General features: G+C 69.8%; 20 protein-coding genes (2 of these 20 cut by a window edge). 19 read left to right on the top strand and 1 reads right to left on the bottom strand.

The features are described 5' to 3' along the window. The 19 genes from GXW83_RS23760 to GXW83_RS23670 all read left to right on the top strand — a co-directional run. A protein-coding gene (locus GXW83_RS23760) for an SDR family NAD(P)-dependent oxidoreductase (protein WP_182445083.1) crosses the window boundary here: on the top strand, nt 1-2,142 show its 3' portion. It extends 20,979 nt beyond the left edge of the window; 2,142 of the gene's 23,121 nt are visible here — the last part of the coding sequence; its start codon lies beyond the left edge, outside the window; its stop codon occupies nt 2,140-2,142. Between the two features lie 2 nt (nt 2,143-2,144). After that, nucleotides 2,145-8,924, top strand: coding sequence for an SDR family NAD(P)-dependent oxidoreductase (locus tag GXW83_RS23755; RefSeq protein WP_182445082.1), 6,780 nt, complete (start codon nt 2,145-2,147; stop codon nt 8,922-8,924). Continuing rightward, nucleotides 8,822-15,694 carry an SDR family NAD(P)-dependent oxidoreductase gene (locus tag GXW83_RS23750; RefSeq protein ID WP_182445081.1) on the top strand — a complete coding sequence of 2,291 codons (6,873 nt, stop codon included), beginning with the start codon at nt 8,822-8,824 and terminating at the stop codon, nt 15,692-15,694. The genes GXW83_RS23755 and GXW83_RS23750 overlap by 103 nt, the downstream gene beginning before the upstream one ends. Beyond that, nucleotides 15,691-23,973 carry an SDR family NAD(P)-dependent oxidoreductase gene (locus GXW83_RS23745; protein WP_182445080.1) on the top strand — a complete coding sequence of 2,761 codons (8,283 nt, stop codon included), beginning with the start codon at nt 15,691-15,693 and terminating at the stop codon, nt 23,971-23,973. Before GXW83_RS23750 ends, GXW83_RS23745 begins: the two co-directional genes overlap by 4 nt. Next, complete coding sequence (locus tag GXW83_RS23740; protein ID WP_182445079.1) at nt 23,966-32,812, top strand: SDR family NAD(P)-dependent oxidoreductase; 8,847 nt, start codon at nt 23,966-23,968, stop codon at nt 32,810-32,812. The genes GXW83_RS23745 and GXW83_RS23740 overlap by 8 nt, the downstream gene beginning before the upstream one ends. 1 nt (nt 32,813) lies before the next feature. Beyond that, nucleotides 32,814-35,621: a beta-ketoacyl synthase N-terminal-like domain-containing protein gene (locus GXW83_RS23735; RefSeq protein WP_182445078.1), complete on the top strand. Its 2,808-nt coding sequence runs from the start codon at nt 32,814-32,816 to the stop codon at nt 35,619-35,621. Beyond that, nucleotides 35,597-42,022, top strand: a complete 6,426-nt coding sequence (locus tag GXW83_RS23730; protein WP_182445077.1) for an SDR family NAD(P)-dependent oxidoreductase — start codon at nt 35,597-35,599, stop codon at nt 42,020-42,022. The genes GXW83_RS23735 and GXW83_RS23730 overlap by 25 nt, the downstream gene beginning before the upstream one ends. Next, the gene (locus GXW83_RS23725) at nt 42,019-43,395 is read left to right on the top strand and encodes a PfaD family polyunsaturated fatty acid/polyketide biosynthesis protein (protein ID WP_182445076.1); all 1,377 of its coding nucleotides are present in this window, start codon (nt 42,019-42,021) and stop codon (nt 43,393-43,395) included. The genes GXW83_RS23730 and GXW83_RS23725 overlap by 4 nt, the downstream gene beginning before the upstream one ends. A gap of 78 nt (nt 43,396-43,473) precedes the next feature. After that, nucleotides 43,474-44,565: an ACP S-malonyltransferase gene (gene fabD / locus GXW83_RS23720; protein WP_182445075.1), complete on the top strand. Its 1,092-nt coding sequence runs from the start codon at nt 43,474-43,476 to the stop codon at nt 44,563-44,565. Nucleotides 44,566-44,605: 40 nt separating this feature from the next. Then, nucleotides 44,606-45,865, top strand: coding sequence for a hydroxymethylglutaryl-CoA synthase family protein (locus GXW83_RS23715; protein WP_182445074.1), 1,260 nt, complete (start codon nt 44,606-44,608; stop codon nt 45,863-45,865). Further along, nucleotides 45,853-46,638, top strand: coding sequence for an enoyl-CoA hydratase/isomerase (locus GXW83_RS23710; RefSeq protein WP_182445073.1), 786 nt, complete (start codon nt 45,853-45,855; stop codon nt 46,636-46,638). The genes GXW83_RS23715 and GXW83_RS23710 overlap by 13 nt, the downstream gene beginning before the upstream one ends. A 2-nt stretch (nt 46,639-46,640) precedes the next feature. Further along, nucleotides 46,641-47,393 (top strand): polyketide synthase, encoded by a 753-nt coding sequence (locus GXW83_RS23705; RefSeq protein ID WP_182445072.1) that lies wholly within the window; start codon nt 46,641-46,643, stop codon nt 47,391-47,393. Nucleotides 47,394-47,397: 4 nt separating this feature from the next. Then, complete coding sequence (locus GXW83_RS23700) at nt 47,398-47,643, top strand: acyl carrier protein (RefSeq protein WP_182445071.1); 246 nt, start codon at nt 47,398-47,400, stop codon at nt 47,641-47,643. After that, nucleotides 47,624-48,871, top strand: coding sequence for a beta-ketoacyl synthase N-terminal-like domain-containing protein (locus tag GXW83_RS23695; RefSeq protein WP_182445070.1), 1,248 nt, complete (start codon nt 47,624-47,626; stop codon nt 48,869-48,871). Before GXW83_RS23700 ends, GXW83_RS23695 begins: the two co-directional genes overlap by 20 nt. Next, nucleotides 48,865-49,851, top strand: a complete 987-nt coding sequence (locus tag GXW83_RS23690) for an acyltransferase domain-containing protein (protein WP_370466757.1) — start codon at nt 48,865-48,867, stop codon at nt 49,849-49,851. The genes GXW83_RS23695 and GXW83_RS23690 overlap by 7 nt, the downstream gene beginning before the upstream one ends. Nucleotides 49,852-49,884: 33 nt before the next feature. After that, nucleotides 49,885-50,748 (top strand): SDR family oxidoreductase, encoded by an 864-nt coding sequence (locus GXW83_RS23685; RefSeq protein ID WP_182445068.1) that lies wholly within the window; start codon nt 49,885-49,887, stop codon nt 50,746-50,748. A 68-nt stretch (nt 50,749-50,816) separates the two neighbouring features. Further along, nucleotides 50,817-54,455: a KR domain-containing protein gene (locus GXW83_RS23680; RefSeq protein ID WP_225447209.1), complete on the top strand. Its 3,639-nt coding sequence runs from the start codon at nt 50,817-50,819 to the stop codon at nt 54,453-54,455. A 290-nt stretch (nt 54,456-54,745) separates the two neighbouring features. Further along, nucleotides 54,746-54,967, top strand: a complete 222-nt coding sequence (locus GXW83_RS35410) for a phosphotransferase (protein WP_370466891.1) — start codon at nt 54,746-54,748, stop codon at nt 54,965-54,967. Nucleotides 54,968-55,248: 281 nt separating this feature from the next. Beyond that, nucleotides 55,249-57,066 (top strand): VCBS repeat-containing protein, encoded by a 1,818-nt coding sequence (locus GXW83_RS23670; protein WP_182445065.1) that lies wholly within the window; start codon nt 55,249-55,251, stop codon nt 57,064-57,066. A gap of 333 nt (nt 57,067-57,399) precedes the next feature. Here GXW83_RS23670 and lysA read toward each other — a convergent pair whose 3' ends face one another. Then, on the bottom strand, nt 57,400-57,671 hold the final stretch of the coding sequence (gene lysA / locus GXW83_RS23665) for a diaminopimelate decarboxylase (RefSeq protein WP_182445064.1). Its footprint extends 1,021 nt past the window's final position; the window shows 272 of its 1,293 coding nt (coding positions 1,022-1,293); its start codon lies beyond the right edge, outside the window — the gene reads right to left on this strand; its stop codon occupies nt 57,400-57,402.

Genomic DNA, 57,671 nt, shown 5'->3' with positions numbered 1-57,671 from the left:
ACCGAGCGGGGAGCGGCGGTGGCCCGCGCCCTGGGCGTGGGCCACGACTCGGCGGCCGTCCCGGACGCGACGGTGCGGGCCGAGGCCGCTGCGCGGCCCGCACCCGGCCGAACATCGGCTCGTCCCGTACCGCCGTCCGGGCACAGCGCCGGCGTCGCAATCGTGGGAATGAGCGCGCGCTTCCCCCAGGCCGAGACGCTCGACGCCTTCTGGTCGGTGTTGCGCGAGGGCCGGAACACCGTCACGGAGATCCCCGCCGACCGGTGGGCACTCGACGGCTTCTACGAGCCCGACAAGGAGGACGCCGCCGCCAAGGGCAGGAGCTACAGCAAGTGGGGCGCCTTCCTCGACGGATTCGCCGACTTCGATCCGCTGTTCTTCGAGATGACGCCGAACGACGCCACGGAGATCGACCCGCAGGAGCGACTGTTCCTCCAGGAGGCGTGGCGGGCGTTCGAGAACGCCGGCTACACGCGCAGCCGCCTGGAGCAGGAACACGGGTCCAGTGTCGCCGTCTTCGTGGGGATCACCCGCGCCGAGCACAACCTCTACGGCCCCGAGCGTTGGCTTCGCGGTGACCCCGCCCGCCCCTACACCTCCTTCGGGTCGGTGGCCAACCGCGTCTCGTTCAAGCTGAACCTCAACGGTCCGAGCATGCCCGTCGACACCATGTGCTCCTCCTCGCTGACAGCGCTCCACGAGGCGTGCGAGCACCTGCTCCGCGGCGACTGCGAACTGGCGGTGGCCGGTGGGGTGAACCTCTACCTGCATCCGTCGGGCTATCTCAATCTGTGCGCCCTGCAGATGCTCGCCGACGAGGACAAGTGCCGCAGCTTCGGCGCCGGCGGCAACGGCTTCGTCCCCGGTGAGGGCGTCGGTGCGGTCGTCCTCAAGCGACTGGAGGACGCCGAGCGGGACGGCGACCACATCCATGCCGTCGTCCGCGGCACCAGCGTCAACCACGGCGGCACGACGAACGGATACACCGTGCCGAATCCGGTCGCACAGGGCCGGGTGGTGCGGCAGGCGCTCGACCGGGCGGGCGTCGACGCGCGCACGATCAGCTACGTCGAGGCGCACGGCACCGGTACCGCGCTGGGCGACCCGATCGAGATCAACGGTCTGACCCGGGCGTTCTCCCAGGACACCCGGGACCTGCAGTACTGCGCGATCGGTTCCGTCAAGAGCAACATCGGCCACGCCGAGGCCGCCGCCGGTATCGCGGGCGTGTTCAAGGCCGTGCTGCAGATGCAGCACGGTGAACTCGCCCCCACCCTGCACGTCGACGAGACCAACCCGCACATCGACTTCGACGCGACGCCGTTCGTCGTCCAGCGCAAGGGCGCGGTGTGGAAGCGGCCGGTCGTCACCGTCGACGGCGTCAGCTCCGAGGTGCCGCGCCGGGCCGGTGTCTCGTCCTTCGGCGCGGGCGGTTCCAACGCCCACGTGGTGATCGAGGAGTACGTCCGCGACCGGCCGGCTCCCGGGGCCGTCCGGGCCGGCGAGCCGGCCGTGGTCGTCCTGTCCGCCAAGGACGAGGAGCGGCTGCGGGAGCAGGCCGGTGCTCTGCTGGGCTCGCTCCCGGAAGCCGAGCGGAGCGGGGCGGTCCTGGCCGATGTGGCGTACACCCTGCAGGTCGGACGCGAGGCCATGAGTGAGCGACTGGGCACGGTCGTACGCTCGTTCGCCGAGTTGCGGGACCGGCTGCAGACCTTCCTGGACCACCCCGGGGGCGGCACCGGGCTGCACCGTGGCCGTGCCACAGGCGCCGACCGCGCGTTGACGGCGCTGACCGCCGACGCGGACCTGAGCGCGGTCGTCGGGACGTGGCTGGCCAAGGGCATGTACGCCAAGGTGCTCGACCTGTGGGTGAACGGCTTCGAGCTGGACTGGCGCAGCCTCCACCCGGCTGGAGAGGCGCGCATCGTCCCGCTGCCCACGTACCCCTTCGCCCGGGAGCGGTACTGGATCGCGGAGCGGCCGGTCGACGGGGAGCCGACGGACGGCCTGTCGGATTCGCTGATCGACGACGTCCTCGACGAGCTGGTGAGCGGCTCTCTCGGCGTCGAAGCCGCCGCCGAGCACATCCGACGGTCCGTCCTCGACGGCGCAGGTCGGACCACTGACAACGGGGGGCGCTGACCATGGACAGCCAACTGGAACGGCTTCTGCTGGATCTCAAGGCCGATCGTGTCTCCAAGGAGCACGTCAAGCAGTTCCTGAAGGACCGTCGGATCCGAACGGGACCGCCCACGGACGCCCAGGACCCGGGTCCGTCGCCCGAACTGGTGCGGTGCCACCCGGTCTGGCGGGCGGCCGACAGCCCCGCGACCGGGCGGAAGCCGGGACATGTGGTGCTCCTCGCCGGGCCACCGGCCCTGGCGGATGCCCTGCGTCAGCGGGACGCGACGATCGACGTGCGCCTGCTGCGGGCCGGAGCCGCCGGTCTCGCGGACCGCTACGCCGATCTCGCGGGCCAGGTGCTCGGCTCGCTCCGCTCGCTGGCCGGCGACCCGGAACTGCCCGCCACGCTGGTTCAGCTCGTCTGCTCCCGGGAGGGAGCGGACAACCTGGATTCGGGTCTGATCGGCATGGTCCGAAGCGCCGCCCTGGAGAACCCCGCGATCGTGCCCCAGTTGCTGCTGGTCGACACGGCCACCGATGAGGCGCACACCGGCGCCGCCCAGATCCTGGCGAGTCGTGAGCACAGCGGTGACCGCGTCGTGCGGTTCCGCCACGGCGTCCGCGAGGTACTGGCTTGGGACGAGCTGCCGAGCCCGGAGCACACGATCCCGCCCTGGCGGGAAGGCGGTACCTACGTCGTCACCGGCGGCCTCGGCGGGCTCGGGCTGATCTTCGCCCGGGATCTGCTGCGATCCGTGCAGAACGCGTCCGTCCTGCTGAGCGGCCGCTCCGCACTCGACAGCAACCGGCGACGGCTGCTCGAGGGCCTGTACCGTCCGCACGCGCGGGTGGAGTACGCACGACTCGACGTGGCCGACCCGGGCGGTGTCGAGGCGTTCCTGGCCGACGTGCGGCGTGAGTACGGTGCCATCCACGGCATCATCCACAGCGCCGGTGTGCTCCGGGACGGTTTCGTGTCGCACAAGAGCGCCGAGGAACTGCGCGAGGTGCTCGCCCCGAAAACGGCTGGCGCCCTCAATCTGGACGCCGCCAGCAAGGACGACGCGCTGGACTTCTTCGCCCTGTTCTCCTCCACGGCGGCGGTCACGGGCAACGTCGGCCAGTGCGACTACGCCGCCGCCAACGCGTTTTTGGACGCGTTCGCGCACCACCGGGGCGGTCTGGTCGCGCAGGGCCTGCGTTCGGGCCGCAGCCTCTCGCTCAACTGGCCGCTGTGGGCCGAGGGCGGGATGCCGGTCGACGCGGAGACGGAGCAGGCGCTGCGGAAGCGGACGGGCATGTGCGCCCTGCGCACCGAGTCGGGCCTCAAGGTCTTCCACGACTCCCTCGCGTCGGACGTCTGCCAGGTGATGGCGGTCGAGGGCGACGGGCCGCGCATCCGCCGGACGTTTCTCGGGCAGCCGGCGGCCGCCGCCGTACCCGCCCCGGTCCCCGTACCCGCCCCGGCAGTTGCCGAGGGCATCAGCGAGGAGGCGCTGCACCACAAGGTCGTCCGCAGGCTCGGGCAGATGCTCAGCGGTGCCATCGGCCTCCCGGTAGCGAAGATCGACGCCCAGGCGCCGCTGGCGACCTACGGCATCGACTCCATCGTCGTCACCCGGCTCAACCGGAAACTCGCCGACGTCTTCCCGGATCTGCCCAAGACGCTGCTGTACGAGTTCAATTCGCTGGATGCGCTCGCGCGCTACTTCCTCCGGGCACACCGGCGGGGATGCCTGGACTGGACGGGAACGGCGGCCATCCCGCAGGCCGCTCCGGCGCCGGGGGCGACGAACGCCTCCGTCGCCGAGCGGCCGGCGCCCGAGGCGGCCGCGCCCGCCTCGGAGCATGCCGAGGACGCGGTCGCCGTGATCGGCATGAGCGGGCGGTTCCCGCAGGCCAGGAACCTGCGGGAGTTCTGGGAGAACCTGGACGCCGGGCGCGACTGCGTCACCGAGATCCCCGAGGGCCGCTGGCCGCTGGCCGGCTTCTACCACCCCGACCGCGACGAGGCGGTGGCGGCGGGCCTGAGCTACAGCAAATGGGGCGGTTTCCTGGACGGGTTCGCCGAGTTCGACCCGCTCTTCTTCGCCATCTCGCCGCAGGAGGCGATGAGCATGGACCCGCAGGAGCGTCTGTTCCTGCAGGAGTCCTGGAACGCGCTGGAGGACGCCGGCTACACCCGGCAGCGCCTGGCCGACGCACATCGCCGGAGGGTGGGTGTCTTCGCCGGCGTCTCGAAGACCGGGTTCGACCTGTACGGGCCCGACCTGTGGAAACGGAACGAGAAGCTGCACCCCCTGACGTCGTTCGCGTCGGTGGCGAACCGGGTGTCGTACCTGCTCGATCTCACCGGGCCGAGTCTGCCGGTCGACACGCTCTGCTCGTCGTCGCTGAGCGCCGTCCACGAGGCGGTCCAGCACCTTCGCCGCGGCGAGTGCGACCTGGCCGTCGCAGGCGGGGTCAATCTCTACCTGCACCCGTCGAACTACACCCTGATGTCCGGCAAGCGGATGCTGTCGGACGACGGCAGGTGCCGCAGCTTCGGAGCCGGCGGCAGCGGCTTCGTGCCCGGTGAGGGCGTGGCCGTCGTCCTGCTCAAGCGGCTGTCCGACGCCGAGCGGGACAACGACAACATCCGGGCCGTCATCCGTGGCAGCAGCATCAACCACGGCGGTCGGACCCACGGCTACACCGTCCCCAACCCGGTCGCGCAGGCCGAGGTCGTCCGCGAGGCGCTCGCCCGCGCGGGCGTCCGCGCCGACGAGGTGAGCTTCGTGGAGGCGCACGGCACCGGCACCGAACTGGGCGATCCGATCGAGGTCGAAGGGCTGGTCCAGGCGTTCGGGTCGGACACCGGCTCCCGGCAGCGCTGCGCCATCGGCTCCCTGAAGAGCAACATCGGTCACCTTGAGGCCGCCGCCGGTATCGCCGGGCTGCTCAAGACCGTCCTCCAGATGCAGCACGGGCGCATCGCGGCCAGCCTGCACGCGCAGGAACCCAACCCCAACATCGACTTCACCCGGACGCCGTTCCGGCTCCAGCGGGAGACGGCCGAGTGGACCCGGCCCGCGATGACCGGCGGCGACGGGGGTGCGGCCGAGGGCGACCGGATCGCCGGGGTCTCCTCGTTCGGCGCCGGCGGCTCCAACGCCCATGTCGTCGTGGCGGAATACCGCCGGGTCGACCCCGAGGCCGTCCCCGCACCCGCGGGCGGCCCGTGCCTGATCGTCCTCTCGGCGAAGGACCCCGAGCGGCTCCGGGAGCGGGCCCGGGACCTGCTCGACTGGCTGCGCCCGCAGGACCCCGCCGCGGTCGACCTCGGCGCCGTCGCCCACACGCTTCAGCTCGGCCGTGAGGCGATGGACCTGCGGCTCGCCCTGCCCGTCGGCTCACCCGCCGACCTCACCGGGAAACTCGCCGCGTTCGTCGCCGGCGAGCAGGACATCGAGGACCTGCACCTCGGCAACGTCAAGGAGCACCGGGAGGCGCTCACCGCCCTCGGTGACGACGGCGACATGGCCGCGACCGTCGACATGTGGATCGAGAAGGGCAAGTTCGACCGGCTGCTCGACCTCTGGGTCAAGGGCCTGAACGTTGACTGGGGCAAGCTGTACGGTCCCCGGCGCCCCCGGATGCTCCCGCTGCCCGGTTATCCCTTCGCCCGCGAGCGCTACTGGGTGGGCGACCTGGCCGCGGCTCCCGGCCCCGTCGGCTCCGGCGCCGGCCGGCTCCACCCGCTCGTGCACACCAACACCTCCACCCTCGACGCCCAGCGATTCGGCTCGGTCTTCTCGGGCGATGAGTCCTTCCTCGCCGACCACGTCGTCAACGGCCGCAAGGTGCTGCCGGCCGCCGCGCACCTGGAGATGGCCCGGGCGGCACTGGACGCCTCACTCGACGGGCGCACGCGTCGGACCGTGCTCCGCAACGTTGTGTGGGCCCAGCCCCTGACGGTCGATGAGAGCCCCGTACACGTCATGACGACGCTGTACACCGCGCAGGCCGGAGCCGCCGGGGAGGTGGCCTTCGAAATCTCCGGCGTCCCGGGAGGCGATCCCGACGCGGACGCCGTCGTGCACAGCCAGGGGACGCTGCGGGCCCTCGTCGGCGCCGACGCGTCGGTGGCAGTCGACCTGGCCGCGCTGCGGGCGGCGTGCGGTGTCGCCCGGTTGGGCGCCGAGCAGTGCTACCGCGTCTACCGGGCCATGGGTCTCGACTACGGTCCCGCGCACCGCGGCATCGAGAGCGTGGCGATCGGCGACGGGCAGGCGCTGGCACGGCTGCGGCTGCCGTCCGGGACGCCGGACGACGCCGACGGCTACGTACTCCACCCGAGCCTGCTGGACGCCGCCCTGCAGTCCGCCGTCGGACTGTTCGGCCGGGTCGGCGACGTCACGGACGCCGCCCCCGACGTGCTTCACCTCCCTTTCGCCCTCGACGAGTTGGACGTCCTGGGGCCGTGCACTCCGCAGATGTGGGCGTGGGTCCGGTACAGCGACGACGATCAGCCCGATCTCGGTATCCGCAAGCTGGACATCGACGTCCTCGACGACGCCGGTGCGCCGCGCTGCCGCCTTCGGGGATTCACCTCCAGGGCGTACGCGGCGCAGGCGCCCGTCGAGCGGGCCGGCGGCACACCCCCGCACGGTGACGCACGGGTCCCGGCTGCAGCCGCCGCGGCGAGCGGCGGCGCCCTGCCGGGCGGCACGCTGGAGGAGCGGACCTGCCAGTACCTGGTCGGCTTCCTCGCCTCCGAGCTGCGCGTGCCCGCGGAGCGGATCGACGCTGACGACGCCCTTGAGCACTACGGCATCGACTCGATCCTGGCGATGAACCTGACCAACCGGCTCGAAAAGGTCTTCGGGTCGCTGTCCAAGACGCTGTTCTACGAGTACCAGACCATTGCCGCCCTGTCCGGGTACTTCCTCGCTGCTCATCGGCCCCGCCTCGTCGAGCTGCTGGCCGCGGAAGTCCGGGAGTCGTCCGGCGCCTCCGCGGACGGCGCCACCGCACCGGGCGGGACGAGGTCCGAACACACCCGCCCGGCGGTGGTGCGGCGCGGCCGCCGGGAGCCGGCGGGCACGGACACGCAGATCGCCGTCGTCGGACTGGCGGGCCGCTATCCCCAGGCCCGGAACATCAGGGAGTTCTGGCGGAACCTGGCCGAGGGCCGCGACTGCATCACCGAGATCCCCACCGACCGCTGGGACCACGGCCCCTACTTCGACCCGGACCAGAACGCGCCCGGCAAGACCTACACCAAGTGGGGCGGCTTCCTGGACGCCGTCGACCGCTTCGACTCGCTCTTCTTCAACATCGCCCCGCGCGAGGCGGCGTTCATGGACCCGCAGGAGCGGCTGTTCCTGGAATGCGTGCACGAGACGCTTGAGGACGCGGGCTACACACGGGAGACGCTGAGCCACTGCGCGGACCGCGGCCTGCCCGGCAACGTCGGCGTCTTCGTGGGGGTGATGTACGAGGAATACCAGCTCTACGGCGCCCAGGAGCAGGCGCGCGGCCGTAACGTCACGCTGTCCGGCAGCGCGTCGACCATCGCCAACCGGGTGTCCTACGTCTTCGACCTGCACGGTCCGAGCCTGGCCGTCGACACCATGTGCTCGTCGTCGCTCACCGCGCTGCACCTGGCCTGCCAGAGCCTGCGAACGGGCGGCTGCGAACTGGCCGTCGCGGGCGGCGTGAACCTCTCGCTGCACCCGAACAAGTTCCTGATGCTCGGCAGCGGCAAGTTCGCGTCGAGCAAGGGCCGGTGCGAGAGCTTCGGACAGGGTGGTGACGGCTACGTCCCGGGTGAGGGGGTCGGCGCGGTCCTGCTCAAGCCGCTCGACCGCGCCCGCGCGGACAACGACACCGTCTACGGCGTCATCCGGGCGACTTCGGTCAACCACGGCGGCAAGACCAACGGATACTCCGTGCCCAACCCCCGCGCGCAGTACAACGTCATCGGCCACGCGCTGCGTGAGGCCGGGGTCGACGCAGCAGCGGTGAGCTACGTCGAGGCGCACGGAACCGGCACCTCGCTCGGCGACCCCATCGAGATCGCCGGACTGACCAGGGCCTTCCGCGAGCACACCGATCGGACGCAGTTCTGTGCGATCGGCTCGGTCAAGAGCAACATCGGGCACGCCGAGAGCGCGGCCGGCATCGCCGCGCTGACGAAGGTGCTGCTGCAGCTGAAGCACGGCCAACTCGCGCCCTCGCTGCACTCCGAGGTGCTCAATCCCCATATCGACTTCGACGGCAGCCCCTTCTACGTGGCCCGGAAACTGGCACCGTGGAGTCGCCCGACAGGCGCCGACGGCGCCGCGGCGCCGCGTATCGCCGGCATCTCGTCCTTCGGGGCAGGGGGCTCCAACGCCCACGTCATCGTCGAGGAGTACCTCCCGGCTCCCCGCCCTGCGGATGCTCTCCCCCGGAGGGCGCTCCTGCCGCGGTCGTCCTGTCCGCGCGGACCGAAGCCGGCCTGCGGGCCCAGGCAAGTCAGCTGCTGCGCTGGACGACCGAGGGCGAGGGCGCGGCGACCCCGCTCGCGGACATCGCCCACACCCTCCAGACGGGTCGGGAGGCATACGAGGAACGCCTCGGACTCGTCGCGGCCACGACCGGTGAACTCACCGTTAAACTACGGGCGTTCCTGGACGGCGAGTCCGAGATCACCGGCCTGTACCAGGGCCGGGTGGAGCGCCGGCAGGGCACCCTGGCCGTCTTCACCGCCGACGCGGACCAGGCACGAACGCTGGACGCGGCGCTCGCGCAGCGCGCCTACGGCGAACTCGTGAGACTGTGGACGAACGGTCTCGTGGTGGACTGGACCAGGCTCCACCACGGGTCCACACCGCGCCGGGTCTCGATGCCGACCTACCCCTTCCAGGGCGAGCGCCACTGGCTGGCCGGCGGCACCGCGACCGAACCGGGCCCGGCGGCGGCTCCGGCGCAGCTCCATCCGCTCCTGCACGTCAACACCTCCACCCTGCAGGGGCAGCGCTTCACATCGGTGTTCACCGGCGAGGAGTTCTTCCTGCGGGACCACCGGGTCAGGGGCGAGCGCGTGCTGTCCGGTGCCGCCTGTCTGGAACTGGCGCGCGCCGCCGTGGCGGCCTCGCTCGACGAGCCGTACCGCGTCGAGAGCATCCGGAACGTCGTCTGGACGCGGCCGGTCACCCTGCACGAGCCGGGGCTGACCGTCCAGGTACGCCTGCGGCCCGAGGAGGACGGCGAGGTCCGATTCGAGATCCTCGGCCCGGACGGCCCGGCCGCCGGAACCGCCGACGCGGTGCACAGCGAGGGCGTGGTACGGGTGACCTCGCGGCCTGCGCCCGCGACCGCCGACGTCCGCGTCGACCTGGCGCGACTGCGTGAGGCATGCCGGACCCCCGGGCCAGACGCCGACGCGCTGTACGCGACCGCTGAGGCGCGCGGTATCGCGTACGGCCCGGGCCACCGCGGCGTCCAGCGCCTGTGGACGGGCCCGGGACAGGTCCTGGCCCGGATCGTGCTGCCGTCGACCGTGCGGGAAACCCGGAACGCCTACGGGCTCCATCCGTCGATGGTGGACTCCGGCCTGCAGGCGTGTGCGGGCCTGCTGTCCGGGGCGGACGCCGAGGAACCGCTGCTGCTGCCCTTCGCGCTGGACGAGGTCGAGATCCTCGGCCCCTGCCCGCCGGAGGGATGGGCCTGGTTGCGGGACAGCGCGGGCCGGGAGGCCGACGGTCTGCGTCGCATCGACATCGACATCTGCGACGACGACGGGAGGGTGGCGATCCGGCTCAAGGGCGTCGCCCTGCGCGCCGGTACGGCTGCCACGACCGCCCGGGAGTTGTTCGCCGCTCCGCACTGGGTGGCCGCCGCCCCGGCGACGGCCGTCGCCCCGGCGCCCGAGGGCCTGGTGCTGGTCGTGGAGCTCCCCGAAGTCGCCGCGGCACTCGACGCACAGGACACCGCGCGAGTGGTCCGGCTGACATCGGGCGGCACGGACGTCGGCCGCCGCTACACCGACTACGCGCTGCAGGTCTTCGACGAGGTCAAACGACTGCTCGGGGAGCCCGCCCAGCACCCGGTCCGGGTCCAACTGGTCGCCCAGTCCGCCGAACCGTCGCTGTGGACCGGACTGGCCGCCATCCTGAAGTCCGCAGGACTGGAGAACCCGCGACTGCTCGGCCAGATGGTGCTGGTGGACCCGCAGGACGCGGCGGAGCGCGCCGCGTCCCGGGTGATGGCAGACCGCGCCGTGCTCGCCGACTTCGGCGTGCGGTACATCGGCGGCCTGCGCGAGGTCCTCAAGTGGCGCGAGCAGGACGTCGACCGCCGGTCGGTGGTGACGCCCTGGAAGGACGGCGGCGTCTACCTGATCACCGGTGGCGCCGGCGGCCTGGGCACGGTCTTCGCCCACGACATCGCGGGCCGGGTCCGCGGGGCCCGGATCGTGATCGCCGGCCGGTCCCCCCGCGACGCGCACAAGGACGCGCTGCTGGAACAACTGCGGCGGCACGGCGCGGAGACGACGTACGTGCAGGCCGACGTGGCGGTCAGGGACGACGTCATGACGCTCGTCCGGGAGACCCAGGAGCGGTACGGCCGGATCGACGGGATCCTGCACGCCGCCGGATTCACCAGCGACGCGTTCGTCATCAGAAAGGACGCGGACGGGTTCGCCCGGGTGCTGGCGCCCAAGGTCGCCGGACTGGTGCACCTGGACGAGGCCACCCGGGACACGGAGCTCGAATTCCTGGTCGCCTTCTCCTCGGTCGCAGGGGCCCTGGGCAATGTCGGACAGGCCGACTACGCGGCCGCGAACGCGTTCATGGACGCCTTCGCGGCGCACCGCAACGCGCTGGTGGCCCGCGGCGAGCGGCTGGGGAGGACCCTGTCGGTCGGCTGGCCCCTGTGGGCCGACGGCGGGATGCATGTCGACGCGCTGACCGAGCGGTCGCTGCACGAGCGCTTCGGGCTCGTGCCGTTGTCGGACCAGGAGGGGCTGCGCGCCCTGTACCTGGCCCTGGCATCGCCGTCCGACCAGGTGATGGTGCTTTCGGGCGATCGTCCGAGGATCGCGCGGACCCTGCTGGCCGGACTCCTCGTGGACGGCGCCGCGCCCGACGGGAACGGGGCGGCAGCCCCCGCGGACAGCCCGGACGAGAACACCGCGCAGCAGGCCGTGGCCTACTTCAAACGGCTCCTGGCATCGGCCATCGACCTGCCCGCCGCCAGGATCGACGCCGAGGCGTCACTGGAGGATTACGGCGTCGACTCCGTCATGACCATGGAAATGACCCGCACCCTTGAGGGAGTCTTCGGCTCGCTTCCGAAGACCCTCTTCTTCGAGCACCGGACCGTCGCCGCCCTGACCCGCCACTTCCTGCAGACCCGTCCCCAGGAGCTCCGGGAGCTTCTCCCCCCGGCAGGCGGGCGTCGGCAGGCACCCGCCGTCGCGCCGGCCGACCCCGGGCAGCCCGCCCGGGGGGCCGGACGAACATGGCCGGTGGCGTCCGCTGCTCCGGCAGGGAGCGCGGCCGACCCGGCCCCGGCCGTAGGCGCGGAAAGCGGTGACACGGCGATCATCGGACTGGCGGGCCGCTACCCCCGGGCTTGCGACGTGGGGGAGTTCTGGCAGAACCTCGCCGCCGGCACGGACTGCGTCACCGAGATCCCAGGTGACCGCTGGGACCATGGGCGCTTCTTCGACCCGGACAAGGGGACCCCGGGGAAGTCCTACAGCAAGTGGGGCGGATTCCTCGACGGCGCCTACGACTTCGACCCGCAGTTCTTCAACATCTCCCCGCGCGAGGCGGAGGTCATGGACCCGCAGGAGCGGCTGTTCCTCCAGTGCGTGCACGACACATTGGAGGACGCCGGGTACGTCCGGGACACCGGCAAGGACCGTACCGGGAACCTGCTCGACGGGCGGGTGGGCGTCTTCGCCGGGGTGATGTACCAGGAGTACCAGCTCCACGGTGCCCCGGCGCAGGATGTCGGCGCGGCGCCGGCTGTCTCGGGCAGCTCCGCGTCCGTAGCGAACCGGGTGTCACACGTGTTCAACTTCCGGGGCCCGAGCATGAGCGTCGACACGATGTGCTCGTCGTCGCTGATGGCCGTGCACCTGGCCTGTCAGAGCCTGAGGTCGGGCGACTGCGACACAGCGGTCGCCGGTGGAGTGAATCTCTCGCTGCACCCGAACAAGTACCTGCTCCTCAGCCAGGGCCGACTCGCGTCGAGCGACGGTCGCTGCGCCAGCTTCGGCGCCGGGGGCGACGGCTACGCGCCGGGGGAGGGCGTGGGCGCAGTCCTGCTCAAGCCGCTGGCGCGGGCGATCGCGGACGGCGACCGGATCTACGGAGTCATCAAGGGCACCGCCGCCAACCACCGTGGCAGGACCAGCGGTTACTCGGTACCGGAACCGCTGGGGCAGGCCGACGTCATCGGCGAGGCCCTCAGGCGGGCGGGTGTGGACGCACGGGACGTGAGCTACATCGAGGCGAACAGCGTCGGCACCTCCTTGGGCGACCCGGTCGAGATCGCCGGGCTGTGCAAGGCGTTCGACCCGTACACCGATGACCGGGGGTTCTGCGCGATCGGCTCGGTGAAGAGCAACATCGGGCACGCCGAGAGCGCGGCCGGCATCGCCGGCATCACCAAGGTTCTGCTCCAGCTCCGGCACGGCCGGCTGGCCCCGTCCCTGCACGCCTCGACGCTCAACCCGCACATCGACTTCGAGCAGACCCCGTTCGTGGTGCAGCAGGAGCTGGCCGAGTGGCCGGCCCGCGGATCGGACGACGGCACCCGCGCTGCTTTGCCGCGCATCGCGGGTGTGTCGGCCTTCGGGGCCGGGGGCTCCAACGCCCACGTCGTGATCGCGGAGTACGTCCCGGACAGCCCGGCGCCGGGTCCGTCGGCCGACGCCGGGCCACGGGCCGTGATACCGCTGTCCGCCCGCACGACCGAGCAACTGAGGGCGCGGGCCGAGCACCTGGTGGAGTGGCTGGGCCGCCCCGAGAACGCGGAGCTCGCGCTCACCGACATCGCCTACACGCTCCAGGTCGGACGCGAAGCACGGGAGGAACGCCTCGGTGTCGTCGCCGTCTCCGTGCCGGAGCTGGTCGAGAGGCTGGGGCAGTTCCTGACAGGCGACCTGGCAGGCGGTGAGATCATCCGCGGCTCGGTCGCCGAAGCACCCCGGACCCTGACGCTGTTCGGGTCGGACTCCGACCTCGACGTGATGATCGCGGCGTGGGCCGAGAAGGGGAAATACGAGAAGCTGCTCGAACTGTGGGTCAGCGGTGTGCCGGTGAGCTGGCAGTCGCTCTACCCGACCGGCACTCCGCGGCGGGTTGCGCTGCCGACCTACCCCTTCGCGGCCGAGCGGTACTCCGCCTTCGACGGCCTGTCCGTCCCCGGGGCGAACGCGCCCGGAGGACCGGCGCCGCTGCATCCGCTGGTTCAGGTCAACACGTCCGACTTCACCGAGCAGCGCTTCACGTCCGTCCTCACCGGACAGGAACGCTTCTTGGGCGATCGCGCCGCACCGACGGTGCCCGGCGCCGCCTTCCTGGAGATGGCCGTGGCCGCGTGCTGTCTCAGCAGCCGGGCCGCCGTCGAGCCCTCGGCGCCGGTGGTACTGCGCGACGTCGTGTTCGCGCGGCCGCTCGGTCGTGCCGACGGCCTGCGCGAGGTGCACGTCGGGCTGCGTCCGGACGACGACGGCGACATCCGGTTCCGGATCAGGAGCACACCGCGGGGCGGGGACAGCGACGCCGACGCCGTCGTGCACAGCGAGGGCGTCCTGTACTTCGCGGACGGAGCCGAGGAGACTGTGCTCGACCTGACCGCGCTGCAGCGGGCCTGCGGGCGGTCCGGCCTGACCGCCGAGCAGTACTACCGGCGCCCCCACGATCACGGACTCGCGCACGAGCCGGCCTTCCGCGCCGTCAAGCACATCTGGACCGGATCCGGGCACGCTCTGGTCCAGATGGCGCTGCCCGACCCGGTGTGCGACACCGAGGACGGTCTCGTGCTGCATCCGGGCCTGCTCGGGGCCGCGGTGCAGGCGTGTTCCGACGTCCTCGGCGGGTCGGCCGGGCGGCACCGGGTGTACGGCGGCGGTGGACCCGCGGTGGTCCGCGCCATCGACGAGGTCCTCGTTCTCGATGCCTGCACGCCCTCGATGTGGGTCTGGGTCCGACCCGGCGCACAGCAGGCCGGTGATGCGGGGGCCCCCGGGTTCGACCTCGACCTGGCCGACGAGCAGGGCCGGGTCCGGGTCCGGATCGGCGGACTCTCGTTCGACCTGGCCGACTCGGACCGGGCCGACTCGGACCGTGACCACTCCGACCGGGCCGACTCCGGATCAACGGTCCTGCTGCGCCCACAGTGGCGGCCCCGACCCGTACCGGCCCCGTCGTCGGCCGGCCCTGCTGCCGTGCGACCGACCGTGCTGCTCGCAGGACTGCCCCAGGTGGCGGCCCTACTGCGGGGCGACGACGCCGACGTGTTCCTGCTGACCACCGAGGACGAGGCCCCGGACAGCCGGTACACCGGCTACGGCCTGCAGGTCCTGAAGCACCTGCGCTCCATCGTGCGCGGAGCCGCCGGCCGGAGCCACGTCCAGCTGGTGGTCCCCGGTACCCCGGACGCGATGCTGCTCCCCGGACTCGCGGCCATGCTCAGGACGGCCCGACTGGAGAACCCGGCTGTCACCGGACAGGTCGTCGTGCTGGACCGGACCGACACCGCTGAGTGTGCCGTGCTGCGGATCCGGGAGAACCGCAGCTGCCCCGAGGAGGCTCTCGTCCGGTACGTCGACGGCCGCCGCGAGGTACCGGTCTGGGCCGAGTGCGATGCTCCCTCCACCTCTCACCCGCTGCCGTGGAAGGAGAACGGAACCTATCTCGTCGCCGGCGGGGCGGGTGTGCTCGGACGTGCCGTCGCGCGGGAGATCGCCACCCAGACGGGGAACGCGACCCTCATCCTCGTCGGCCGCTCCCCTGCGGACCCCGAGACCCTCGAGGCCTTGCAGGACCTGGTGGCCGGCGGCACAGTGCGCTACGAGCAGGCCGACATCTCCAGCCCCGCCGAGACGCACGCACTGGTCGCGCGGGTGCTGGAGCGGCACCGGCGGATCGACGGAGTCATCCACAGCGCCGGGATCACCCGCGGCGCGCTCATCGCCGACAAGTCGGGCCGGGACTTCCAGGACGTCCTGGCCCCGAAGGTGGCGGGGGTGGTGAACCTGGACGCCGCGACCCGGTCGCTCCCGCTGGACTTCTTCGTGACCTTCTCGTCCCTCTGCGGTGTGAACGGCGGCGTCGGCCAGGTCGACGGCGCTGCGGCGAACGCCTTCCTGGACGGCTACGCGCGGTACCGGCAGGACCTCGTCGCCGGCGGTGAGCGGTTCGGGCACAGCCAGTCCGTCACCTGGCCGCTGCGGGCCGACGGCCCGCCGGAGGCCCCCGTGATCGGGGACCTGCACCGGATCCTGCGCTCCGAGTACAGCCAGGTGATGGTCTCGGCGCAGCCGAAGCTCCCCACTTTCTCGACCGATGGGACGGATTCGTGAAGCACTACGACAGCGACCTGCTCGAAGAGAAGGCGAGCGAGTACCTTGAGCGCCTCCTCTCCGAGATCACCAAGCTCCCCCCCGCCCGGGTCGACGCCCAAGCGGCGTTCGAGAGCTTCGGTATCGACTCGGTCATGGCGATGACCATGACGGCGCGGATGGAAGCGGTGTTCGGGCCGCTGCCCACCACCCTGTTCTTCGAGTTCGGTACGCCTCGTGCGTTGGCCCGGCACCTGGTCGCCACCCGTCCGGCCGAGGTGTCGACCCTCCTCGGGGGAGCCGGGCAGGTCGCAGGCGGCGCCGTCCGGTCCGCTGCCCGGTCCACGACTCCGCTGCGGCGCAAACCCCTGTCGTCGACGAGGTGGGCGGCGCAGAAGACCGAGAAGCCGTCCCTCCCGGCGTCCCGACCCGGGCCCGCTCTCCCCGGACGGCAGGGCCTGGACATCGCGATCATCGGACTCGCCGGGCGTTACCCCAAGGCCCGTAACGTCGAAGAGTTCTGGGCGAACCTGGCTGCCGGGCGCGACTGCGTCACCGAGATACCGGCCGACCGGTGGGATCACGGGGTGTACTTCGACCCGGACCCGGACGCGCCCGGCAAGACGTACAGCAGGTGGGGTGGATTCGTGGACGGCGTCGACGAGTTCGACCCGCTGTTCTTCAACGTCTCGCCCGTCGACGCGGAGCGGATGGATCCGCAGGAGCGACTGTTCCTCGAGTGCGTCCACGAGACCTTCGAGGACGCCGGCTACACCCCGGACCGGCTGAACGCGCCGGGGGACTCCGGGCGCGCACCCGCCGTCGGCGTCTACGTCGGCGTCATGTACTCGGAGTACCAGCTGTACGGAGCCCAGGAGCAGGTCCTGGAGAACCCGTTGGCCGTGCCCGGGAACATCTCGGCGGTCGCCAACCGGGTGTCCTACTTCTTCGACCTCCACGGCCCGAGCATGAGCGTCGACACCATGTGCTCCTCGTCGCTGACGGCCATTCAGCTGGCCTGCCAGAGCATCCGTTCCGGGGTCTGCGACATGGCGATCGCCGGTGGGGTGAACGTGTCGGTGCATCCCAACAAGTACCTGCTGCTCGGGCAGAGCCGGTTCGTCTCCAGCACGGGCCGGTGCGAGAGCTTCGGTGCGGGGGGCGACGGATACGTCCCGGGCGAAGGCGTGGGCGCCGTTCTGCTGAAGCCCCTGGAGCGAGCCGTACGGGACCGGGACCACATCCACGGGGTCATCCGGGGCATCGCCGTCAACCACGGGGGAAGGACGAACGGCTACTCCGTCCCCAGCCCGGTCACCCAGGCCCGCGTGATCACCGACGCGTGGCGGCAGGGCGGGATCGAACCGGGCTGGGTCAGCTACATCGAGGCGCACGGCACCGGCACGGCGCTCGGGGACCCGGTCGAGGTCGCCGGACTCACCCGGGCCTTCCGCGAGCACACCCTCGACGACCGGTTCTGCGCGATCGGCTCGGTCAAGAGCAACATCGGCCACGCCGAGAGCGCCGCCGGCATCTCCGGGCTCACCAAGGTGCTGCTCCAGATGAGGCACGGCAAGCTCGCCCCCTCGATCCATTCCACCGAACTGAACCCGAACATCGACTTCGACAGCACGCCCTTCACGGTCCAGCAGACACTCGCCGACTGGCCGCGGCCGGTCGTCACCGTCGACGGCACGGAGCGCGAGCTCCCCCGGATCGCCGGCATCTCCTCCTTCGGGGCGGGCGGTACCAACGCGCACCTCGTCGTGGAGGAGTACCGGCCGGATCCGGACGACGCAGCGGTCCCCGCCGTCGCCCCCGGCGGCCCGGTCCCGGTCGTCCTGTCGGCCCGCACGACCGAGCGGCTGCGGCAGAAGGCAGCGCAACTCGCGGACTGGATCGAGCAGAAGAGCCTCACCACCGGTGACCTGCCCGCGCTCGCCCACACCCTGCAGGTGGGGCGCGAGGCCATGCGGGAGCGGCTCGGTGTCGTCGTGGCCGCCATGCCGGAGTTGCTCGCCCGGCTCCGCGACTTCGGTGCCGGACGACAGGACGCCGAGGGGGTGGTCCGAGGCCGGGCGGGCGGGCCGGCCGCCGACCCGGGCGGGTGCGAAGCGCTCGCCCGGCGGGACCTCGCCGGACTGCTGGCGCTGTGGGTCAACGGCAGCCCCGTCGACTGGCACGCACTGCACGGCAGCCGGTGCCCGGCCCGCATCGCCCTGCCTTCCTACCCGTTCGCCAGGAACCGGTACTGGATCGACACCACGCGCACTGCCGCAGCCCTCGCCCCGCGCACAGCGACAGCGCAGTCCGGTGCCGTCGCTACCGGCGGCGACCGGAATCCGGCAGCCCTCCTCTTTGCGGAGTCCTGGGAGCCGGAGGCGCTGCCCGCCGTCCGCCGGGACGATGCGCCGCACACCCTCGTCTGCTTCTGCGCCGACCCGGCGGACCGGGCCGAACTGGCGCGCACCGCACACGAGCTCGACCCCGACGCCACCCTGCTGTTCGTCACACCGGGACAGGGCTACGCCCGGACGTCCGACCGCTCCTACGAAGCCGGTCACCGGACCCCGGGCGACTGCGTCCGCGTGTTCGAAGACATCCGGTCGCGGTACGGCGCAGTCGACGGCGTCCTGAACCTGTGGTCCCTGGACGGTGCGGCGGCGCCCGGCTCGTACACCGCCACCGTGCACCTCCTGCAGGCGATCGCCACATCGGGGCTACGGGTGGGGCGCGTCCTGCAGGCCGGGGAGTTCCGCGACGGCGTCGAGCGGGCGTACGCGGAGTCGTGGCTCGGCTTCGAGCGCTCCCTCGGCAGGGTGCTTCCCGATGTGCCGTTCGCCGCGGTCCTGGAAGAGGTCCAGGACCCGGTCGGCCGGTCAGCCCGCGGCATCTGGTTCGAGCGCCTGTGGAACGAGTGGTCCGCCGGATCGTCCGGCAGCGCGATGTACCGCGCCGGTGTTCGGCACGTCATCCGGGTCCGGCCGAGTCCGCCCAGCGCCGGCAAGCAACTCCTCAGGCCGAACGGCACGTACCTCGTCACGGGCGGTACCGGTGGCCTGGGCCTCCTGCTCGCCGAGCACCTGGCCAGGAACTGGTCGGCGCGCTTGGTGCTGACCGGGCGCTCCGCCCTCGACACCGCCAAGCGCCGCAGCATCGCAAGGATCGAGTCGCTGGGCGGCGAGGTGCTGTACAGCCAGGCCGATGTCGCCGATCGGCAGGGCATGCGGGAGGTGGTGGCCGCAGCGTACGAGCGGTTCGGCCCGATCCACGGGGTCGTCCACGCCGCCGGCGTCGGCGAACGCAGCTCGCTGCTCGCCGGCGATGCCCGGTCCTTCCAGGACCTGCTGTCCGCCAAGGTGGACGGCACGCTCGTGCTGGACGACGTACTGGCCGCGGAACCTCTCGACTTCGTCTGCTACTTCTCGTCGACCTCGGCGATCCTCGGCGACTTCGGCAGCTGCGGCTACTCGGTGGCCAACCGCTTCCAGACGTCCTATGCCCGGCATCGCGACCAGCAGGTACGCCGGGGAGCACGTTCCGGGGCGACGGTTGCCATCAACTGGCCCCTGTGGAGCGGCGGCGGCATGGGCTTCGACGACGCGGAGGGCATCGAGTTGTACCTCGCCACCAGTGGGCTGCGCCTGCTGGAGGAAGCCGAGGGTCTCACGCTCTTCGAACGCCTGTTGGGGCAGGGAGCGACACAGCACATCGTCATGGCCGGAGACCCGGTACGAGTCCGGCGCATGTTCGCCGCAGACACGGACACAGACGTGGACCCCGCGCCGCCGACCTCACGACCTGAGGCCCTCTCGGATACGGAGCACATGGACGTCGAAGAGCTGGTGCTGTCGGAGCTCTCGACGGTGATCGTCGACCTGCTGCGGGTACCCCGTGAGCAGATCTGTGCCGACGAGAACTTCTCCGAGCTCGGGTTCGACTCGGTCAGCCTGGTCAAACTCGCCAGGGCCCTCGGCGACAGTCTCGCCATCGAGGTGCTGCCCTCGGTCTTCTTCTCCTTCCCCACCCCGCAGAAGCTGGTCGCGCACCTGGTCGCGGAGCACCGGGAGACGCTGGATCAGCGCCGCGCGGTGCGAGCCGCAGCCAGTGCCCCGGCGCCTTCCCTGACCCCGGGCACGGAGGTCTCCAGCGCCACCGCCGACGACTCGCCGCCATCCGCTCCGGCACCGCGGCCAAGGGCGCACACGGAGCCGGAACCCATCGCCGTCATCGGTATGAGCGGCCGCTTCCCCGCTGCCCGGTCCGTCGACGAGTTCTGGTCGAACCTCCTGCAGGGCAAGGACGCGCTCTCCCCCGTCCCGCGGGATCGGTACGCCGACTGGGGCGGGCTGGCGGCAGGGGAACGCGAGGGCGTCCGCTGCGGATTCGTCCCGGGAGTCGCGGAGTTCGACGCCGCGTTCTTCGAGATCTCGCCGCGCGAGGCGCGCACCATGGACCCGCGTCAGCGACTGATGCTCCAGGAAGCCTGGCATGCCCTGGAGGACGCAGGCTACGGCGAACGCAAACTGCGCGCCGGGGCGATCGGCATGTTCGTCGGTGCGGAACAGGGCGACTATCCCGAGCTGACCCGGGGGGAGGGCGGCATCACCGCCCAGCACGAGGCGATCATGGCCTCGCGCCTGGCGTACCTCCTCGACTTCTCCGGCCCGGTGCTTGCAGTCAACACCGCCTGCTCCTCGGGGCTGACAGCCGCCCACCAGGCATGCGCGAGCCTGCGCAGCGGCGAGTGCGACACGGCGGTGGTCGCCGGCGTCAACCTGGCGACCACCGCGCGCGGCTACGCCGAGATGAGCAAGTCCGGAATGCTCTCCGAGAGCGGCGTCTGCCACGCTTTCGACAAGCGGGCCGACGGCATGGTCCTGGGTGAGGCCGTCCCCGCCCTCGTCCTCAAACGTCTGTCCCAGGCGGAAACCGACGGCGACCGCGTTCTGGCGGTGATTCGCGGCAGCGGTATGAACTACGACGGCCGGACGAACGGCATCACCGCTCCGAGCGGAGCAGCTCAGGCGCGGCTCTACCGGCAAGTCTACGAGCGGTACGGAATCGACCCCGAGCGCATCGAGCACATCGTGGCTCACGGCACGGGAACCCGGCTCGGCGACCCGATCGAGGTGAACGCCCTGAACGAGGCGTACCGGGAACGCACGGACAGGACCGGGTTCTGCGCGCTGACCTCCGCCAAGACCAGTGTCGGTCACACGCTGGCGGCGTCCGGCCTGGTCGGTCTGATCGCCCTGGTCCAGTCGGTACGGCACGGCGTCGTCCCGGCGAGTCTGAACTGCGACCAGGACAGCGACTACATCGCGTGGAAGGACAGCCCCTTCTACGTCAACAAGGTGACCAGGCCTTGGCCGGCCGGGCCGACGGGAACCAGGCTCGGCGCGGTGAGCTCCTTCGGTATGAGCGGGACCAATGTCCACATGGTGGTGGAGAGTTACCCGGAGCCCGCCCGCCGTGCCCCGATCGCTGAGGCCCCGAGCCTGCTGTTGCTCCTGTCCGCCAAGACGCCGGAGGCGCTGCAGCGGCGTATCCAGGAGCTCCGGTCGGCCCTGGCGCAGGGGGAACTCGACTACCTGCGGCTGAGCGACACGGCCCACACCCTGCTGGAGGGCAGGCAACACTTCGCCCACCGCTGCGCACTCGTCGTCAGTGGCGTCGGGGACGTCCCGTCCGTGCTGTCCGCGGCCGAGAGCGGACGGGAACACCCCATGGTCAGACGCGGTGAAGTAGCACGCGAGCAGGACCGCTCGCTGCTGGAGATCCAGGCGCGGGCACTTCTGGACGTGCTCCGGTCGCCCGGCGTCCCGGCGGAGCGGTACCGGGAGGTGTCCTGCGTCCTGGCCGAACTCTACTGCCGGGGCGCAGCCCCGGACTGGTCGGCGCCGTTCGCGGGCGACAGGCCACGGATCGTCACGCTGCCCGGCTATCCCTTCGCGCGCTCGCTGCACTGGGCCACTGACGGGGGTGGCGCTCCGGCACCGGCGCACGTGCGGGAGTCGCCACCGGCACAGGAGCCGAAGAAGTCGGCCGAGCCGACTGCGCGGGGCGCCGTCCCCGGGAAGAGGCAACGGATCCTGCTCCAGGATCCGGGCGCGGCGGTGGTGCCGCCGACGGCTCCTGTCGCCAAGCCCCGGAACGTCGTACTGACGGACACGCGTGGTGGGGTGCGGCAGCCGGCTTCCCCGGTTGCTCCGGCTTCCCCGGCTTCCCCGGCTTCTCCGGTTTCTCCGGTTTCCGTTCGGTCGGTTGCGGTGGGTGGGGATGTTGGGTCGGGTCGTTCTCTGCGTGTGCGGGAGGAGTTGCGGACCGGTCTGGCGAGGGTGTTGTTCCTGTCGGAGGGTGAGGTTGATCTCCGGCGTAATTTCGTGGAACTGGGTTTGGACTCCATTATCGGGGTGGAGTGGGTGAAGTCGATCAATAAGGCGTATGGCACGTCGTTGACTGCGACGCGGTTGTATGACTATCCGTCGGTGGTGGAGTTGGCTGCGTATGTGGAGCAGTTGATACCGGCCGGAGAGGTCGCTGAGCCGGAGCCGGAGCCGGAGCCGGAGCCGGAGCCGGAGCCGGAGCCGGAGCCGGAGCCGTCGGCTGCGGTGGGTGGGGGTGTCGGGTCGGGTCGCTCTCTGAGTGTGTTGCGGGAGGAGTTGCGGGCCGGTCTGGCGAGGGTGTTGTTCCTGTCGGAGGGTGAGGTTGATCTCCGGCGTAATTTCGTGGAACTGGGTTTGGACTCCATTATCGGGGTGGAGTGGGTGAAGTCGATCAATAAGGCGTATGGCACGTCGTTGACTGCGACGCGGTTGTATGACTATCCGTCGGTGGTGGAGTTGGCTGCTTATGTGGAGCAGTTGATACCGGCCGGAGAGGTCGCTGAGCCGGAGCCGGAGCCGGAGCCGAGTTCCACACCTCGGCCTCAGCGCCCTTCCGAGGTGCGCGAGCAGCCGGCGGCCGCGGCGGTGCCCGGGGACGCTCCGCGCACCGCTCGTCGTGGTGACCGCGCGGCCGTCGTCGGAATGTCCGGGCGTTACCCGGACGCGGAGAATCTCCGCCAGTACTGGGCCAATCTCCGCGACGGCCGTGACTCCGTGCGGGAGGTCCCCGCCGACCGGTGGGACGTGAATCGCTACTACGACCCCCGCCCCGGCCAAAAAGGCAAGACGTACTGCAAGTCGATGGGTTATCTGGCGGACGCGGACTGCTTTGACCCGCTGTTCTTCAACATCTCGCCGGCCGAGGCGGAAGGCATCGACCCGCAGCACCGCCTGTTCTTGCAGGAGGCGTATCGGGCCTTCGAGGACGCGGGCTACGACCCGGAGTCGCTGAGCAAGATGAAATGCGGTGTCTATCTGGGCATCAGCGGCAACGAGTACAGCTTTCTGGCGCCCGGCAACGACGGCGAGGAAGACACCGTCGCAACGAGCAGCAGCAATGCGATCGCCGCTGCACGCATCGCCTACTTCCTCAACCTCAAAGGCCCGGCGATCGCCCTGGACACCGCCTGCTCGTCCTCTCTCGTCGCGTTGCACCTCGCCCAACAGGCGCTGGCCGGCGGTGAGATCGACATCGCCCTGGTCGGAGGTGTCTCGCTGTACCTGCTGGCGGGCACCTACGTCAGGATGTCGGGAGCACAGATGCTGTCGGCACAGGGGCGGTGCCAGTCGTTCGACCAGGGTGCCGACGGCTTCGTGCCGGGTGAGGGCGTCGGAGCCCTGGTGCTGAAGCGGCTGAGCGACGCCGAAGCAGATCACGATCACATCTACGGCGTGGTTCTCGCGTCCGGTACGAACCAGGACGGCAAGACCAACGGCATCACGGCTCCCAGCGCCAACAGCCAGATGGAACTGATGCGTGCGGTCTACGACCGGCACGGCATCGACGCGGCGTCCATCGGTTACGTCGAGACGCACGGCACGGGGACGAAGCTCGGGGACGCGATCGAGCTCGACGCACTCAGCACGGTCTACCGGGAGCGGGGAGTCGCCGCCGGGTCCTGCGCCATCGGCTCGGTGAAGAGCAACATCGGACACACCTCCGCCACCGCGGGCATCGCCGGGGTGCACAAGGTGCTGCTCGGCCTGCGCCACGGCCTGCTCGTACCGTCGCTCCACTTCGAGACGCCCAACGAGCTTCTCGAAGCCGACGACTGCCCGTTGTTCGTCAGCAAGGACCTCCAGTTCTGGGAGGCACGGAACGGTCACGAGCTGAGGCGGGCCGCCGTGAGCTCTTTCGGATTCAGCGGGACGAACGCCCACGTGGTGCTGGAGGAGTATCGCTATGCGTGACACACACAAGCACGCCGAACCATCGGCCGTCGTGATCGTTGTGTCGGCTGGAACAGAAGGGCAGTTGGACACCCGGGTGCGGGACCTGCTCGCCTTCGTCGAGGAACAGCCGCGCCTTGACCTGGCCGACCTGGCCTTCTCGCTGCAGAAGGGGCGGACGGCGCTGGACTGCCGGCTGGCCTTCACCGCGGACTCCCTCGACGCGGTGGCCCGGGGGCTGAGGACGCATCTGGGACAGGACGGTACCGTCGAACTCTTCCGCGGCCGGGCACCGGAGTCGTCGGGTTGGGAGGAGCAGAGCGAGGACGACCGTACCCTGATCCGCTCGCTGATCTCCGCCGGCGAATGGCGCCGCATCGCGGAGGCCTGGGCCGGCGGCGGCGCGGTCGACTGGGATCTGCTCTACGCTCAGCACAGGCCCTTTCGCATTCCGCTTCCGACGTACCCGTTCGCCAAGGAGCGGTACTGGGTGGCGGTGGGTCCGCAGGCACGGTCCGGTTCCGCACCGCGGGCGACCGCCGTGCTGCATCCGCTGCTGCACCGCGACACCTCCGACTCCGGACGCCGGCGATACCGCGCGACCTTCACCGGCGAAGAGCCGGTCCTGAGGGATCACCTGGTGCACGGGGTGCGCACGCTGCCCGGTACCGCCCACCTGGAGCTGGCACTTGCGGCCGCGGCCGACTCCGAGGGGAGGCCGGTGGCGGACAGCGCGGGCACCGCTCTCACGGACGTGGTCTGGATTCGGCCGTTCCGCATCGACGATCACCCCCGTGACCTGCAGGTGGTGCTCCAGCGCGATTCCGCGGAAGCGGTCCACTTCCAACTGCTCGCAGCCGACGAGGACGCCGATGCCGCCGTGGTGTGCACGGGCTCGGTGGTGCCGTGCGACGCGGCACCGGCCTCCGTGGACCTGCCGCGGCTGCGGGCCGAATGCGGTGAACGGCGGTTGGACGCGGCGGAGATCTACCCCGCGTTCCGATCCGCCGGGCTCGAGTACGGCGATTCCTTCCGCGGTATCGACCATCTGTACCTCGGTGAGTCCCAGGTGCTTGCCCGCCTGGTGCTGCCCGAAGCGGCGCGCATGGACGCTGACGGTTGCTGTCTGCCTCCGAGCCTGATGGACGCGGCTCTCCAGTCATGTGCAGCAATGATGGCCGGGAACCCGGACCACCGGCGGCAGGCGTTCCTACCGTTCGGGGTGGATCGGGTCGAGGTGCTTGCCGCTCCGGCCGAAACCCTCTGGGTCTGGGGCAGGCCCACCGCCCGGGACACGGCGGGCGGGGCCACCCGCTCCTTCGATCTCGATCTGTGTGACGACGCCGGACGGGTCCAGGTACGCGTTCGGGGCCTCTCGGTACGGGCGTCGCACCCGCTGGCGACAACCGGGGCACCCGCCGTGCGGACGGACGGTGAGGTGTTCGCCGTCCCACGCTGGCAGCGGAGCCCGTTGCCCGACCCGGCCGTTCCCACCGTCAGCGGGCGCGCCGTGGTGTTCGCCGAGCACGGCGCACTCGCGGGCGGTGCCGAGGTGGACCCCGACTGCCAGGTGGTGACGCTCAGCTCCACGGCCGCCACAGTCGACGCCCGTTACACGGACTACGCGCTCCAGGTGTTCGACCGGACGCAGCAGCTGTTACGGGAAGGTACGCAGACCGCGTACGTCCTTCAGATCCTGTTGACCGATCGACCGGAGTCGTGGCCACTGATCGGCCTCGGGGCGCTGCTGAGGACCGCAGCCCTGGAGAACCCGCGGATCACCGGACAGATCGTCGTCGTGGCCGCCGAGACCCCGGTCGCGGCACGGCACGATCTGCTGGCGAAGGAGCGGCGCAACCCCGTCGACGCCACGGTGAGACTCCGTGGAGACCGGCGCGAGGTGCTCAGCTGGGCCGAGGAGTCCCCGGCGGAGTCCCCCGGCTCGCCGTGGCGGGCCGGAGGCGTCTACCTCATCACCGGTGGCATGGGCGGTCTCGGTCGCATTTTCGCGGAGGAGATCGCCGGTCAGGTGAAGGACGCCAAAATCGTCCTGATCGGGCGCTCCCCGGCGACGGAGCAGTCGCTGCGGGTCCTTGAGCAGCTTCGGGCATTCGGCGCGGAGGTGTCCTACGAGTCTCTCGACGTCGCCGACCGAGTCGCGGTCAAGGCTCTGGTCGACGGGATCCGGCGTACCGCGGGGACGATCCACGGTGTCATCCACAGTGCCGGCGTCATCAAGGACGACTTCATCCTGAGAAAGTCCGGACGCGCGTTCCGCGAGGTTCTCGCCCCGAAGGTGAGCGGCCTGGCGAGCCTCGACGAAGCCACCGGGGATCTCGATCTGGACTTCTTCGTCACGTTCTCCTCCGGCGCCGCCGTCACCGGGAACGTCGGTCAGGCCGACTACGCGGCGGCGAATGCGTTCATGGACGCGTTCGCGGAGTACCGCCAGGGTCTCGTGGCCGACGGACACCGGTCCGGCCGCACCCTTTCGATCAACTGGCCGCTGTGGGCCGAGGGCGGTATGGGTGCCGACGCCGACACCAGGACGCTGTTGCGCGACCGCTACGGGATCTCCCCGCTGGGGCGCGGCGCCGGGATCGGAGCCTTCGCCCGGTGCCTCCAAACCAACCATCACCAGGTACTCGTCGCCGCCGGGCACATGGATCGGATCAGGAAGGCGCTGACGATGCAGCACACCGCAGTTGCGAACACCGTGACTCCCGGCCGCCCGACGGCGGGCCGGGACGACGGCCTGGCGGAGTGGACCGTCCCGTACATCACCTCGCTGCTGTCGGAGGTGCTGAAGGTGCCCGCACAGCGCATCGAGCCGGGTCGCCGGCTGGAGCGCTACGGCATCGACTCGATCCAGGCCATCAACCTCACCACCCGGCTCGAAGCCGTCTTCGGCAACCTGCCGAAGACGCTGTTCTTCGAGTACCGGAGTATCAGGGAGCTGAGCCAGTACTTCATCGAAGTGCACCAGGACCGACTGCGGGAGCTGCGGGGGAGCGGCCCGGCCGCCCCGGCGCCCGCTGCTCCGGCACCGGCAGAGCCCGCCGCCACGTCCGCCGCCGCCGGACCGGCGAGAGCGGCACTCCGGACCGGGCCGGCGAACGGCGCGGCGCCGTCCGGATCCGCGCCGCGCAGCACGGACATCGCCGTCATCGGCATGGGCGGCCGCTACCCGCAGGCTCCCGACCTGCGGACGTTCTGGCGCAACCTCACCGAAGGCCGGGACTGCGTCACCGAGATCCCGCAGGACCGCTGGGACCACCGTGCCTACTACGACGCGGACCGTGCCAAGCCGGGTACGACGAACTCCAGGTGGGGCGGCTTCCTTGACGGCGTCGACCAGTTCGACCCGCTGTTCTTCAACATGTCGCCGCGTGAGGCCGAGTTCACGGACCCGCAGGAGCGGCTGTTCCTGGAGTGCGTCTACGAGACACTCCAGGACGCCGGATACACGCGCCAGGACCTGACGGAGCCCTCCCCGAGAGGAGCCGGCGGCAACGTCGGAGTGTTCGTGGGCGCGATGTACGACGAGTACCAGCTCTACGGCGCGACCGAGCAGGCGTTGGCCGAGGGACGGGTGGTCCCGGGCAATGCCGCGAACATCGCCAACCGGGTCTCCTACTTCTGCGACTGGCAGGGACCGAGCCTCACCGTCAAGACGATGTGCTCCTCGTCCCTGACAGCCCTCCACCTCGCCTGCCAGAGCCTGCAGTTCGGCGACTGCGAGGTCGCCGTCGCTGGTGGTGTCAACCTGTCCCTGCACCCGGCCAAGTACCTTCTGCTGGGCCAGGCCGGCTTCGCGTCGAGCACCGGCCGCTGCGAGAGCTTCGGCCAGGGCGGCGACGGTTATGTGCCCGCCGAGGGAGTGGGAGCCGTACTGCTCAAGCGGCTGGACCGGGCCATCGCCGACAACGACCGCATCCACGGCGTCATCAAGGCGACGGCGGTGAACCACGGTGGCCGGACCAACGGCTACACCGTCCCCAACCCGAACGCCCAGGCCGACGTGGTCACCCGGGCCCTGGAGCGGGCCGGGATCGACGCGCGCACCGTCAGTTATGTCGAGGCGCACGGTACGGGCACCTCGCTCGGGGACCCGATCGAGATCGCCGGCCTCGCCAAGGCGTTCTCCCGGCACACCGGTGATCGGCAGTTCTGCGCGATCGGCTCGGTCAAGAGCAACATCGGGCACGCCGAGAGTGCCGCGGGCATCTCGGCCTTCACCAAGGTGCTGCTGCAACTCGCGCACGGCCGCCTGGTGCCCTCGATCCACTCGGAGACGCTGAACCCGCACATCGACTTCAGCCGGACACCCTTCCGAGTGCAGCGGGAGTCGGCGGAGTGGCGCCGGCCGGTGGTCGACACGCCCGACGGCCCCCGGGAGTACCCGCGGGTCGCCGGTATCTCGTCGTTCGGGGCCGGCGGCTCGAACGCCCACGTCATCGTGGGCGAATACGTACCGGACGGGCCTGCGCCGGCCGACGATCCGGCGCAGTGGCCCCTGGGGTCGGTCATCGTGCTCTCGGCGCGAACCGAGGAGCAACTGCGCGAGCAGGCCCGGCGCCTGCTGGACTGGGCGGGCGAGGAACGGATCGAGGACGCCGACGTGCCGGGTGTCGCGGCCACGCTTCAGGTGGGCCGTGAGCACATGGTCGAGCGGCTGGCGTTCCTGGCCGACTCGGCGGCCGAGCTGACGGCCCGACTCGGCGACTACGTCGAGGGCAAGGACGACGCCGGGCTGTACCGGGGCCGCGGCAGGCGTTCCAAGGACGTCGTCTCCGTCCTCTTCGAGGACGAGGACATGGAACGCACCATCGCGGCCTGGGTGGACAAGAGGAAGTTCGCCAAGCTGCTCGAGCTGTGGACCAAAGGGTTGGATCTGCCGTGGCGCAGCTACTACCCGGGCTCGCTGCCTCCTCGGATCTCACTGCCGACCTACCCGTTCGGCCGCAGGCGGTTCTGGATAGCCGAAGGCGCACGGCCCACCGAGCCGGCGGCGCTCCCTGCCGTGCCGCTCCGGCCCGCGCCGGCCACTGCCCCGGAACCCGGCACCCGGATCGTTGCGAAGCCCCGCGGAATCGGCCTGACGCCCCTGGACGCCGGGTTCGGGCACACCGGTGGGTCGGCGCCCGCGCGGCCCACGGCACCGGTCGTCGTCCCGGCGCCGGAGGGTCCGGCCGAGGAGACCGATGCGACTGCGGTGACCGGTATGGACGACACCCCGCACCTGCTTGCTGACGCGGACCAGGAGACGCTCGCCCGGGAGCTGGCGGCGAGCCTCGCCGACGCCCTGTACCTGGTCGACGAGGAGATCGATCCGGACACCAAGTTCACCGACATCGGCCTGGACTCCATCGTCGGCGTCGAGTGGATGAAGGCGATCAACAAGAGGTACGGGCTGGATCTGACGGTGACCCGGCTCTACGACCATCCAACGGTTGTGGAGCTGACGGCCTACATCGTCGAGGAGCTGGCCAAAGGAGGCGCCCCTCAAGGGCGACCCTTTCGTGAGGTGACCGAGCAGGCTGTCCGGCCCGAGCCGATCGAGGCCGAGCCGATCGGGGTGGCCGGGCTGGTTCCCGCGACCCTGCGGACGACGCCGGTCGAGCCCGTCGCCGTGCCGCCGCGAGCGGATTCCGGTCGGGTCGGCGCGATCGCCGTGGTGGGCATGTCCGGTAGGTACCCGGGGTCCGGGACTCTGCCTGAGTACTGGGACAACCTGGCGCTGGGCCGCGACTGCGTGGGTGAGGTGCCCGATTCCCGGTGGCCCGTCGCCGATCACTACGACGCACGTCCGCACCAGCAGGGCAAGGTCAACTGCAAGTGGATGGGGCACCTCGACGACATCGAGATCTTTGACCCGCTGTTCTTCAACATCCCGCCTGCGGAAGCCGAGTCGATGGATCCGCAGCAGCGGCTCTTCCTGCAGGAGGCCTATCACGCGTTCGAGGACGCGGGATACGCCCCCAGTTCGCTGAGCGGTCACAAGTGCGGTGTCTATCTGGGGATCATGGGCAGCGAATACGGCATGCTCATGCAGCGGCAGGGCGGTGAGTCGAGTGCGGCGGCCACCAGCAGCAGCAGTGCCATCACAGCTGCACGCATCGCCTATTTCCTCAATCTCAAGGGTCCGGCCATCGCATTGGACACGGCCTGCTCGTCCTCTCTGGTGGCCACTCATCTGGCAACGCAGGCCCTGCGGAGCGGTGAGATCGACATGGCCCTCGTCGGTGGCGTCACCCTCTATCTGGGCCTGGATTCGTACCTCAGCATGTGCAGCGCCGGAATGCTGTCCCCGGACGGTCGCTGCAAGGCCTTCGACAACGGTGCGAACGGGTTCGTGCCGGGCGAGGGCGTGGGTGCGCTCGTCCTCAAGCGAGTCGAGGACGCCGTTCGAGACCGTGACCACATCCACGGAGTGATTCTCGGCTCAGGCATCAACCAGGACGGCCGGACCAACGGCATCACCGCGCCGAGCATGGTCAGCCAGATGGAGCTTGAGCGCGACGTCTACGAGCGGTACGACATCGACCCGGCCGGGATCGGTTACGTCGAGATGCACGGTACGGGTACCAAGTTGGGCGACCCGATCGAGCTCGAGGCGCTGGCGACCGTCTATCGGGGGCGGACCGACAAGGCCGGCTACTGCGCCATCGGCTCGGTGAAGAGCAACCTCGGCCACACCTCCGCCGCCGCGGGCATCGCCTCGATCCAGAAGGTGCTGCTGTGCATGCGGCACGAGCAGCTGGTGCCGACGCTGCACTTCGACCAGCCCAACGAGCACTTCGACTTCGAAGGCTCTCCGTTCCGGGTGAACACCGAGCTGGCGCCCTGGGAGACCGAACCGGGCTCCCCACGGCGCGCGGCCGTCAGCGGTTTCGGTTTCAGCGGAACCAACGCCCACCTGGTGGTGGAGGAGTACCTGCCGGAGCCCGCGGACGACGCGGAGCGGCCGGTCGGGGATCCGCGGGTCTTCGTGCTCTCGGCCAGGAGCGAGGAGCAGCTGAGGACGTCGGCCGCCCGCCTCGCGGCGCATCTGCGCGCACACCCGTCGCCGGCCCTGGCGGACGTCGCGCACACACTGCAGCAGGGCAGGGAAGCCATGGCACGGCGACTGGCTGTCGTGGCGACCACGCCGGAGGAGTTGCTGGAGCGGCTGACCCGGTACGCCGAGGACGGCCGGGCGGACGGCGCGTTCACCGGCCTGGCCGGCAAGGACCGGGCTGGGCGGGCCGAGCTGGTGCCGCAGGTCGATTCGGACGGCACGGTGTCGGTGACGGAAGCCGAGCGCCTGGCCGCCGCGTGGGTCGACGGAACACCCGTCGACTGGGCGCGCCTGTCTTCAGGGACCCGGCTTCGCCGCGTCCCGCTGCCCACGTACCCCTTCGCCCGGGAGCGCTACTGGTTCGACGACGCACCGGTCCCGGACGAGGAGGGCCAGGACGACGAGACCCCGGACGACGAGGCCCCGGACCGTACGAGCATCCTCTTGGCGCCCGTCTGGGACGCGGTCCCCAGGCGCGTGCCCCAGGACGTCCCGGTCCGGTCCGGTCGAGTCGTCGTGATCGGCGGCACCGCGGAGCACTGGGAGCGGATCCGGGCCGTCCATCCGGGTGCCGAACGCCTGTCGCTGGACCCCGCGGACACGACGGAAACCATCGCCGCGAGGATCGGCGGCACCGGCGAAGCCCTCGGTCACCTCGTCTGGCTGGCTCCCCGGGAGACGGTCCGGGAGACAGTCGCCGGCACCGCGGACGACGCGCTGGTGGACGCACAGGAGGTCGGTCTGTACGCCTGTTTCCGCACGCTGAAGGCACTGCTCAGCCAGGGGTACGGCCGCCGCCCGCTCGACGTCACGGTCCTGACCGAGCGGACCCTGCGGGTCCGGCGTACGGACGCGGTGGAACCGACCCAGGCCGGACTGCACGGCCTCCTCGGCTCGGTGGCGAAGGAGTACCCGGGCTGGACGGTGCGTCTGGCCGATCTCGACCCGGACCACGACTGGCCGGTGGCGGAGCTGTTCGCGCTGCCCCGTGAGGAGAGCGGCACCGTGTGGGCGTACCGCCGTTCCCGCTGGTACCGGCAGACCCTCGTGCCCGTGCAGGACACCGCCACGGAGCGCACCCGCCCGACGGTGTACCGGCAGGGCGGCGTCTACGTCGTCGTCGGCGGCGCGGGAGGCATCGGCGAGGCGTGGACCGAGCACATGATCCGCACCTACGGGGCGCATGTGGTGTGGATCGGGCGGCGGGAGGAGGACGAGTCGGTCCGGGCGAAGCTGCGGCGCCTGGGTGAGTTCGGCCCCAAACCGCGCTACGTGCGGGCCGATGCCACCGACCGGGCGTCGCTGGAGCGGGCGTACAAGGACATCAGGAGTATCCATCCGGTCGTCCACGGTGTGGTCCACTCGGCCATCGTGCTGCTCGACCAGAGCCTGGAGCGCATGGACGAGCAGCGCTTCCGCGCCGCGGTCACGGCCAAGGTCGACGTGAGCGTCCGACTCGCCCAGGTCTTCCGGGGCGAGCCGCTGGACTTCCTGCTCTTCTTCTCCTCGATGAACTCGTTCCTGAAGGCGTCGGGGCAGTGCAACTACGTGGCGGGATCAGTTTTCGAGGACGCCTACGCCCACCGCCTCGCCGGCGAGCTGGATTTTCCCGTCAAGACCATGAACTGGGGCTACTGGGGCACTGTCGGCATCGTCGCCGCGCCGGAGTACCGGGAGCGGATGCGCAGGGCGGGTGCCGGATCGATCGAGCCCGCGGACGGCATGGCGGCTCTCGACGTCCTCCTTTCGAGCACGTTCGACCAACTCGGGCTGATCAAGGCCCTCGGGGGTAATTCCTGACATGCTGAACGACATTCGGCGCGAAGCCATCACGATGATGCCCGGAGGCATCCGGGTCCCCCTGCGCCACCTGTGTCGGGAACCGGACGGAACGACGGGCCCGGCGGCGGGCGCGTCGGTCGGTGCCGCCGCGGGCCTGGACGAGGACCTGCTGAGCCGTCTGCTGCTGGTTCAGCTGGAGGGCGCCGGGCAGTTGTCCGCTGCGGCTCCCGCCCTGCTCCCCGGATCCGGACTGCGGCGCTGGCTGGACGAATCCGTGCGACGGCTGCGCGTTCGCGGACTCCTGCAGGGCTCCCCCTCACGGCCGACCCCGGCGGTGCCGGTGAACAGCTCAGCCGCGTGGTCGGAATGGGAGGACCACGGCGCCGGTCTGCAGGGCGATGCCGCTCTGCGAGCGCAGTTCACGCTGCTCGACGCCACACTGCGGGCGCTGCCGGGCATCCTGCGCGGCGAACTGCTCGCCACCGATGTCATGTTCCCGAACTCGTCGATGGAGCTGGTCGAGCGCATCTACCGGGACAACCCCGTCTCCGACTGTTTCAACGGGATCCTGGCGGACGCCGCGGCCGCCGTGGTGCGGGAGATCGTGCGCGCCGACCCGGCCGCCCGCGTCCGCATCCTGGAGATCGGCGCGGGCACCGGCGGTGGGAGCGTCACCGTCCTCGACAGGCTGGAGCCCTTCGCGGCGCACGTCGAGACGTACTCCTACACCGATCTGTCGAAGTCCTTCCTGATGTACGCGGAGCAGGAGTACGGGCCGCGCTACCCCTATCTGGACTACCGGTTGTTCAACGTCGAGGCGCCGCCGGCGGCGCAGGGCATAGCACCCGGTTCCTATGACCTCGTCCTGGCCACCAACGTGCTGCACGCCACGAGGGACATCCGCCGGACACTGCGCAACGCCAAGAGCGCGCTCAAGCAGCACGGTGTCCTGCTCGCCAATGAGCTGTCCATCCACTCGCTCTTCACACATCTGACGTTCGGCCTCCTCGAAGGGTGGTGGCTGTACGAGGACGACGAGCTGCGCATGCCGGGCGGTCCCGGCCTCTCCCCGGAGTCCTGGGAGGAGGCGCTCGAGGACGAGGGATTCGGCTCCGTGTCCTTCCCGGCGCGGCGGCTGCACGGGCTGGGCTACCAGGTGATCGCCGCAGACAGCGACGGCCTCGTCCGGCAGGAGGTCCAGGAGGTCCAGGAGGCTCAGGAGGCCGCAGCCCCGGCGGCGGCAGCGGTCGTCGACGCCCCCGGCCGGTGGGAGGCCCCGGCGCCCCCGGCGGCTGCGGCCTCCGGCGAGATGCTGGAACAGCACGTCAAGGAGACGGTGTTCGAGCAGCTGAGACTGTCCTTGAAGATCGACCAGACGCAGATCGCCGCGGACGACGCCTTCATGGACTTCGGCGTCGATTCGATCATCGGGGTGCGGCTGATCCAGGAGATCAACCGCGCGCTCGGCACCGACCTCTCCACCACCGACCTCTTCGACCACGGCTCCGTCAGCAGGCTGACGCGGCACATCGTCGACGACCACGACCACGCCCTCCGGAGCGGGGCGGCCGCCCCGCTGCCCGCCGGGCGGCCGGGCGCTCCCGAGGAGCAAGCGTCGCCTCCGGTCGCGTCCCGCCGGACCACCGGGCTTGACGTCGGGCGGACCGTCGCAGCCGCTCCGTCCAGGGAACCCATCGCCGTCGTGGGCATGAGCGGCAGGTTCGGCGGCTCGGCAGACGTCCAGCAGCTCTGGGACCACCTCGCGCAGGGCCACGACCTCACCGAGCAGGTCACCCGCTGGGACCTGTCGCGCTACCGCCCGGCCGATGCTCAGAGCTGCGAACGCGGCAGTTTCATCGACGGAATCGACCGCTTCGACCCGTCCTTCTTCAACATCTCGGGCGTCGAGGCCGTCTACATGGACCCGCAGCAGCGGCTCTTCCTTGAGGAGTCGTGGAAGGCGCTGGAAGACGCCGGCCACGCGGGCTCCGACACCCGGGGGCGGCGCGTCGGCGTGTACGTCGGCTGCCAGGAGAGCGGATACGCGCAGCTGTTCGGCGCCGAGGCGCCTCCGCAGTCCATGTGGGGCAACGCGCTGTCGGCGATGCCGGCGCGCATCTCGTATCACCTCGACCTTCAGGGCCCGGCGATCGCGGTCGACACGGCCTGCTCCAGTTCGCTCGTCGCCATCCACCTCGCCTGCCAGGGGCTGTGGGGCGGTGAGACCGAGATGGCCCTGGCGGGCGGCGTCTCCGTCCAGTGCACGCCTCAGTTCTACCTGCTGGCGGGCCGCGCGGGCATGCTCTCCCCGAGCGGCCGCTGCCACACCTTCGACGACCGGGCCGACGGCTTCGTGCCCGGCGAGGGCGTCGGAGTCCTCGTCCTCAAGCGGCTCAGCGACGCGCTCGCCGACGGCGACCACATCCGCGGCGTCATCAGCGGCTCCGGAATCAACCAGGACGGCGCGTCGAACGGGATCACCGCGCCGAGCGCCGCGTCCCAGGAGCGGCTGGAGACCTCGGTCTACGACGCCTTCGGGATCCGCCCCGACGACATCCAGATGGTGGAGGCGCACGGCACGGGCACCAAGCTCGGTGACCCGATCGAATACCAGGCGCTGAAACGGTCCTTCCGCCGGTACACGGACCGTCGGGACTACTGCGCCCTGGGCTCGGTCAAGTCCAACCTCGGCCACACCGTCACCGCCGCCGGCGTCGCCGGAGCCGTCAAGGTCCTGCTCTCGCTCGAGCACCGGAGCATCCCCCCTCGATCCACTTCGAGCGGGCGAACGCGCACATCGACATGTCCGACAGCCCCTTCTACGTGAACACGGTGAACCGCCCCTGGACTGCCGGGAACGACGGCACACGACGTGCCGCGGTCAGCTCCTTCGGAGTCAGCGGGACCAATGCCCACATCGTGTTCGAGGAGGCTCCGGGCGCGGTCCGCCGCTCCACCGCACCCACCGCCCACCTGGTCACCCTGTCCGCGGCCACCGCCGGGCAACTCGTCGAGCAGGCCGAGCGCCTGCTCGAGCACTGCGAGCAGCGGCCCGAGCTGGACGCGGGCGACATCGCCTTCACCCTGCTCCTCGGCCGCAGGCACCTCGCGCACCGGTTGGCCTGGGTCGTCCGCGACCGCGGGGAACTGGTCCAGAGCCTGCGCAGCTGGCTCGACCGGGGGCAGAACCCCCGGGTGTGCGCCGGCGAGGTCCCCGCTCAGGGGCTCGACGAGCGTGCCGCACTGCGGAACCTCGGCAACGATTGCGTCCGGCAGGCCGCCACCGACCCGGAATCCCGCGCCGAACTGCTGTGGACCGTCGCGGAGCTCCACGTCCAGGGCTACGGCCTGGACCACGCCGCCCTGTTCGCCGCGGACCGCCCCACCCGCGTCCCGCTGCCGACGTACCCGTTCGCCCGCGATCGGTACTGGGTGCCCGAACAGCGGGCGCTCGCTCCGGCCCGCCCCGGCACGGCCGAGCCGCACCCGCTGCTGCACGAGGACGTCTCGGACTTCGGCGCTCGGCGTTACCGCACCCGGTTCACCGGTGAGGAGCACTTCCTCACCGACCACGTGGTCAAGGGCCGGAAAGTACTGCCCGGCGTCGCCTGCCTGGAGATGGCACGGGCCGCCGCCGCCCTGACCCTGGGGGCGTTCGAGCACGGTGGCGGCGGCGACGGCATCGCCCTGCGCAACGTCGTGTGGGCGCGGCCGGTGGTCGTGGACGCCGAGCCCGTCACCCTCGTCACATCCCTCGCGCCCGGGGGCCCCGACGAGGCCCACTACGAGATCACCGGCATGGCCGGCGCGGAGCCCGGCGCCGACCCGGTGGTTCACAGCCAGGGCCAGGTGGTGCGGCGGACAGCGGAGCCGGAGCTGCTCGACGTGTCGGCCCTCCGGACCGCGTGCGACCAGGGGGAGCTGACCGCGGCCCAGCTGTACCGGGCGTACGAGGCGATCGGCTTCGACTACGGCCCCTCGCACCGCGGCCTGGAGCGGTTGCACGTCGGCCGCGGCCAGGTCCTGGCCCGGCTGGTACTGCCGGACTCGGTGCGCGCCGCGCGCGACGCGTTCGTCCTGCACCCGAGCCTGCTCGACGCGACCCTGCAGGCGTCACTCGGTATCGGTCTCGCGTCCGGAACGGCCGCCGCACTCGATGTGACCGGAATGAAGCCCTCCCTGCCGTTCGCCCTGGACGAGCTCGACGTACTCGGCACCTGCCCGGAGGCGATGTGGGCCTGGATCCGCTCCAGCGCGGGCTCCCGGGCGGACGGTGCGGTCTTCAAACTCGACATCGACCTCTGCGACGACCGGGGACGGGTGTGCGTCCGGATCCGCGGCATGTCCTACCGCGTCCTGGCTGGTGAGGTCGGCGGGACCGGGCAGGACGCGGTGTCCTGCGTCAGCTTCCTGCCGGTGTGGCGGGAGGCCGTCCCCGGCTGCCCGGACACCGGGCCGCCGGAACCCGTCGTGCTGCTGCCCGACCAGCCCGCCCTCGGCGAGATCCTCGCCCGGCAGGACCCGGCGGCGCGGCTGCTGGAACTGACCTCCGTCGCACCCGGGATCGCGGAACGGTTCACCGAGTACACCGTCCAGGCGCTCGACCACCTGCGGCGTCTGCTGGCCGACGGCGTGCGGCACGGTGTCTGCGTGCAGCTCGTGGTCCCCGACCGGACCGGGCTCGGCACCACCCGCGGCCTGCTCGGGCTGCTGAAGTCGGCGCAGGCGGAGGCGCCCGGGCTGCTGCCGCAGGTCCTGCTCGTCGACCCTGCCGAGACCGCCGAGCAGCTGATGTCCCGGCTCGTCGCCGGCCGCCGGTACCCCCACGAGTCCTGCCTGCGGTTCCGGGGCGACCGCGTCGAGGCCCTGGCCTGGCGCGAGGCCGACACGCCCGCGGAAGTCCGAGTGCCCTGGCGCAGTGGCGGGGTCTATCTCGTCACGGGCGGGCTGGGCGGCATCGGCACACTCGTCGCACAGGACATGGCCGCCGGGGTCCGCGACGTCAAGCTCGTCCTGGCGGGCCGCTCGCCACTCGGACCCGAACAGGAGTCCGTCCTCGACGCGCTGCGCAGCCGGGGAGCCGACGTCCGCTACGCACAGGTCGACGTCGCCCGGGCCGACGCGGTGCGCTCCCTGGTGGACGGCATCGTGCGGGAGCACGGCACCCTGCACGGCATCGTCCACGCGGCCGGGGTGCTGTGCGACGGCCTCGTGCGGGGCAAGACCGCCGAGGAGTGCCGCGCGGTTCTCGCACCCAAGGTCGCCGGGCTGGTGAACCTCGACGAGGCGGGCAAAGACCTGCCGCTGGACTTCATGGTGTCGTTCTCCGGCGCGGCAGGGGTGTTCGGCAACGCCGGGCAGAGCGACTATGCGGCGGCCAACGCGTTCCTGGACGCCTACACCCACCACCGGCGGCAGCTGGTCGCCCGCGGCGAGCGCTCCGGAGCCTCCGTCTCGGTCGACTGGCCGCTGTGGGCCGAGGGCGGGATGCGGATGGACCCCGGTACCCAGGCGATGATGAACGAGCGGCTGGGCATGGCACCCATGCCGACCACCGCGGGCATGGGGGCGCTGTACGCCGCGCTGGAGGCGCCGCTCAGCCAGGTCCTGGTCGTGGCGGGCGACGCCGACCGGATCAGGCGCACCGTGCTGGGCGGGCCCGCGGCGCCGGAGGCGCCCAGGCCGGCGAAGGGAGTCGAGGCCGACGCGGCGTCCGCCGCCTTGGTCGCGCACCTCCGGAGGACGTTGAGCGAGGTGATCCAGGTGCCCGGCCACCGGATCGACCCGGCGGCACCCTTCGAGCGGTTCGGCATCGACTCGGTGCTGGCGCTCTCGGTCACCAACCGGCTGGAGGCTGATTTCGGCTCGCTGTCGAAGACGCTGTTCTTCGAGTACCGGAACCTCGACGAGCTGAGCGGCTACTTCCTCCGCGCCCACCCGGACGCGGTACGGGCAGTCGTCGGCATCCACGGCGAGCCCGAACGGTCGGCCGTACCCGAGGCCGAAGACCGGGTCACCGCCAGGGCCGCCGACACACGGCCGGCGGCACCGACCGGGGTGCCGGCCGGGGCACCGACACCGGCCGGGCCGGTGCGGCCCACGAGCCGCGAGGGTGCGATCGCCGTGATCGGACTCGCCGGCCGCTATCCCGGCGCGAAGGACCTGGACGGGTTCTGGGAGAACCTGGTCGCCGGAACGGACTGCGTGACGGAGGTGCCCCGGGACCGCTGGGAGCACAGCCGCTACTACGACCCCGACCGGAACCGGCCCGGAAGCACCCCCACCAAGTGGGGCGGATTCCTCGACGGGGTAGCCGATTTCGACGCACTGTTCTTCAACGTCTCACCGCGCGAGGCCGCGATCATGGATCCGCAGACGCGCCTGTTCCTGGAGTGCGTCTGGACCCTGCTGGAGAGCTCCGGCTACCCCCGGGACCGGCTGCGCGACGTGCACGGGAGCCGGGTCGGCGTCTACGTCGGCGCGATGTACCAGCAGTACCAGCTGCTGGCGTCCGACATCGTGCACGAGTCCATCACCTCGGTGCTGAGCTACAGCGCCATCGCCAACCGGGTGTCGCACTTCTTCGACCTGCAGGGGCCGAGCCTTGCGATCGACACCACCTGTTCCTCGTCGCTGGTCGCTGTCCACATGGCGTGCGAGGAACTGCGCCGGGGCGGCTGCGACATGATGATCGCCGGTGGCGTCAACCTCTCCCTGCACCCCAAGAAGTACCTGGGGCTGAGCCTGACCGGCCTGACCGGCAGCGACTCCGACAGCAGGGCCCTCCTCGACGGGGACGGCTTCATCCCCGCGGAGGGCGTCGGCGCGGTGCTGCTGAAACCGCTGTCCAAGGCCGTCGACGACGGGGACGAGATCCTCGCCGTGATCCGGTCGAGCGCGACCAACCACAAGGGCCGCACCAGCGGCCCCATGGTGCCCAGCCCGGAGCGGCAGGAGCGGCTGATCGAGGAGAACCTGGAGCGAGCGGGCGTCCACCCGCGCACGATCAGCTACGCCGAGGTGTCGGCCAACGGTTCCCAGATGGGCGACGCCATCGAGTTCGCGGCGCTGCGCGACTCCTTCGGCGAGCACACCCGGGACGAGCAGTTCTGTGCCGTCGGCACGGTCAAGTCCACGCTGGGCAACCTTGAGGCGGCCTCGGGCATAGCCCAGCTGACCAAGGTCGTCCTGCAGCTCGGGCACCGCCGACTCGTCCCGTTCGTCGGGCGCGGGCGGCTCAACCCGGGAGTGGAGCTCGCAGGCACCGCGTTCTATCTGCCGCAGGAGGCGGAGCCGTGGCGACGGCCCGTCGTGAACCTCGACGGCCAGGAGCGGGAGTACCCGCTACGGGCGACCATCAACTCCTTCGGAGCGGGCGGTTCCAACGCCCATCTGGTGGTGGAGGAGTACGTGGGGGAGCCGGTGGCCGAGGCCGCCGAACGGATGCCGCAGAACACGCCGCAGATCGTGGTCCTCTCCGCCCGCACCGAGGACCGGCTGAAAGCGTTAGCGAGCGGGCTGACGGAGTTCGTGCTCGCGCAGGCGGATCTGTCCCTGGCAGACCTCGCCCACACGCTGCAGCGCGGGCGCGAGGCGATGGACTCCCGGCTGGCGCTGGTGGCGGGGAACCCCAAGGAACTCGTCGCGGGCCTCGCCCACTACCTCGACGGTTCCGAGGAGACCGCCCCCGTGCCGCTGTTCACCGGCAACGCCGGGCGGGACGACTCGGATCTCGACCTGCTGCTGACCGGACGGGCCGGGGACGCGCTGGTCCGCGAGCTGCTGGCCGAGAACCACCTTGAGAAGCTGGCACTGTTGTGGGCGCGGGGCGGGAACGTCCCCTGGGGGTCGGTGCCGCGCGGCGACCGGACCCCGCGGATGCTCCGGTCGCTGCCGGCTTACCCCTTCGACCGGAAGCGGTACTGGGTGCCCCTGCCCCCGGGAGGGGATGCCACGACCGCGATCGCTGCTCCGGCGGCTGCTGCTCCGGCTGCTGCTCCTGTCGCCGGAGCAGCGGACCGGATCACGGTCGTCGTCGCCGAGTTGCTGGGGGTGCGGACGGAGGAACTCGACCCCGCGACGCCGCTGGAGGACTTCGGCTTCAGCTCGATCCACGCCACGCAGCTGCTGCAGGTGCTGCAGGCCGAGATCGACCCCACGGCCGATCTCGCCGCGCTGAGCGAGTGCCGGTCGACCCGGGACCTGGTGCGGCGCTTCGGGTCCGAGCTTGTCGCATCCGCCGGCGCCGGGCCGGTGCCCGCCGCCCCGGTGCGCATCCCGGAGGTCGTCCACCTCAATGCCGTACGCGAGGGCCGACCGGTCTTCTGGTTCCACGGCGGGCTCGGCGGGGTGGAGGTCTACGCCCCGATCACCGACAGCATCGAGCGTCCGTTCTACGGAATCCAGGCCCGCGGCTGGATGACCAACAGCGAACCGTTGCACGGGATCTCGGCTCTGGCGGTGCACTATGCGCAGATCATCCGCACGGTCCAGCCCGAGGGGCCCTACGACCTGGGCGGCTATTCGTTCGGCGGCCTGCTGGCCTACGAGGTGACGCGGCGGCTCCAGGAGCTGGGCGAGACGGTCGAGAGCATCGTCATGGTGGACACCTACGACGACAGCGTGGGGGATGTCACCATGTCGCGCACCGACATGTTGTTGCAGCAGGTCAACGCCCTATTGTTCGCCGCGTCCAAGCCGGCTCCGAAGGATTTCGCCGCCACGCTGGTGCCCAGCCGCGAAGTCGACTGGGACCAGGACGAGGACGACCTCCTCGACCAGATGCTCACGCTGGCGCGAAAGCGCGGCCTGAAAGGGGACACCCGGCTGCTGCGCACCCGGGTGCTGCGCAATCTGCGGGTCCAGGAAGCCTACGGACTACTGGACTACGACATCGCGCCGCTTCCCCGGCCGGAGTCGGTCACCTGCTTCTACTTCCGCAACCGGAGCGGCCTGTTCTACGGCGAACTGGAGCCCCTGTTCTCGACGCAGGAGGACGGCGCGGTCCTGGACCACGCCGTGTACTGGACCGAGTGGCAGCGGCAGCTGCCGAACTTCCACCAGGTCGACGTGGACTCGGCGAACCACTTCGTGATGCTCGGCGACCCAGCGGCGCTCACCACCGTGCGGTCCTTCTGCAAGCTGCTCTACTCAGGCAGGCGGGACAAGCGGCTCCCGGTGGCGAAGGCCTGGGTCACCCGCCACCAGAAGGTGCAGGACCGGAAGTGAACGCGGGAGGAGAACGCGGGGAGGACAGGGCAGGGCGGCTCGGCTGCGCGTCCTTCCGCAGGGACTTCGGCGTCGACTACGCCTATCTGTCGGGGTCGATGTACCGCGGTATCGCCTCGAAGGAGTTGGTGGTCGCCATGGGGCGGGCCGGCTTCATGGGCTTCCTGGGCGCCGCCGGCCTGAGCCCCGAGCGGGTGACGGACGATATCGCCCATATCCGGCGGCAGCTGGCGCCGCACCAGCCCTTCGGCGTCAATCTCCTGTGCGACCTCCAGTACCCGGCACGGGAGACGGCCAACGTCGACATGCTGCTCGCTCACGGTGTGCGCGTCATCGAGGCATCGGCCTTCATCAAGGTCACCCCGGCCCTGGTCCAGTTCCATCTGTCGGGCCTGCGGGCCCGGCCGGGAGGCGGGGTCGCCCGGGACACGCGGATCGTCGCCAAGGTCTCGCGGCCCGAGGTGGCCCGCGAGTTCATGCAGCCCGCGCCGCAGGACATCGTCGCGCAGCTGGTGGCCGAGGGCCGGGTCACCCGCGAGCAGGCCGCACTGGCCCGGGGCGTGCCGGTGGCGCAGGACCTCACCGTCGAAGCGGACTCGGGGGGCCACACCGACCGGGGCGTGTCCACCGTGCTGCTGCCGTCGATGCAGAGCCTGCGTCTGCACACGACGCGGGAGTTCGGCTACGGCGAGAAGATCCGGCTGGGGCTGGCCGGGGGGATCGGGACGCCGCACGCCGTCGCCGCCGCCTTCGCCCTGGGAGCCGACTACGTCATGACCGGTTCCATCAACCAGTGCACGGTCGAGGCCGGCATCAGTGACGTGGTGAAGGACCGGCTGCAGACCATCGACGTCCAGGACACCGACTACTGTCCGGCGGGCGACATGTTCGAGATCGGCGCCCAGGTCCAGGTGCTGAAGAAGGGCGGGCTGTTTCCCGCCCGGGCGAACCGGCTCCATGCGCTGTACCAGAGCTACGACTCGTGGGAGGAGATCCCGCAGGGGATTCGCCGGCAGATCCAGGACGCCTACTTCAAGAAGAGTGTCGACGAGGTCTGGCGGGAAACCTGCGAGCATCTGCGGAAGACGGGCCGGGAGTCGGAGATCGAGCGGGCCGAGCGCAGCCCGAAGCGGCGGATGGCGCTGATCTTCCGCTGGTACTACGGCTACAGCAGTCGACTGTCGTTCGTGGACAGCGAGTACGATCGGGCCAATGTCCAGATTCACACCGGGCCCGCCCTGGGGGCTTTCAATCAATGGGCCCGGGGCGCTCCGTGGGAGAGCTGGAGAAATCGGCATCCGGACCGGATGGCGTTGGCGCTGATGCGCGAGGCATCCTCGATTCTTTCGGACTATCGGCAGGCATTGGCGTAGATTTTCTGACATGATGCAGACGACACGCGCTCGCGGTCGTTGCGACCAGATCAGGAAGATGACGAGAAAGGATTACCCATGCGGACTTACGTCTTCCCCGGGCAGGGGGCGCAGCAGAAGGGAATGGGTGCTTCCCTTTTCGACGAATTCGAGGATCTCACCCGCTCGGCCGACTCGATCCTCGGCTACTCCATCAAGGACCTCTGCCTGGAGGACCCGGAGGGCCTGCTCGACCAGACGCAGTACACGCAGCCCGCGATGTATGTCGTCAACGCCCTGTCCTACTACCGGAAGCTGCGCGAGACCGGGCTGGTTCCGGACTTCTTAGCAGGTCACAGCCTTGGTGAGTACAACGCGTTGCTGGCGGCCGAGGTCTTCGACTTCGACACCGGCCTGCGGCTGGTGCGCAAGCGAGGAGAGCTGATGGGCCGGGCTTCGGGCGGCGGGATGGCTGCCGTGCTGAACGCCTCGGAGAAGGAGGTCCGGACCGTTCTCGCAGAGAACGGGCTCGACTCCGTCGATCTGGCGAACTTCAACACGCCGTCGCAGATCGTGATTTCTGGCCGGGCCGAGGACATCAAGGCCGCGATGCCGCTGTTCCAGACCGGGAAGCACCTGTTCATGCCGTTGCGGACGAGCGGGGCCTTTCACTCCCGATACATGGAGTCGGCCCGCGTGGAGTTCGGCGAGTTCCTGGCCGGGATATCCTTCTCGAAGCCGCGCATACCGGTGATCTCCAATGTGACCGCGAGGGTCTACGAGGACCACCTCGTCAGAGAGAGTCTGACGAAGCAGATGGTCCATGCCGTGCGCTGGTCCGACACGGTGGAGCACCTCCTCGGATATTCCGGAATGGAATTCGAGGAGATCGGCCACGGCACGGTTCTGACCAAATTGCTGAAAAAGATCCTCCGCGAACTCCCGAAGGTGAAGGACACTCCGGTCCGGGCCGTGCAGAAGTCGACCGAGAGTGCCGGAGAAATGGTCCGCGGGTGGAACGAGCGGTATGCGATCGGCGCTCGGTTCCGGTCCACCACCGGCGACTACGGGAACCTTGAGACCGCCACCGCGGCGACCGTTCTCTTTGGGCACCGCGCAGCCGTCTACATGCACGGTTATCGAGGATATTTCGATCTCCAGGAACTGGAGCCGGTCCCCGCTGCACGGTGAACCGGACCGAACCGAACCGCAAGCCACAGGGGAAGAACTGATGACGACCGTTGGAATCGAAGCACTCAACATCTTCGCCGGCACCTGCTATCTCGACGTGGAGAAGCTGGCGACCCATCGTGGGCTCGACACCGCGAGGTTCGCCAACCTCCTCATGAAGGAGAAGACCGTCGCGCTGCCCTATGAGGATCCGGTGACGTTCGGTGTCAACGCGGCCAAACCCCTGATCGACGCCCTGTCGCCCGAGGAGCGGGACTCCATCGAGCTGGTCATCACCGCGACCGAGTCGGCGTTCGACTTCGGCAAGTCGATGAGCACGTACTTCCACGACCTGCTCGGGCTGAACCGGAACTGCCGGCTCTTCGAGATCAAGAACGCGTGCTACTCGGGTGTCGCGGCGCTGCAGACAGCGGCGAACTTCATCCTGTCGGGGACATCACCGGGCGCGAAGGCACTGGTCATCGCCACCGACATCACGCGGTTCATGGTGGCGGACGGTGGCGACGCGCTCTCCGAGGACTGGTCCTTCGCCGAGCCGAGCGGCGGTGCCGGCGCTGTGGCGATGATCGTCAGCGACACCCCGCACGTCTTCCAGATCGATGTCGGTGCGAGCGGCTACCACGGCTACGAGGTGATGGACACCTGCCGTCCCCTGCCCGACAGCGAAGCGGGCAACGCGGACCTGTCCCTGCTGTCCTACCTCGACTGCTGCGAGAACTCCTTCCGCGAGTACCAACGGCGGGTCGGTGAGGTGGACTTCGTCTCGACCTTCGGTTACCTCGCGTTCCACACGCCCTTCGGCGGAATGATCAAGGGCGCGCACCGCAATCTGATGCGCAAGGTCGCCAAGGCGCGTCCGGCGGTCATCGAGGAGGACTTCCAGCGGCGCATGCACCCGGGCCTGACGTACTGCCAGCGCGTCGGGAACGTCATGGGTGCGACCACGATGCTGTCGCTGGCCAGCACCATCGACAACGCGGACCTCTCCAGCCCCCAGCGCATAGGCGTCTTCTCGTACGGCTCCGGCTGCTGCTCCGAGTTCTTCAGCGGCGTTTCCCGCCAGGAGAGCCAGGACCGCCTGCGCGGTCTCGGCATCGAGAAGCACCTCAGCAGCCGGTACGAGTTGACGATGCCGGAGTACGACTCGCTGCTGCAGGCCAATCACGCCGTGAAATTCGGCACCCGGAACGCGCTGCTGAACACCGGTATCGTTCCGCAGGCCCGGACCGCGCTCGGCCGGGAACTCCTGTTCCTGAAGCGGATCGACGAGTTCCACCGGGAGTACCAGTGGGTGTCCTGAACCCGGCGGGATACGAGACCATCAAGGTTCGCTTCGAGAACGAGATCTGCTTCCTCCAACTGCACCGGCCGGAGGCGGGCAACACCATCAACTCCCGCCTGGTCGAGGAGTGCGCCGACGTGGTGCGCTTCTCCGAGGAGCACGCCAAGATCCTCGTCCTGGAAGGCCTGCCCGAGGTGTTCTGCTGGGGCGCCGACTTCGGGGAGATCGCCGCGAGGGACGGGGACGGCGGGGCCGAGGGATCGCCTGCGGCGGCCCTGTACGATCTGTGGCTCTCGCTCGCTTTCGGATCGTTCGTCTCCGTGGCGCACGTGCGCGGCAAGGTGAACGCCGGGGGAGTGGGGTTCGTCGCCGCGTGCGACATCGTGGTGTGCGCGGACACGGTCATGTTCAGCCTGTCCGAGCTGCTCTTCGGGCTGATGCCGGCCTGTGTCCTGCCCTTCCTGATCAGGAAGGTCGGGCCGGCCAAGTCCAACTTCATCACACTGACGACCCAGCCGTTCACCGCCGAGCAGGCCGTGAACTGGCAACTCGTCGACGCCAGTGCGGACAACAGCGAGAACCTGCTGCGCCGACACATCCTACGGCTGCGTTATCTGCCCAAGACGGGAGTGACCCGCTACAAGAGATACCTGCGCGACCTCGACGACATTCTGCTCCCCTCCCGGGACAAGGCCCTGGCAGCCAACCGGGAGGTGTTCTCCGACGAGGAGAACCTGCGCAAGATCGAGCGCTACGTGGGCACCGGGCAGTTCCCCTGGGAAGGAGAATAGGAATGCAGAGCCCACCCGTGGAATACCGGGAGATCACCTCTTCCATCGTCCAGATCACGATGCAGGACCAGGTCCACAAGAACACCTTCTCCGATCAGCTCATCACCGGCCTGCAGGACGCCTTCGCGCGGGTCGGGGCGAACGACCGGTGCAAGGCGGTCGTTCTCACCGGCTACGGCAACTACTTCGCCAGTGGCGGAACCCAGGAAAGCCTGCTGCTGATCCAGGAGCGGCGTATCAGTTTCACCGATGCCGACATCTACGGCCTGGCGTTGGACTGCCCCGTTCCCGTCATCGCCGCGATGCAGGGCCACGGCATCGGCGGTGGCTTCGCCATGGGCATGTTCGCCGACTTCGTGATCCTCAGTCAGGAGAGCATCTACACCACGAACTTCATGAAGTACGGGTTCACTCCCGGTATGGGGGCGACCCTGGTCCTGCCCAGGAAGCTCGGCTTCAGCCTGGCCGGGGAGATGTTGCTCTCGGCGAAGACCTACTACGGCCACGAGCTGAAGGAACGAGGGGTGCCCTTCCCGGTCCTGCCGCGCGCCGAGGTTCTGCGCCACGCCGTCGAACTGGCCGAGACCCTCGCCGAGAAACCCAGGATCTCCCTGGTCACGCTCAAGAGTCATCTCGTGGCCGAACTCCGCGCCGAACTCCCGCACTACATCGCGCGCGAGGTGGCCATGCACGAGAAGACCTTCCACCAGCCCGAGGTCCGGGCCCTCATCACGTCCCACTACACAGGAGGCTGACCGCATGCCGGACCAACACGTCTTCGATCTGATCGTGGAGCACATCCGCGAGGTGATACCCGAACTCGACGACCACCGTTTTGACCCCTCTGATTCGCTGCGCGGCCTGGGAGCCAACTCCATCGACCGGGCGGAGATCATCATGATGACCCTGGAGTCGCTGTCCGTACGCATACCCCTGGTCGAGCTGGCGGATGCGAAGAACATCGGCGAACTGGCGGATCTCATCCATGGCAAGTCCGCACTCTGACGCCCGCGATGTCGTCGTCACGGGCCTGGGTGTCACCACCGCGGTAGGACAGGGCAAAGACGACTTCATCGCAGCGCTCCTCGACGGTCGCCATGCCTTCGGGTTCCTGCAGCGTCCGGGCCGACGCCCACCGGCCCGCCCCGACGGCGGAACCACGGTCTTCCTGGGCGCCGAGATGGGCGAGCCGGCTGTGCCCGGGAGCATCGCCGCACGCACCGTGCGCACCGCGTCGCTCTCGGCCAGAGCGGCCCTGGCCACATTGGACGAGGCATGGCACGAGGCCGGGCTGGATGATGCCGATCCGTCCCGGATCGGCCTGGTGATCGGTGGATCCAACGTCCAGCAGCGCGAGTTGACGCTGCTGCACGCCCGCTACGCAGACGGCCCCGAGTTCGTGCGTCCGACGTACGGCATGGGCTTCATGGATTCGGACCTGTGCGGGTTCTGCACCGAGCAGTTCCCGATCCGGGGGTTCGCCCACACGCTCGGCGGGGCCTCGGCCAGCGGCCTGCTTGCGGTGCTCCAAGCCGTGCGGGCGGTGCAGTCCGGCCAGGTCGACGTCTGCGTCGCCCTGGGCGCGCTCATGGACCTGTCGTACTGGGAATGTCTGGCGTTCCAGGCCATGGGCGCCATGGGCTCGCACCGCTGGGCCGACGACCCGGCCGCGGCCTGTCGTCCCTTCGACCGGAACCATGACGGTTTCATCTTCGGCGAGGCATGCGCCGCGGTGGTCGTCGAGCGGGCGGACGGGCGCAGGCATCCGACGCCGTATGCGCGCTTCCGCGGCGGTGGCACGGCGATGGACGGTACCCGCAACCCCCATCCCTCACTGGAGGGGGAGGTGGCCGTCGTCGAGGCCGCGCTGCGGGAGGCCGGCCTGTCCGCGTCCGCCGTCGACTACGTCAACCCGCACGGCACCGGATCGCCCACCGGGGACGCGGTCGAACTGCAGGCGCTCGCGCGCTGCGGGCTCACCCACGCCCGGATCAACGCGACCAAGTCGATCACCGGCCACGGGCTCGCCGCGGCGGGGGCAGTGGAGATCGTGGCCACGCTCCTGCAGATGAGGGAGCAGAAGCTGCACCCCACCCGCAACCTGGTCGACCCGCTGGACGGGACGTTCCCCTGGGTGCGTGAGAAGGCGGAGGACTACGCGTTCCGTACGGCGGTCAGCCTGAGCATGGGCTTCGGCGGGATCAGCTCGGCGATCTGCCTCGAAAAATGGTGACGAAAGCAGAGGCTATGACGAGACCGACCGTGTTCATGTACTCGGGCCAGGGCTCCCAGTACTTCCACATGACCCGCGAACTCTACGAGCGGCACCCGCGTTACCGGCTGTGGCTGGAGCACTGCGACGACGTCGCCTTCCCCGTTCTCGGCAAATCGGTGCTGGATACGATCTTCGACCCGGACCGCACCAAGAGCGATCCGTTCGACTCGCTGGCGGACTCCAACGCGGCGCTGCTGTGTGTGGAGTACAGCCTCACCCGGGTGGTACAGGAAATGGGCTACCGGCCCGACGTCCTGGTGGGATACAGCCTGGGGGAGATCACCGCGGCCGTGGTCGCGGAGGTGGTCCCGCTGGAGTTCGGGATCTCCTTCGCCGTGGAGTTCGCGCGGGCGCTGGCGGAGCGGACCCCGCTGTCGGGGATGCTGGCCGTCCTCGGTTCCGCGGAACTCCTGCGCAGCCATGCCGGGTTGTTCTCCGACTGCTGGGTGACGGGGCGCAATTTCGGCGGCAACTTCGTGGTCAGCGGTCGGGTCGAGGCGGTGGCGCGGCTCGAGCACTCCCTGGCCCGCGAGGGCGTCGTGTGCCAGCGGCTCCCGGTCAACTACGGCGTGCATACCGAACTCATCGACCCTGTCGAGGAACAGGTGCGCGGCATCCTCGGCGCCGCGAGCTTCGCCCCGCCGCGAATCCCGATCGTCTCGTCCGCGTCGACGGACCGGGTCGTCGCCGTGACGGCCGACGGCATCTGGGACGCCATGAGGAGTCCGGTGGATTTCGCGCAGACCATCGAGAAGCTGAGCGCCGTCGGCGACGCGACCTTCGTCGACCTCGGGCCGAGCGCGACACTCGCCACGTTCGTGAAGTACATCCTGCCGTCGGGCAGCGGCTCCACGCAGGTGCACACCGTCAATCGTTTCGGACAGGACCTGGACTCACTCCGCGAGTTCCAGGCGCAGACAGCCTCGCTACGTGGCTGAGGACAAGCCGGAATCCAGGAGGGACATCCGTTCATGTCGACACCGAGTGCCATCAGGATCTATCGGGACGCCACCGCGATCATCACGGGCGCGGCGTCCGGAATCGGTCGTGCGCTGGCCGAGGAACTCGTCGCCCGAGGTTGTGAGGTCGTACTGGCCGACCTGCAGATAGAGCAGGCCGAAGAGGCGGCCGCCGCTCTTCGGGCGGCCGGCGGGAAGGCGACCGCGGCCTGGCTGGACGTCACCGACTACACGAAGTTCGAACAGCTCGTCAAGGACACCGTCGCGCGGACCGGACGTCTGGACTACCTGTTCAACAACGCCGGCATCAGCCACGGCATGGGTGCGGGCGCCCGGCACTATCGCATCGAGGACTGGCGGCGCATGGTCGACGTCAACGTCATCGGTTGCGTCAACGGCGTTCAGTCCGTCTACAACCTCATGATCGACCAGGGTTTCGGCCACATCGTGAACACCGCCTCTCTGGCAGGCCTGGTCCCGAGCGCGGGGACGACCTCGTATGTCACCACCAAGCACGCCGTGGTCGGGCTCTCGCACAATCTGCGCATCGAGGCGGCCCAACTCGGAGTACGCGTGAGCGTGCTGTGCCCGGGGGTCATCCGGACCCCGCTGATCGAGGGGGGCATGTACGGCCGCAGCGTCGAGGGTGTGACCAGTGAGATGACACGGGACATGTGGGAGGAGCAGAAACCGATCTCACCGGAGGAATTCGTCAAGAAGTCGCTCGACGCGGTCGCCCGGAACAAGGGAATCATCGTGGTCCCCGCCTTTTGGAAGCTGTTCTGGTGGCTCTTCAGGTTGTCGCCGTCCCTCTGCCTGAACATTGCGACCAAGAAATTCCGGGATCTCGGGAAGAGCGAGGCTTCCGGCGGCTGATCCCGGAGGACACCGCAGAGCGATCCCGGAAACCTCCGCCAACAGGTATGCGAACAGGGAGTGTCGGCATGATCAGTGGGGCGTCTTATTCTGACTGTTTCTACTCGACGGTATGGGTTGAGGCGGAGGGGTCCTCAGGGGTTTCGTTGCCGGGTCCGCATCTCCTGCTGGCCGGTTCGGAGGTCGGTGTCGATCTGCCGGACGGGTGGGTCAGCCGCGTCGTCCGCGCCTCGGACTCGCTCGGCGATGTGCTCGCTGAGCGTGCCTGGGGATGCCTCGCGGTTCTGAGCGACGGGCGAGAGGCTGATGTGTTGTTGGGGCTTCGAGTTCTGCAGGCCTGTCCGGAGGGAGCACTCTCGTCCCCGAGCAGGGTCGTCTTCCTGCCGGTGCCGGGTGCGGTCGACGACGCGGGGCTGTGGGGGCTCGGCCGGACTGCCCGGTCGGAGCGGTCCGACCGGGCGGTTCACTGCATCGAGGCCTCGAGGGAGCAGCTTTCACGAGCGTTGACTCTGAGTCGGAGCGACCGTCTGAAGGAGGACTACCGGTTCACCGCAACCGGCGTACTCAAGGTGCCGAGACTGCGACGACAGGTCCTCGGCGACGAGGACTTCACCGCTCTTCCGGATGCGACGTATGTAGTGAGCGGCGGATTGGGTGCTCCGGGTCTGGTAGCGGCGGAGTTCCTGGTGGATCGGGGAGCGCGGCACGTGGTGCTGCTGTCCCGGTCGACGCGTGCGGGATCCGATGTGCCGTCCAAGGTCGCGGAGTTGCGTCGATCTGCTCGGGTCGAGTGTCTGACGTGTGATGTGAGTGATCTGCGGAGTGTTCGTCGGACCAAGGACGCCATGGCGCAGGCCGGTATGCCGACGGTGGCCGGGGTGGTTCATGCTGAGGGTGTCCCGGCCGACGGTGAGGCACGTCAGTCGGAGCCGGAGCTGAAGCAGGCCTATGGCGTCAAGGTCGGCGGCGCGACGAATCTTCGGGAGGTCTTCGCTCCGCCGGACTTTCTGGTGGTGTTCTCCTCGGCCGCTTCGATCTTCGGGGCCCCCGGTCAGGCGAGCTCTGCCGCGGCGAACGCGACGTTGGACGCGTGGGCCGACTCGTGGTCGCTGCGGGGTGAGCCCGTGCTCTCGATCCAGTGGGGCGCGTGGTCCGATGCCGGCATTGCGGTGGGTCGCAACGCGGTCGAACGGGCGAGGACCTCGGGGTTCGGGGCGATCGACCACGATCTGGGAACCACGGCCCTGAACAGGTTGCTCGCCGGGCCCGAGCGGGGAGCAGTCTGTGTTTCCTCCGTGGACTGGGACACGCTGTCGCCGGGCAACCGTTTCGTTTCACGCTTCACCACCCGGCGGGCGAGCAGTTCGCCGTTACCGCTACCGGATGTCCTCGAGCAGGTGCGGAATCGATCGGTCGAGGGCGCCTCCAGCCGGCAGCAGCCGGTGTCGCAGATGCCCGCTGCTTCGCAGTTGCCCGCGTCTCCGCGTCTGCCGGTCCTGGTCATAGGGGCGGGCCTGGGCGGTATCGGCTTCGCTCGACGACTTGAGAAGCTCAGTGTTCCAGCACTGGTCCTGGAGAAGCGGGACCGCGTCGGCGGCGTGTGGAGCTCACTCGCCAACGCGGATTCCCGAGTGCAGATTGATTCCCCGGCATACAGTTTCGACAGTGCGTCGCCCGTAGTGCATGGCGACCATCGTTGGCGAGCTGTGTTCCCGGGCAGGGACGAGGTCCTGCAGCAGTCGCACGCCGTGTCGTCCGATCTGAAGGAGCCGATCCGCTTCAACTGTGAAGTGGTTTCCGTCAGGAAGGTCGGGGAGCGGGAATACGAGGCCGTATACCTTCAGGGAGGCGTTGCCAAGTCGGTCCGGGTCTCGGGTGTCGCGGCACTGACGGGCGGGCTCCACCGGCCCGTGCAGCATCGATTTCGTGACGAGCACCTCTTTGCGGGGCATGTCGGGCTGGGGGTTGCCGATGACACGCCGCCGGAAAAGTTCAAGGACGCATCGGTAGTGATCGTCGGACACGGTGCCTTCGCCTTGGAGAACATGCGAACCGCCCTGGAGAACAGTGCGCGACACGTGACGATCATTTGTCGGCGCCGAAACCTGGTCGTGTCCACCCTCTGCAACTGGGTGATCAACTCAACCGAGGGAGCGACGCCGCTCAACGATGTCGTCGACATCATGCGTCCGTTCTATGACCTTTGCGGTATAGACATAGAGTCCCTCCCCTCGCTCTCCCAGGAAGTAGACGGAAGTTTCGTGCTGGACCAGTCGACGGTTCCGGCGGCCTCGGACGTCTATTTCCTGGCGCAGGCGCTCGGGAAGGTCACCGTCATAGAGAGCGAAATTTCCTCTGTTTCGGCCCGTTCGGTCCTCACCGAGAGCGGAACGGAGGTGAGTGCCGATGTGCTGGTCAAATGCCTGGGATCGCACACCGACCGGAGCGTCGTTTCGAATATTTTCGGCGAGGGCAGCCGCGTCGAAGGGTTCTGGGTCGACGGGGACCCCAATCTTTTCACCTACAATGACGGCGCACAGATCCCGAAAAAGGCAAAATCCCTGCTCTGCTCAAGTTACGTTTTCTTCCTGCAGGCCTTCGCCGAAGCGTATCTACATTTTCGGGACAACCCCGCCGAGCTGGAGGCGTTGTTCGGCAGAATTGCTGTCGAAAATTCGGAGAGGTCGTCCTCCGAGCGGTTGCTCGTGGAGTTGTGGGACTTCATCGAGCGGGCGAAGAAAAATGTCGCTACGCGAACCGCCGAGCTCTGCCCGTTCGACCGCTTTCAAAAAGAGAGGGAAGCGGAGTGGCGGGCGTACTCCGCGTTGATGGGCGGATCGGCGGATGAAGGGGAGGGGCTTTGGAGTGTGATGTCCCCGACCGTGTCGCTGCTTCACCGACGGGATCCCGCGTCTCCCGTTGAGCGACGTGTCAAGCGCGACGACTTCGGCTCGATGAGCATCTTTGTGCCGCGACGACACAGGGTGCTGTTCCTGGCGGACCGGGGGACCGACGGTCGCCTTTCACGGGCCATGCTGAAAAGGGCTGGTTGGACCAGGCGCGAAGATCTTGAGTTTGTCATCCCCGATGCGCCCTACGCGATGCCGGCACTTGCCGGTGCGGAGCAGCTCGAAATCCACGGCCTGGACTCCTTGGCCGAGGAGGGGCTCTACGACGTCGCGGGTGTCTATCGGGAGTGGAGAGCGGGTTTTTCGGATCTGTGGAACGAACACCACGGTGTTCCCGTCGGTGCGGAGATCGCTGATTCCCAGGGGCCCTTGCACTCGGTCCTTCCGTACCTCGGGTCGATTGCAGAGGATCATGGACCGTTCGTCGGTGTCGCCGGATTCGGCGAAGGTGCTGCGATCGCCTCTGCGGCTCTCCACTGCCAGGCTCTGAGGCATGATGTGGGGCTGGGTGACGTAAAATTCTTCATCGCAATGTCCGGATGGCGGTCACCCGCCCATGAGCGGGCCGGGATATTCGAGAAGACCCGGCTCATCGATGTTCCCGTGCTTCAGACGCTGGGCGAGAGAGAAGCAGATGTGTTCCAGGCTGCTGCTCCGGTCTTCGGCCGGGACTTTCGCAGGGTGATCGAGCACAGGCACCCGGGAAAGCACGCCTATCCATCGCTCACCCGCAGTCTCGACCAGAAGCTCAATCGTCTGCTTCATGCCGCATTCACAAAGCCTGACACGGTGAGGTGATTTCGGTACGTGGCCGACCGGGGCGCAGTGGCCTGAGGAGAGCAGCTTCTGCGGCTGGGTTCGCACGAGGGGTTCGCACGATGTCGTCCTGCTGCCCGGGACATCCGTCGTACGAATCGCTCGGACCGCTTCCGCAAGCGCCCTGCTGCCTCGCCGGACCAGGCTGCTGCATGAACTTGCCGCCCTGGGGCTACCGTTCGCTGTTCCGGTTCCGTTGACGGACGTCCTGACAGTGGGCGACCGTACCGCCGTTGCGGATCTGCAGGCCCGACCGCACGAATACGCCGGCGGTGACTGCTGGGCCGAACGGTCGCTTGCTCGGCGTCCTGGACTGGGACCTGGCCCAGCCGCATGACCCGGCCGTCGACGCGGCAGCCCTGGCCTGGCACGGATGGGACAAGGTCGCCGCCGCCGTGGAGCGGACACGTTCCACCGCGCCAGGGTTCACGACCTCACCGCAGGCATACAGCAGATCGCCTTCACAGTCCTCAACAATCAACCGGAGCAGGTGATCCAAGAACGCACCGCGGCCATGACCGCCTGGATCGCAGGCGCCAGCGCACCGCTCGGAACCGCAGCGAGTCCGTGAGCCGGGTCCAGGGACAATGGCGAGGTTCCTCATCGTTGCTGGACTGGCCGTCTGGTGCTCGGTTGAGCTGCCGCAGCACGTGGCCGTGGTCCTGCGCTGGGCCCAGATTTCCTTCGCGCACGGTGATGAGCAACCATGGTGGCTGGTCGGCGGCTTGCCGGGCAATCGTCAGAGCTGCCGGAGAGCGGCAAACGGGGGGTCGTCATGCACGCGCGCACGCGCAGAGCCATAGGTACCGCGGTCGTGCTGAGCCTTGTACCGACGCTGGGGCTGGTCGTTGTGCCGGGGGCGGCCGCCGCCGCGACCGGTCCGGCGATCACGGTCACCACTCCGGGCAACGGCAACGGCGCGGGGGTCAGCCAGGGCGGGACACCGGTCGACGTGCAGGTCACCGTCGCTTCACCGCCGCCCACCGACGCCTTCGTCCGGGTGGTCTTCGACAACGGCTACAGCTGGGAGCCGGGGCGGGTGGACCTGGCGGTCGCCGACGCGCAGGGGAACCCGCTCGCGGTGGGCCCCGGTCCGTTGGCGGGTTCGGAGGCCGTCGAGCTTGGTTCCGCCGATTCCGGACCGGTGGCCGCCGGTACCACGACCCTGCAGCTCAGCGTCGCCGGCCCGATGGCGCTGGGGTTCGAAGTGTCGGCGCAGCTGGTGGACGCCGCGACCGGCACAGTACTGGCGCAGGGTGGGGGTGGTCTGCAGACCCACCTCCAGGTGTTCGAGGTGCAGCCGGTTGCGAACGATGGCTGCCTCACCCCCAGCGGGAGCTGGGCAACCTGGTCGGACAGTGCACCGGAGAGCATCCCGTCGGACAGCGGCTACCCCGTCTCCGAGTGCTACATCGCGTACCAAAACACGACCACCACCGCTTTCCCTGCCGCGCGGTTGACCTACACGATCGGCGCGCGGTCGCTGACCTCAGCCGGGTACACCGCCGCCGAATTCGCCAAGCTGGTGCAGCTGCGGTCGCATTACACGGCATCCGGCTCTCCCAGCACTCCCTGGCAGGCTGACCCCTGGGTGGTGAACGCGGACGGCTCGCTCACGCTTTCCGTACCGTCCTTCACCATCCAGCCGAACCAGTCGAACGACTCCGTCACGTTCACGGCCTCAGCCGGTTACACCCTGCTGCACCGCGGGACGGTGGACGGGACCTTCACCACCTACGCCGCTGACGGCACCGTGCTTGCCACCTCCGACCAGGCGCTGCGGGTGACCCCCACCATTCCGCCGCACGATTTCACCGGGGACGGCAAGGCCGACCTCTACGTGATGGACAGCAAGGGCAACACCTGGCTGATGCCCGGAACGGGCAACGCCACCCACCCGTTCGCCCCGATGACCGCACACGGTTCTCTGCTGTCGACCTTCGGCATGTTCACCGCGGTCGGGCCGTCCGACATTCCGGACCAGCAGCCCGGGACCATGGTCTTCGCCATCAACCGGGCCACCGGCGAACTGGTCGAACCGGTGAGTAACGAGTCCCCCCACAACCTGTACGCCTGGTACATCGAGAGCGGCAACTGGCGCTGGGTCACGGCCCTGGTCGGCAGTGCCTCACTGACCGGCGACGGCAGGGGCGACCTGCTCGCCCGTGACAGCCACGGCAACCTCTGGCTCTACCCCGTGGTCGGCCTGCCCGGCCCGCACGCCCTGGGCAAGGCCGTCAAGCTGCCTGGGAACTGGAACTGGGCCACCGCCCTGATCGGGCCGGGCGATCTGACCGGCGACGGCAGGCCCGACCTGCTCGCCCGTGACCGCCACGGCAACCTCTGGCTCTACCCCGGTACCGGAAACCCCGCCCACCCCTTCGGCAACGCGTTCAAGGTCCCTGGGAACTGGAACTGGGCCACCGCCCTGATCGGGTCGGGCGATCTGACCGGCGACGGCAGGCCCGACCTGCTCGCCCGCGACGGCCACGGCAACCTCTGGCTCTACCCCGGTACCGGAAACCCCGCCCACCCCTTCGGCAACGCGTTCAAGGCTCCTGGGAACTGGAACTGGATCACTGCCCTGATCTGACCTGACCGCGCGACCGCGGGCAAGCCGGGCCGACCTGCCCTTGCAGGACGGTGAGTGGGTGGCGTAGGACCAGGATCTCTACGTCTTTGCCCTTCTCGCTCATCGGCCACAGGCGTATCAGGGCGAAGACGTCAGTGGAGTGGGACTCGGCGGGCTGCGAAGAGGAGATGGGTTCCGCCGTCCGGCGCTCTCGGAGCCGTTCAGCTGCTGCTGACGACATAGGGGAGTTGACGCATGGCCAGGAGGCCTGGGCTCATTCATCCCTGCACTCACCGCCGTCGACCGCGCCACCTGCACATGGCCGCACCTGCCATGGCGGCGCCGGCTGCGCCGCTACGGCAGGTCCCGGCGCATCAGGTCGGCGTAGGTCTCGCGGCGCACCACGGGGCGGTGGGCGCCGTCGCGGACGAAGACCACCGGCGGGCGGCGGGCGCCGTTGTAGTTGTTGCTCAGCGCATAGGTGTAGGCGCCGGTGACCGGCACGGCGATCAGGTCCCCGACGCGCGGGTCCGCCAGCGGGACGCCGGCGCTGAGGGTGTCGCCGGACTCGCAGTGCCGGCCCACCAGGCGGCACAGCTCGCCCCCGCCGGTCGGGCGGTCGGCGA

Origin of the sequence: Streptacidiphilus sp. PB12-B1b, from assembly GCF_014084125.1 — a bacterium.
Classification (GTDB): domain Bacteria; phylum Actinomycetota; class Actinomycetes; order Streptomycetales; family Streptomycetaceae; genus Streptacidiphilus.
This window is presented reverse-complemented; position numbering and strand designations above follow the sequence as displayed.

Coding starts and splice junctions, on each gene's coding strand:
- GXW83_RS23755 (WP_182445082.1), top strand. CDS start 2,145: ATGGACAGCCAACTGGAACGGCTTCTGCTGGATCTCAAGGCCGATCGT.
- GXW83_RS23740 (WP_182445079.1), top strand. CDS start 23,966: ATGCGTGACACACACAAGCACGCCGAACCATCGGCCGTCGTGATCGTT.
- GXW83_RS23735 (WP_182445078.1), top strand. CDS start 32,814: ATGCTGAACGACATTCGGCGCGAAGCCATCACGATGATGCCCGGAGGC.
- GXW83_RS23730 (WP_182445077.1), top strand. CDS start 35,597: ATGTCCGACAGCCCCTTCTACGTGAACACGGTGAACCGCCCCTGGACT.
- fabD (WP_182445075.1), top strand. CDS start 43,474: ATGCGGACTTACGTCTTCCCCGGGCAGGGGGCGCAGCAGAAGGGAATG.
- GXW83_RS23715 (WP_182445074.1), top strand. CDS start 44,606: ATGACGACCGTTGGAATCGAAGCACTCAACATCTTCGCCGGCACCTGC.
- GXW83_RS23705 (WP_182445072.1), top strand. CDS start 46,641: ATGCAGAGCCCACCCGTGGAATACCGGGAGATCACCTCTTCCATCGTC.
- GXW83_RS23700 (WP_182445071.1), top strand. CDS start 47,398: ATGCCGGACCAACACGTCTTCGATCTGATCGTGGAGCACATCCGCGAG.
- GXW83_RS23695 (WP_182445070.1), top strand. CDS start 47,624: ATGGCAAGTCCGCACTCTGACGCCCGCGATGTCGTCGTCACGGGCCTG.
- GXW83_RS23690 (WP_370466757.1), top strand. CDS start 48,865: ATGGTGACGAAAGCAGAGGCTATGACGAGACCGACCGTGTTCATGTAC.
- GXW83_RS23685 (WP_182445068.1), top strand. CDS start 49,885: ATGTCGACACCGAGTGCCATCAGGATCTATCGGGACGCCACCGCGATC.
- GXW83_RS23680 (WP_225447209.1), top strand. CDS start 50,817: ATGATCAGTGGGGCGTCTTATTCTGACTGTTTCTACTCGACGGTATGG.
- GXW83_RS23670 (WP_182445065.1), top strand. CDS start 55,249: ATGCACGCGCGCACGCGCAGAGCCATAGGTACCGCGGTCGTGCTGAGC.